This window comes from Amphibacillus sediminis NBRC 103570 (assembly GCF_001552275.1).
Classification (GTDB): domain Bacteria; phylum Bacillota; class Bacilli; order Bacillales; family Amphibacillaceae; genus Amphibacillus_B; species Amphibacillus_B sediminis.
Window position 1 is genome coordinate 1 of the sequence record NZ_BCQW01000018.1, and the last position, 57671, is coordinate 57671.

Below are 57671 nucleotides of genomic sequence, written 5' to 3' on the forward strand. Positions count from 1 at the left end.
ATAAAACTAGATTGTCCACATTCGAGTCCATGATTATCCTTCAAATACTGCCATAAAATTCGTTTGTAATAAAATACCTGCTTAGAATTCTCCGAAAGGAGTAGAGAAATAACCCCATAATAATCATTAATCTTAGAAACTCGATTTCTCGTTTTCTTTGGAATAAAACCATTTAGATACTTATCGACTGTTCTACGATCGACATTCAGTTCCCTAGCTAGTTTACTTTTATTAATTTTCATTCCTAGACTCTCCATTAATCGTTTATATTTTGGCAAGTCCGATAGATTTTCTACCTTGATCTCTGTTTGAATATTTATTGGAACATGCATACTCCTCACCTCAAAATAAGTATGCATGTACCTATCAATGTTGTACATTTTTAAGTGAGCGAATATGTACATCTATAAGTTAGCATTTATAATGAATCTCAAATATTTATGAAAGGAGTTAATAATAGGGGATTCTAGTATGCGTTTTTGGATTGTATCTACCTTAAACCTATAAGAAAAGGCTTCTTACTAGTATTATTAAAACTATCTTTGGTAGATAAAAAGATCCTTGATATGATAGAAAAAGTTGAATAAAAATTAAAATATGGAGGCTTGAAAATGGAAAAGAAATTTCTGAAGATATTGCCAGTTCTATTAGGAGTTATTGCTCTCTTTTTAATCCAACCGACACAAACCTTGGCCAATTCTGTTGAACTAAGACCAATACTTGAAGTGAATTCATTGCTTACAAATAACCATACTAATCAGCTGGAGGATGCTACTACAATAACAGAACTTACTACAATTAAAGAGAATGAAGATGGTACAATTACAGAAAGTTATGAAGTAGATGTAGCAATTCCGCAGTTTCATTTTAGACCAATGGATTCGGTGGGTGGAAGCAAAACGGAAGGATATGTTAAAGCTTCTTTAGATATAACTTATTTTTTAAGGGATAAAAAATCAGAAATCAAGATAACTAAATTCAGTGGTAAATGGGAACCACAGCAAAGCTATATGAAAGTTAGTAACAGAGTAGCATCAGTAAACGATGGCAGAGGGCTATTTTCAAAAACAATAAGGAAAAGACCAACCTCAAATTCTTTTAGCTACAACACTGGCTGGGATTATGTAACGTATGTTCCACATAGTACTGATTTGTACACAGGGCCAAGAGGTTATACGGAGGCGACTTTGAAACCTGAGGGAATGGGGGGGTCATATAATTTGTTTTTAACAGTTAATGTAAGTAGATGATCTAAATGTATAAATATGTAATTTATTTCAATACTAAATCATTAAAAGAACACAACAAAAAAGTCTTACCTAGCCACTTAATACAATAATTAATTTCTTCCTAGGCTGTTATATCATCAAACTCTATCGGTGTGTGGTAGCCTAATTTTGGTCTTTGTTAAATAGCGTAGGTGAGAACTTTTACCGACAATTTTATTCAGTTTTTTCACAAACATTCAAGTGCGTTCAGGCGGCTTGAGTGTTTGTTTTTATTAGTGCGCCAGGCATGGCAACTACCTAGATGGTGAAAGTCCATTGTGAGGGTACACATCAACCAACCACTAGAGAAGCGCAAGGTATTTATCGTGAGGTAAAGGCTGAAGGAAGCGTGTATCAAAATCTTGGCTCGACGAACAGAAATCTGATACGAAGGCTTTGTAGGTGGATAAGGCTCCTAAACAAGTCAAAGTCCGAAAGATGTGCGTAACCCTATGAAGTAAATCAGACGAGTAAAAGAGGAAAGATAGTTGTCTTACCCTGGGAGATCTCACGAACAGCTGAGGAGTCCCCTAAAAAGAAAGCTGGTCGGAAAAGGTTTATCGTGAGAAGTCAGCCGACGCCATAGTAGTGATGAAATCATGAAGGGCAGAATCATTTATAGTGTTTCTACGCCATGACTGCACGAAAGATAAACTTCAGAATGTATTAATGAGGAAAGTATGAGCGTATCTCAGAGGATAATTCAAAACGAAGTGTCTTTTCGTCACATGAAAGGAAATGAAGAAACGAGTGTGAAACTTTTAGAAGAAATCCTAAGTACCAAAATATGAACCAAGCTTATAAGCGTGTATACCGCAATAAGGGTGCAAGCGGGGTAGATGGGGTGAGCGTAGAAGAACTGAAGAATCATCTAAGGAAACACAAGGATGAACTATGTGCCAAAATCCGAAAGAGGAACTACCAACCAGCACCAGCGTTACGAGTAGAGATTCCAAAAGAAAATGGAAAAACGCGCAAGCTGGGTATTCCTACCGTGGTGGATAGAGTTATTCAACAAGCCATTAATCAAGTACTAAGTCCTATATTTGAAAAGCAATTCAGTGATTACAGCTATGGATTCAGACCAAGAAGAAGTTGTGAAATGGCAATTACGAAGGCGTTGGAATATCTCAATGATGGGTATGAATGGGTGGTTGACATTGACTTGGAAAGGTTTTTCGATACCGTTCATCATGACAAATTGGTGCGAATCATTTCCCATACCAAAGATGGAGATGTCATGTCATTGATACGAAAATACCTCGTAAGTGGTGTCATGATTCAGGGAAACTATGAAGATACACCGATTGGAACACCACAAGGAGGTAACCTTAGTACTCTTCTAAGCAATATTATGTTGAATGAGTTAGACCAGGAACTGGAAGGAAGAGGATTGCGTTTCGTAAGATACGCAGACGATAGACTTATCTTCTTTAAGAGTGAGAAAGCAGCAATCGAGTGCTTACTTCCATTACAACGTTTATCGAGAAGAAACTTGGACTAAAGGTAAATATCGAGAAAAGTAACATATCACGCCCTACAAGAACAACTTTTCTAGGGTTTGGATTCTACTATGACGCACATAAGCAGAAATTTCAACCAAGACCTAGTAAAGCCTCCATTCAAAAGTTTCAAAGAAACTTACGTCGATTAACGAAGGGAACTGGAGTATTTCTTTAAGTGACAGAATCATCAAATTAAAGCAGGTTATTTATGGCTGGGTTAACTATTTTCGAATAGCAAAGATGAAGAAGGTCTTAGGTTCGGTAGACAAGAAGTTACGCTCTAGGATAAGAGTGATTATCTGGAAACAGTGGAAGAGCAACAAAAAGAGAATACAATCTCTCGTAAAACTGGGCATACCAAAAGAAGAAGCCAAAGGCTTAACTTACTGTAGGAGAGGTCTTCGGTTTATAGGAATGTCGAAGGTTATTCATCGAGCTTTGTCTATTAAAAGACTAAGGCAAAGAGGTATTCCCTTTGCCTTAGATCGTTATCTAAACGTACACACTGAAATATAAATGGAACCGCCGTATACGGAACCGTATGTACGGTGGTGTGAGAGGGGCGAAAAGTGTTTAACTTTTCCCTCTACTCGATTGTGTTGGATTTGGTTCAATGGCTTTTAATTTAAAATAATGCGATAACGATAGTTCCGAAAACTTCTGTAGCCATAAAACCTTAATTTTAGTATTGAATCCCTAAATTTCGCCCATTGTTGTAGGGATAGCGGAAGCTCTTCCGAATGCTTACGCAGGGTCTTTGGTCTCTAGATAGGTTGAAATCTCGGATGAACAAGGTGTAGCTAAGATCGTACTAAACGCGTTGTGATCAGGCTAGTGGAAGGTTTATAAAATATGTTGATACAGCTCATAATTGGATTTTAATTCGGATGAATAATCAAGCAAATCCTTGCCCAGATGTGTCGCTAAACGCTGGCAAACAAGGGATAATAACGGTATTCCGTATTGGATAATTCGGTTAGATGAAAGCGATCAATAATGGTCTCAGTTTGTGGGGACATCTCTCTGATGACATTGGAATACCGGCATTCATATCAATGATCACAGTTTCAACGTTTTGGCGGTCTGCCAAGCTATAATACGTGAAAAAGTGATCCTTGATGGTGCGACTATCACGTTTATCAAGCAGATCAAGAATATCCCTTGGTCGGCATTGATATGCTGGAAGGCCATTTGTTCTTTGGCGTGACGGAAGCCAAGAAGCAAATTTTCAAATCGATTAATAAGAGTAAGCTGCAACAGAAAAACTATTAAAAGAAACCTATTTCACATTAAAAAATCGATTTGGTCATATTCCATTCCTAACAGATTTTCTAGCACAATGATTCAATGAATCCTACCGTGATTGTCGATAAATTTGGAAGTGATTATGCTTTTTTCTCAAAGATGAACGAGATCAGGCCAGTACTAAATACTTATGAGCAGACGGTAGTCAGGATGGTGTCAAAGGAGCTCTTAAACGGAAAGAGAAAACATGAATTGTTGTTGAACGAGCAGAAGATGATCATTATCGATTTAACTAAACAATTCGCATACAGTTAATGAATAATTCATCCTTTAAGGAGGCATCGGTGGATGTTGTAGCGGCAGATCTTAGTTGAAGTGATCGATATGAAACCAAAAAGCCGTATACCACTTAGTTCTGTCAACGTATTCATCCCCTGTGTCCAAACAATTTCTTTTATCGTACCACACTTTATCAAAAAGGGAAGAAAAATTTAAAAATCGATTGCTCTCCTCCATGATTAAGTGAGGACACCTAATTTGGCAGGTTGAATTTTTTGTTTTTGATAGATGGAAAAACCATCAAATAGCCACTCCATTTGTTTCGGTGTCAGTTTTTCTACGTCGGTTTGCGAACGTGGCCAAGTTAACCTTCCCTGATCATATCGCTTATACAGTAAATAAAAACCTTCTCCATCAAACCAGAGCGCTTTAAATCGATCGGTTCTTCTCCCGCAGAATAAGAAAACAGATTCGTCTAAAAGATCCAATTGGAATTTACTGGTGATTATTGAAGTCAGACCGTCAATGCCTTTACGAAGATCCGTATAGCCACAGACTAAATAACAATTTTTCATCTGGGAGAAGTCAACGAGCATGGCGATACATCTCCTTTATCAAGGCTGTTGCCAACGATTCCTGACAACCTTCCAAAATCGTTAGCTGTATAGAATGATAAGAAACTTCCATTACTGGATTTACAGGTGCAGAGGAAGATGGTGCTGGGATCGTTACGGGAACAATCGGGTTTTCCTTCATGAAAAAAACTACCTCCTGTTACTTGTTAAATTCAAGTATAGAGGTAGTTCCGTTATAATAGAATGCGGTTTATTATTTCCCGCTTACGTTATTTTTTTGATCTAAAATTGGTCAAGATTTAGGAAGGGAATAAGAGCATAAGAATTCGTTCATCAATATTCCAGCTATTTTATCGAGTATTCGAATACTAAAATGAAGGATGATGGTACTATTTTCAAAAATCGGATGAAAGCACACTTATATTCCGTAAATATAAGTATAAAAGTTAAAATTAGAATGGATATTTTCTGAGAAAGTTTGCTTTGCTGTTTCAATATATTTTAGCAGGATTTGAGTGATAGAGCTTGAATTTAATTAATAGTATTGTATCTTATCATATGTTACTCAATTGACAAAAATAGGTGAAAGCTATCTGGCGCATTTCTGTTTAAGTAGACGATGATTGATAAGGAGGGTTCGCTTTTTTAAATTTAACTTCATTCAGGCGAAGTTTTCCCACTTCTAAAGTGGATGAGATGAATGCCTATCTCTATTTCATTCTGTGAGATAAAAACTCTTGCTGAATCAAGCTAAAGCCTCCGGCGGGATGTCTCAGCTTTTAAGAGGGGATTTTCCAAGTGAAGCTCGATCAAATCTGAGTGCATATACGCCAAGGTGCATTTGATTGTCATTTTAGGAAGGGCCACCATATAAAAGATGGGAAGGTGAAGAATGTTACAAGCTATCAATTCAGAAGGTAAGACATGTCTCATCGCATTAAGATCTAAAGCAGAAATTACCAAACTTAAAGATACAGAATCTTTTTATTGTCCGATTTGTTATGAACCGGTTTTGATTAGAGCGGGAGCAAAGCAAGTTGCTCATTTTGCCCATAAACGTGATAGCCGTTGTTTCTCAAGCATGACTGGAGAAGGTCCTTACCATCAGCAAGGAAAATTAGATTTGTTTCAGTGGTTAACTAATCAAGGCTACCAGGCTAAACTAGAGACTTATTTTAAAGATATTAAGCAACGTGCTGATCTCTCCTTTTCTATCAATCAAAAGCAGTATGTCATTGAATTTCAGTGCGCTAATATTAGCCCAGATATACTAATAAAGCGAACATTAGGATTTCAATCAATCAAGGTAAATCCGCTGTGGATCTTGGGAGGTAACCAGATCACCCGCTTTAGTGGTCAAGGCTTAAGATTAAATATGATGGCACAAGCGTGCTTAAATCAATATCCTGATGATCATTCAGCTTGGCTCACTTACTATTGTCCAGTTGCTAAACAATTTGCACATTATTCAGCAATCGCTTTAATTGGAGATCATAAAAGCTATGGACATTTAACTTTTCTTGAGTTGAGAAATAGTTCATTGCTAGAATTATTAGGGAAAAGCAAACCGCCTTTTATTCCTTCAGAATGGCTTTATCTCAAGCGTTCATTTCGGACAAGTCCACGATCTCCACGACTGTCGAAAAGTGAAAAAGCTTTCCACAAATGGCTATATCAGCATTCACTACATCCAAGTCTCTTATCAAGCTGGGTTGGCTTACCGGTACAAGGGCAATGGAAAATGCGTGTCCCGATCTGGCATTGGCAAACTATACTTTGCTATGGTTTTTTAAATGGCCAACAGACATTTTATTATCCTCAGCTTAAGCAATTTATCGCTCCATATGTAAAAACAATCCCTCAACAACCTTTAGTCTTCCAGGATATTGACCCGATTAAATGTTATTTGAACTATTTCCTTAAAGTGAAGCAAATTGTAAAAATAACAAAAGACTTTTATCGAGTTCTTTATCCGATCCAAACCTATCAAACACTTCCGATAGCATTAAAGAAAGATCAGTATTTATTAAAAAAACTTGACCTCTAATCCAGATTAAAACATCTCTTGAGTAAAATCGGTTATAATAATAAAACATGTACGTTGAACAGGATTTTTTTAAACGAATGTAGAAATTAGTTAAGGAATTATTAATGAGGAGGACAATACATTGACACAGGAAACAAATACTTTACAAAAGAGAGATCAAATTCCAGAGGAAAGAACATGGCGGCTAGAGGATATTTTTGCTGACGATGAGCTTTGGGAGCAGGAAAGACAAGCTGTAGTTAAAGAGTTAGAGTCTTTTGCAGATTTCCAAGGAGAGTTATCGAAATCAGCTGAAACCCTGTATCAATTGCTTGTACTTGAGGATAAAATTTCAGAACGGATCGGTAAGCTCTACACTTACGCGCATATGCGTTATGACCAAGATACAACCAATGCATTTTATCAAGGATTAAATGCTAAAGCTCAGAGTTTATATGCACAAGCGGCTAATGCAATGAGCTTTATTGTTCCAGAAATTCTTGAAATTGAACCTGAGCAATTAGCCCAGTTCCTAGAAGAAAAGCCGGAATTAAAGGCTTATGATCATGCGCTTAATGAAATAACAAGACAAAGAGAGCATATATTAACTAAGCAAGAAGAAGCTCTCTTAGCTCAAGCAAGTGAGATTTTTAGCAGTCCTTCACAGATCTTTGGTAGTTTAAATAACGCAGATCTAACTTTTCCGACGATAACAGACGAACAAGGGAATCAAGTTGAGCTCACCCATGGCCGTTATAGCAATTTTATGGAGGCTACTAAACAATCTGTTCGTCGTGAAGCATTTGAAGCCATGTATAATACTTATCGTAAGTATATTAATACGTTTGCTTCGACTCTTTCAGGTCAGGTTAAAAGGGATAATTTTTTTGCTAAAGTTCGTCATTATCAATCTGCTCGTCAGGCAGCATTAAATAATAATAATATTCCTGAGAGTGTTTATCAAAATCTTGTAGAAGCTGTTAACGATCGAATCGATCTTTTACATCGGTATGTGAAATTACGTAGAGAAATGCTCGGGTTGGATGAGTTACATATGTACGATATGTATACGCCTTTAATTAATCAAGTAGAAATGAAATTCACCTATGATGAAGCGAAAGAACATTTACTAAAAGGACTAGCCCCATTAGGAGAGGAGTATATTGCACGTTTACAAGAAGGCTTTAGTCAACGCTGGGTCGATGTCGAAGAAAATAAAGGGAAAAGAAGTGGTGCCTATTCTTCTGGAGCATATGGGACAAATCCATATATTTTGATGAATTGGCAAGACAACTTAAATAATGTCTTTACACTCGCACATGAATTTGGCCATTCATTGCATAGCTATTACACACGTGAACATCAGCCATATCGATATGGTAATTATTCAATTTTCGTTGCTGAAGTCGCATCAACCTGCAATGAAGCCTTGCTAAATGAATATTTGGTTAACACAACCAATGATCCAAAAGAAAAGCTTTATCTACTTAATCATTTTCTTGATGGTTTCCGAGGTACAGTATTCCGACAAACCATGTTTGCTGAATTTGAACACTTGATTCATGTACTTGATCAAAGTAACGAAGCTTTGACATCGGAAAAGCTGACCCAAGAATATTATCAATTAAATAAAAAGTACTTCGGCGATGGTGTTGTACAAGATGAAGAAATAGGTCTTGAATGGGCACGAATTCCACACTTTTATTATAATTATTATGTTTATCAATACGCTACAGGCTATGCTGCTGCTCAAACATTAGCTGCCCAAATATTATCAAACGATAAATCTGCGCTTGAAAGATATTTTGGTTTCTTAAAAGCTGGAAGTAGTGATTATCCGATAGAAGTATTGAAAAAAGCTGGTGTAGATATGACAGAGAAGACACCAATATTACAAGCTTTAGATGTATTTGAAGAGAAATTAAATGAGATGGAAGCTCTGTGGAAAGAGCTTTAGTCACATAAAAAGACCAGAACGCGAGCCTCTCTGGTCTTTTTACTTAAATCCACGAAACATTTGGCGATAGAATAGAACAGTTAAGGTGAAATAGATTGTAATGAAAAGCAATGGTAGGGTGATAAAAAGGGGAATAAGCCGCATAAGGCCAAATAAGTTAACCGCCCAAGCTACAATTAATAATAAAATGATCGCAATGCTCTGGCATAATTTTTTCATCGCAGTCACCTTCTTATTTGTTTTCAATACTATCTTATGTGAACAAGTTTTGGAATAGAAGTATGACATTTTTGTGAATTAATGGTGAAAGTCTTGCAATAGTGTAGAAAAATTGCTATATTTTCTTTGTGAGATGTTTAACAAACAAAACCCCTTTGTTTGATCTGAAACTTTCTCCCATCCCCCCATGACGGTGAACGTCATGGTGTAGAGTGTACATTTTGTACACTCTTTTTTTTATGCAGTTTTAGCTAATGCAAGAGGTTTTTAGTCAAATCTAGTGGAAAAAATAAAACTCAGCTATTTTTACCCTGAAAAATAAATGGGATAAAGCTAAGTTAAAAGAGGGAACTTATTTGTAAAGCCGAAGTAATCTGTAAAGAGGAGAGCTTGTCAGTGAAGCTGAGGTTCAAGTTCAGTAAAAGCATGAAGTCCAAAAAACGTGAATGAGAGAATGGGACAAAAGAAAAGCTATATAATCCTTACTCCGCTCACTTATTTGGTTCTTAACTTTGGATGTTGTGCAAATGGCTTAGTCAAGTGGCGTTTTGTCCCATTCTCACACCAAGTCTTTCGTACACGACTATCTAATCGTCAGTTTCATTGTTACAGTTACAGTGCCAAAACATACCATGTTTAACCGGTACACATTTGACTAGTTGTTTGAGTTGCAATTTTTTCATTTCATTGCAGGCTACCTCAGGAGACCAATCATATATAATAGCTATTTCATGGGTAGTGCCAGAACGAAAATGTTTAATAAAATCTTCGAGTTTTGGTTTATCAATAGGTGCAACCTCTTTTTGTAAAAGTTGCTTAAGCACTTTGACATAAATATCGTAGCCGTATGCTCCGCTTAACTTCAAACCTTCATCTTCTTCGGACTCATTAAAAAAGACCAATGAAGGCGACTGATCGACTTCCATTTCTTTAGCAAGCTTGAAATCACATTGGAGTGCTTTTTTAGCTGAATTGGAATGTAAGTCACGTTTAAATTCGTCTAAATCAAGCTCTGTTTCAGCGGCAACTCGAATGAGTTGATCATCTTGAGAGATATCAGTCTTATATAAGAAAAGATTTTCTTGTATTTTACGCAAATAACGGCGTCCTGCCTTGATACCTTGTAGTTCAGCAGCCTTAATTGCTATCGATACATTAGCTGGATAGGTAATGGGGTTGGCAAACCATGGATTACGATCACAGCACATACCAGTAAGCGTGGCTGTTTTTTCCCATTGTCGATTTAAGTCTTTTGACTTACCTTTGGCATACTGATTTTGCTTTGTGCATAAAATCGGTCTAATCGAAAAAAATCGACCGTATTCTAGTTGTAATTTCTTTATGACAGGATCCAATGACCATGACTCTGGACAGAGTGGATCAAGGAAAAGATAAATTTCAATTGGTTTCGTTAGAAGATCAAAGTAGCTATACTGCGCCTTCGTTTGTGCATGTGGTTCTATAGATGGCCCAGTTTGTTTAAAGCTCACATCGATTCTCCTTTCTAAGTTCATAGTTGATCGTTGCATCTCAGCTGCTTATTGTTGCACCTATTGTATCAATGACTACTACATTTCGGCAACTAATAAGTCTCGAGTAGGAGAAAATTCCCAAAGGTACCGCTTTAACTTCATTCAGCAGAAGTCTCCTACTTAGTATAAGTGGTGAGATGAATATTATTTAGTAGGGGTTTAACCCCTCGCTGAATAAAGTTAAAGCCTTCGGCAGATGCCACAGATTTTCAGCAGAAATTATCGAGAAAGCTCGAGAAAATCTCGGTACAAATCTGCCAAGGTGCATTTGATATTGGTCAACATATTTGATCTTTTGCTCGATAAATCTGAATGAGCGACCATTTGCCATTCTTAAAGCTGACTACCCAAATCAGCTATTTCCCTATTCATTTACTATAAATCAAGGGTTCGATAGAAACGTTCAATTTTATTTGGAGTTTCTTTCCTAGTTAATGCAAGTCGTTCGATCAAATGATCCATTGTGGATTCAGCTTTGCTTCTTTGGTCAGACTCGACTTCAAGTTCATAGTCAACGGTTCCATTATAGCGACTCTTATCTAATACGACAAGTGATTCATGATAATAGACCTCAATACGAGCGGTTTCAAGAGCACCACCATATTTAAGCTGATTTAGTTTAATGCCTATTTTTTCCAATTGAATACCAACATGGGGGGTGAAGATAGGTTTGTTATTTAACCAAAGTCGAACCTGATTTTCTAACAACGAATCATGTGTTTCCAATAATCCATCTTGAAAGGGTTGTTTTAATGTTAGAGTATAGTGATTTTGCTTCGCTCTAATCCGCAAAGCTGATCCTTTTTGTTTTAAGGCAAAGTCTGGTGTTTCAAAGTAATGATTAATTTGGAGAGTAGGCTCAAGATTTGTTAGTTCAAAGTAATCCAATAGGCGTTGGTATTCGATTTCCGTTAATAGGTTTTTGCATTCGATTTCAATTTCTTGATTCAAACCACGTCCACTCCTTTATTTTATCGCTAATTTTTAGTATAGTCGATATTAGAATGAAAAGTCGAGAACAGTTGCTTATATAGGTTTAGACTCATTACAATATTTGTAGCGAGTGAAGATAAAGGATGGTGTCAGCATGGCCGATAACCCAAATTGGAAAACTTTTTTGGCTCCATATAGACAAGTAGTGGAGGAGTTGATTGTAAAGCTCAGGGGTATGCAATTACAATATGAAATTGAGTCCAAGCATTCACCGATTGAATCGGTAGCTGGCAGAGTTAAACCAGTATCTAGCATTCTTGACAAAGCAAAGCGTAAGCAGATTGCTGCCGAAGATATTGAAGAGAAGATCCAAGATATAGCGGGAGTAAGGGTGCTTTGTCAGTTCGTTGATGATATTTATACAATAGCGGAACTATTGCGATCAAGACATGACTTTGAGGTAATTGAGGAAAAAGATTATATACGAAATAAAAAAGAAAGCGGCTATCGTTCTTATCATGTTATCATTCGCCATCCTGTTGCTACCATTCATGGCTATAAGCAATTAATCGCTGAAATACAAATCCGAACCTTAGCGATGAACTTTTGGGCCACTAATGAACATTCACTAAATTATAAATATAGTGGGGAAATCCCTGATGCTATTCAAGCAAGGTTAAAAAAAGCAGCTGAGGCTGCCTTTCGCTTAGATGGAGAAATGGCTAAGATAAAAGATGAGGTTCAGGAAGCACAATGGATTTTCCACCAATTAAAGAGTCAGCAGCATCGTAAGGGGGAGTGAGTCGCTATGAAATTTGCTATAACGTCAAAGGGTGATCACAAGTCAGATATGATTAAAGCCATTATTGAGCAATATTTATCTGATTTTGATTTAGAGGTTGACCTTGATCAGCCAGATCTTGTTATTTCTGTCGGCGGTGATGGTACTTTTTTGCATGCTGTACATCACTATTTTCACCGTCTAAAAAATACAGCCTTTATTGGTGTACATACTGGTCATTTAGGGTTTTACGCTGATTGGTTACCTGAAGAAATAGAAAAGCTTGTTATTGAAATTGCTAAAAAAGAATATAAAATTGTTGAATACCCACTTTTAGAAATGAAGATTTACCGCAAAAATGAAGCAAAGCCCGAAAGGTATTTAGCATTAAATGAAGCAACAATAAAGAAAGTAGAAGGTTCTGTAGTTCTTGATGTGATTATTAAAGGTGAACACTTTGAACGTTTTCGAGGAGATGGTCTATGTGTCTCTACGCCATCTGGAAGTACGGCTTATAACAAGGCACTCGGAGGGGCGATTATCCATCCATCTTTATCGACAATGCAAATAACGGAGATGTCATCAATAAATAATCGAGTGTATCGAACGATTGGTTCACCGTTGATCTTACCTAGTCATCATGTCTGTCAGTTCAAACCAGTTGACCAAAGTCAAAGCTTCCTTATCACTATTGACCATGTAACGAAAAGTGTTGATCATATCAGTACGATTGAATATAGCGTTGCTGAAGAGCGGATCCGTTTTGCTCGCTTCAGACCTTTTCCATTTTGGAAGAGAGTACATGACTCATTTATCTCTGATCAACGTTGATCAGTTTGTAGAGAAAGGTGTTTTACCCTGTGAAATGGCAAATAACAGAGAATGAAGCTGGACTATTACTACGTGATTATTTAAAACAAAATATTGGTTTTTCACGAAATATGATTAAAGTACTGAAGTTTGATGGAGGAAAGCTTTTGGTTAATGGGGAAAATGTTAATGTAAGAACAAAGCTTAAAAAAGGTGATACCGTTGAGGTTCTATTTCCAAAAGAAGTACGAGCACCGAGACTTAAGCCTGTTTTAATCCCCTTAGATATTGTTTATGAGGATGATTTTTTACTTGTCATCAACAAAACAGCCGGTATGACCACCGTACCCTCTGCTCGACATGAAGATAAAACAGTTGCAAATGCTTTAATTGCTTACTATGATCAAAAAGGTTTAGATTACACCGTCCATATTGTCACGCGTTTAGACAGAGATACTTCTGGATTAATGTTAGTAGCTAAGCAACGCTTCTGTCATAGCTTATTACAGAATAACAAGATTGATCGACGCTACCAGGCTGTCGTTGAAGGTATTTTAACGAGTGAGAGTGGGACGATTTCCGAACCGATTGCGCGCAAGCAAGGATCGATTATCGAACGAACAGTAGCCAGGGATGGAAAACCAGCTATAACACATTACCGAACGCTCAAGCAGGTTAATGGTCATACTTGGTTGGCTATCCGATTAGAAACAGGTCGAACTCACCAAATTCGAGTGCACTTTGCCCATATTGGCCATCCGTTAGCTGGCGATGATTTGTATGGCGGACAGACTGACAAAGTAAAGCGACAGGCCTTACATTGTGTGTCATTAGCGTTTCAACACCCCATAACTAAACAATATCTATCCTTCCATTCGAGCTGGCCTGATGATTTGGCACCCTTAGTCTACACTCACTAGATTAAAGGGTGCTAACTTTTTGTTATTTACCATCATCGTTGGTTCATGCCCTCTTGCTCGTAGGCAATACGATTGTTATGCATAGTCATGAGGTAAATGATGTGAATTTTTCAGGCTGAAAGGGCTGGCTCGAATCGACAAACTGGATCGTTTGTTCAGGTAGCTGAAACGCGGCTAATTTGTTTCCAAAGACACAGCCTAAATCAATGTTAATGGTTTTGTTAATCAATCGTGGCTCTAGCACAGGAGTATGTCCGTAAATAATCCAAAAATCACCACGATAGCTTTTGGCCCAGTCACGTCGTATCGGTCGACCATCAGCATGGGTCTCGCCTGTTGTGTCACCATATAAAACAAATGATTGAACTTTTTTGTTATTCAATCCTATCAACTCAGCCTTAATTCCCGCATGAGCAATAATAGCATTAAGTGACTTGAGCTTTAAATACAATGGTGCCTGTTCATATAATTGAACAAAATTAGCTTTAACTAGCTTTTTTTGTTGACTCGATAAATTAAGATATTCTTCGACAGTTGTTTCCAAGCCGTGGCGAATTTGGACATTATTCCCCAGGAAATAACGATATAATTTATTACAATGATTGCCGGGGACATAATCAGCAATCTGATCGATCAGCACTAATTGGTGGACAAGCTTTATCGTCGATATGGAGTCTGGACCTCGATCTGTAATATCACCGACAAAAACAAGTCTACGATGATCAGGATGCACGTAACGATTCTTTACTTTTTGATAACCAAGCTTAGAGAGCAATGCTTTTAATTCATCGTAGCAACCATGTACATCACCGATTACATCTACCTTCATGTGAAATCTCCTTTATTGTTTTAGTGTTAGTTTAACATAGAAAGCCTCTGTCATGCATGTTCGTGTAGTGATTGATTAAATTGGGTATAGCTTTAAAGAAGGATGTTTGCAATTGATTATAATGGTGCTAAAATGGTTTTAGCTTAAGCTGAAGGGTTGATGGTCGATGGATAAACGAGAGAACGAAGTACAGGCTCATATAAGAGAAAAGATTGAACAAGCTTTACATGAAGAACAGATTGATCTGTTTAGGTCAGACTTCTTGGAGATGCATCCGTATGATCAAGCGGAATTTTATCAAACACAAAATCAAGAATTTAGATATTTAATTTATAGTTATCTGGCTCCTGAAGAAATGGCAGATGTTATTGAACATGTTGAAAAAGAACAGGTTGGTCATTTTATTGTCGAAATGACTCCTACATATGCTGCACAGGTTTTAGCGAAGATGGCAACAGATGATGCTGTCGATATTTTAAATGATTTAGATAAGAATAAAGTAGCTAGCTATTTGACAATAATGCCAAAAGAATCAGCAGAAGAGATCAAAGCTTTACTGCATTACGAGGAAAAAACAGCTGGTAGTATTATGACAACAGAATTTGTCGTTGTCGCTTCAGATATGACGGTAAAGGAAGCGATGCGTCATTTACGTAAAGAGGCACCAGAAGCTGAGACGATTTATTACATTTATGTGGTAGATCAAGACCAAAGACTTGTCGGTGTTATTTCCTTACGTGATTTAATTATTGCTGAGGGGGCATTTACCATTGAAGACGTAATGAGTGATCGAGTGGTTTCGGTTTCTGTTGGGGATGATCAAGCAGATGTTGCTCAGATGGTAAGAGATTATGACTTTCTGGCCTTACCCGTGGTTGATTTTCAGAATCATTTACTTGGAATTATAACTGTCGATGATATTATGGACGTTATGGAGGAAGAGGCAAGTGATGATTATTCAAAGCTAGCAGGTGTTGATGTTGACTCCGTTGATAATAATCCTATACTAGCAGCTAAAAAGCGTTTACCCTGGCTTATTATTTTATTATTTCTGGGCTTATTTACAGCTAGTATAATTGCACGCTTTGAAGAAACACTTGATCAAGTCGCTTTACTAGCCATTTTTATTCCTTTAATTGCAGGGATGGCAGGGAATACTGGAACTCAAGCCTTGGCTGTTGCTGTTCGCGGGATTGCAACTGGAGAATTTCAAAAGCAAGGCATTGTGAAAATCATCATGCGTGAAGCTACGACAGGTCTAATTACCGGCATGACCTGTGGACTTGTGATATGGGGGATTATTTATATTTGGCAGGGGACATTATTCCTTGGTTTTCTTGTCGGTCTTTCTATTACGGCTACTTTATTTGTTGCAACCATCTCCGGTGCACTTGTTCCATTAATCATGAATCATTTTAAAATTGATCCGGCAGTGGCATCAGGACCTTTTATTACAACGATAAATGATATTATTTCTGTAACAATCTACTTTGGTATGGCAACAGCCTTTATGCGATTTTTGTTATAAGAAGCGATATTTTGTTTGATAGGTTATCAAAAGGAAAAAAGCTTGTTTTAAACTCGTCAACAGCAAGGTGCTAGCATTTTGTTAATTGGTAAGCTTCGGAGAGAAGTCAAGCCAAAAATTAAGTTGTATTTTGGATAAAAATAAGCTAATATAGTATCAGGTACTAATAACAAGTCATAACATTATTGGAGGCTATAATTGTGAATTTCTCATTAGAAGGTAAACGCTATGTTATCATGGGAGTTGCTAATAAAAGAAGTCTTGCCTGGGGTATTGCCAAAGCCTTACACGAAGTAGGAGCACAGTTGATTTTCACTTATGCAAATGAACGTTTTGCTAAACCAGTAAAAGAGCTTGCGGCAACACTAGAAGGTCAAAAAGCTTTATTTTATCAATGTGATGTAACGAGTGACCAAGCCATCACCGAAACATTTGCTACTATTCAAGCAGATGTCGGCACTATTCATGGTGTGGCACACTGTATTGCTTTTGCAAACAAAGAAGAACTAAGAGGTGAATTTATTGAGACCTCGCGTGATGGTTATTTGCTTGCGCAAAATATCAGTGCTTACTCTTTAGTGGCCGTTACACGAGAGGCTGAGAAGCTTATGACTGAAGGCGGCAGTATCATCACCTTGACCTATTTAGGTGGTGAACGAGTAGTTCCCAACTACAATGTCATGGGCGTTGCTAAAGCTAGCTTAGATGCGAGTATGAAGTACTTAGCCAATGACTTAGGTAAAAGAAATATTCGTGTTAACGCCATCTCAGCTGGTCCAATTCGTACCTTGTCAGCAAAAGGGGTAGGTGATTTTAATTCAATCTTAAAAGACATTGAAGAAAATGCCCCATTACGCCGAACAGTGACGCAAGAGGATATCGGTTCAACTGCTTACTATTTATTAAGTGATCTATCAAGTGGAGTAACCGGTGAAATTATTCATGTTGATTCTGGTTACAGCATTTTAGGATTAATTTAACTTCATTCAGCAGAAGTCTGCCACAAGTGGTGAGATAAATGCCTACTTGTTTCCCATTCAGTGTGGATACAATCCCTGGCTGAATCAAGCTAAAGCTCCCGGCGGATGCCAAAGATTTTCTGAAGGAATTTAGCGCAGTGTAACTGGCTGGGGCTGCGATTACTCGCCCCATCGAATGGCTTTTGTAAGCCTCCCACTACAAGAAATAAGGTAACGCGTCATGTCTAAGTGGGAGGTCCAACAGCCAGTAACGGCCCGATTGGTTCAACTAACGTTCAGTAGGGGAGAGAGGAAGCTGACTAAGTTCGCACGTCGTGTCGCAACGTCTGCACGAGCACACCCTGTGCGTTGCCCCCCCACTGAACGAAGTTTTACTTTATTTATTGAGCTAGGAAAAAACAATATCTAGTCCCTCCTTTTTTGATTATGCAGAAAGGAAGAGCGTGATATTCTTTGAGCTCTTGAGTCCGTATGATAGGATCAGAGATTCTTAAACACAAGCAAAATGTACTAGGGATCAGGTTGCTCTAATGGCTTCGTTGATTATTTACTGCCCCTTCGGTTCTAAAATGAATTTCTTCGACCAAACCGTCCTTCTGTTTATCAATCTACTAAATAACTCAAGGGTTATATCGCTAGAAAATTAGGCACATCTCCTTTTACATAAACATATATTAAGTATGAAGGAGGCGTATGATATGCGATCAAGACCTATTATGTACATTAATCAACCAGATATTAAAGCACCTCAAGCTAAAATGCAACAGGAGTACCATTCCTCTGAACAGAAGACAAAGCCACAGCCCAAACCAAAAGCTAAACGTTCCAAACCGAGACGCACGTTGCGAGATTTTCCTAAAACAGATCGGATAGAAGCAGAAGTTGAGACGAGCAAAAACGATATTCAGACAAATGAGGAAGACACCGAATTAAACGCAGATAGTGAGAGTGCAGTAGCTGATAATACCCAAGAAAAAAATAGAAAATTTGAAGATATGTCACAGCTAGAAAAAGTGGAATACTTAAGTCGATCATCGAGGTTTTTACCTAAGTTAACCTGCCAACTCATCGTAGCTGGAGAGAAGCACCAGGGTAAAATTATCAAATTTGAGGATAATCAGGTCACCTTAGAAGCGAATACAGTGCCAAGAATAAGAAAATTCATGCTTGATACGATCGAGGAAATCAAATTAACCGGGTTTGACCGATAATCTCATTTGAGATAAGTAAAAAAACGACTCCACGTTTAAGTTGGAGTCGTTTTTGCGAATTAGCTTAACGCGTTGATAGCTGGTAAGCATGTGATATGGCAGAAGCAATCTACACTTACTGTAACACAGACGCCTGTTCCTCTTAATCGTTTTGTATCTTGATCTACAGGTGATTTAGGATCATCTTTTTGATCGCTTGGATCACGTAGTAGCTCTAAAATTGCACAATTGTCTTTGTCAATGCACTTTACTCTGAAAAAGAAGCTGCCGAATACGTCGCCAATACGATTAGTGCGTGCCCCAAAAGCCTTAAATGGTTTACAGTCCTTACAATAGAGAATAATTGGAACTGTATCTAAGTCAGTAGCTGGAGATGTTTTGCCGAGTAAATCTCTAATTGACCGTTCACAGCTAGTATCACAGTCACAATCGTCGAGGTTGTTTTGGGCATCCTCTATTTCACGTAAAATATCAGAAACGCAATTACCTGATTTAAATTTTTCCCCACAAGACATAGTATTTTACTCCTTTCAATTAATGTTTGACCTTATTGTCACTTATAGATTATGTCGGAATCCAATAGCTGTGTGGGCTTCCAATAAAAATTCTTTCCACACGCACCTTTTGGGTAAATGATCATAGACTAATAGCGACTTCATTCTCGTAAATAAAGGAGTGATATTTAAGATGGCAGAGGAGAAGAAAGTAATTAAAGTAAATGATTTAATTATTCAAGCTGAGCATGTTCATTTTGAGCCAACGGGAAGAGAGGGACGCCCAGAAGGACGCCCGTTTGATCCAATCTTTGGACGTCGTCCGCCAGCACCTGAGCCCGCCGATGCTCCAGACTCAGAAGAGCCTAAGCAAGAAGCAGAAGACGCTAAAGAAGAAGATGCCCCTCAACCAGAACGTCGACGTCCTTTCTCCTGGTTATAAGTGTGATCAACATGGATCACATGCGAATTATAAAAAATCTAGCAATAATTGAAAAGAACTTAGTTAAATATGAGCATTATTTTAGACGGCCCGAGCAGAAGGTGGTTCCCTATATAGATATAATTGAGCAAGAAATGCGCCAATTTGCTGATGCTTTTCAAGGTTGGGATTTGGATGCATAGGCTACAGAGCAAACGGGTATAGATAAATAAAGGAGGACTCAAAATGGGATATCTTCTACCAATTGAAAATTATCAGGCCCAAAGTGTCCAAACTCGATTGCTTCAGTATGAGCAAGATCATAATCGTAGACCTATTGAACGTATTTATCCCATCAAGTCTGTTCAAAACATAAATGTGAAATTACATCATCAGACACTGCATCAGCATCGGCAATTGGAAAAAAAGCTTGGTCTAAGTGCTAAATCAGCAAAGCAAAGACTAGGGGAAAATACTAAGCTATACGCCCAAATTACTGGTATAGGTGAACAGATTGACTGTTCAATTTAACCTCATTTAGCAGAAATCGCCCATTTCTATAAGTGGAGATGAATTCCATTCAGTAGAGGGGCAACTCCGGCTGAATTAAGTTAAAGCCTCCGGCGGATGGCAGAGACTTTCAGCAGAAATAAACGATCCAAGCTCGATAAAGTTAAACTTGTTCAGTGGGGGTTTTTTTTCCATCCCCCACTGAACGTTAGTTGAACCAATCGGGCGGCTCTCCCACTTAGAAATGACGTGTTCCCTTATTTCTTGAAGTGGGAGTCTTACAAAAGCCCTTCGATGGGACGAGTAATCGCAGCCCCAACCAGTTACACTGCGATTAAGTCTGGACGCCACACCATTTGATTTTAGAGTCAGTGGAGAAGTGCTTGTTAGTCTTTAGGTTTAAAAAAAAGCCACTTACATTGTTTGAATGTAAAGTGGCTCATTTTCTATATACTCCGCATAAAATATTTGTTTGTAACTAGAGATATTTTGACTGTTTAGTTGCTGATTTAACCAATCTTGATCACGATTGATTTCAGCTAAATTATCGTATATAATCTCTCCATCATTAATTAAAGTTATCGGTAGGACAACCTCTTTCGGTGATAAATTTAAGTCACGTCTTGTTGGTTGTTGTTCATCTGTTTTCTTTAAAACAGATACTGTACCATCAGTTTCTAGAATTGCATAATCAACTTCTTGAATAGAGAATACATCTTTTAATCTTAACATATGAAGTAATTGGTTAATGTCTAACCTGTTTTTTTTCATTTCCTCTCGTTGAAGTTCTCCTTTGTGGATAACAATGGAAGGCATCCCTTCAATAAGAGCGCGTGTTCCCTTATATTTTTGGCTTAACCATTCTGTTAAATACAAAAGGCCCCCCCATAATATAACAGCAAAACCAATATGGGTAATACCAACCTGATCATCATAAAGAGCGTTGCCGACTAATTCACCTAAAACAAGTGCAGAAATGAAATCAAAAGCCGTTAATTGACGAATTTGGGTTTTACCTAAAAGTTTTGTCATAATAAACAGTACAATAAACCCAAATAATGTTTCAACAAAAATTGAACCAAAATGCATAGAGTTTCCCCCCTATCAGTAAAACAGCTTCGACTGAAAAGGAGGAAAATATACGTTATTTCAATAATTTCTCCATTTTAATATGCTCAATGTTTGCCTCATAAAAAGGTTCCGATACAGCTTCATAGCCAAGAGATTGATAGAAGGCTTGTGCCTGTGTCTGAGCATGTAAAGTCGCTACTACTCCTTGGTGAGAACCAATAATCGATTCTATTGCAAGCATTAATTGCTTGCCGTAACCCTGACCACGATATGGCTTCAAAATAGCAACGCGCTGAATTTTTCCTTTATTTTGGTCAATAAAGCATACCCTTGCGACAGCGATGGCCTTCTGATCAAGATAACCAACGATATGTAAGGCAGTTTGATCATAGTGATCGTGTTCAATCTCTGGTGAGACACCCTGTTCATCAATAAAAACTTGATCACGTATGGATAGAGCTGTTTTAATTTGTTGCTCTGTCTTTGCTTCTATTACTTTCATTATAAACCTTTCCCCCACGTTAATTGTGTCTTTGTTTTTGTTACATTATAGCATCTTTTTTAGAGGCAATTCAAAGTATCACATCTCAATGTTGGCCGCTTTTCACGTATCTAAAAGCATACGCTCCGATGCTCCAACCATCGCCTCGACCAGTTTACTTCTAATTTAGCGATCCCTGAACATATATTTTTAGTTAAAAAGTAATAACTCTGTCTCTTTTACTCTAATGCTTGTATGATTTTGTCGATATAAGTAGTAAAGGGGGGGAGAAATATTGAAAAAGAAGAACATCTTCAATTCAATTTCTACAAAATTAATTCTTATCGTAACTATACTAATTTTGTTTACTGGAGCAGTAGTAGGGGGTGCCGGTTACTTTATTGCAAGACAGCAGCTATTAGAAGCGGGTAAAAGTGATTTAAAAAGTATTGTCGATGGCTCAATGGCTGTGCTTGAATTGTTACACAATGAAGTAGAGTCAGGAGATTTAACACTCAATGAGGCCCAAGAGCAAGCACGATATATTTTAAATGGACCACTTGGTGAAGATGGGACATACCAATTTCTTGAATCACAGTTCTCATATAAAGAAGAGGGATATTTACTCGTCTTTGATCAAGATTATGTGTTACAGCTTCATCCAACTAGGCTAGGGAATGCACCTGATAATGATCATACTCAAACTAACCGAGAAATGATGGTAGAGGCAGCTCATGCAGACACTCTGGATGATCAGTATGTCCTTTATTCGGATCGTCAAACTGATGGTTCCTTTCGGGATAAGGTGGCTTATATGCAATATTTTGAGCCGTGGGATTGGGCGATTGGAATTGCAGTTTTCCAAGATGAATTCTATGAAGATTTAGGAATATTACAAACGGCAATCTTTACTCTTACTGGGGTTATTGTTGCTTTAAGTTCAGTTCTCTTTTATATTTTAGTGAAAAAACGGATCGCTTTACTTAAAGAGGTCGCACAAGTAGCGACTAACATAGCTGATGGTCATATTAGCCAAACAGAATTAAGCACACCTTCTGATGAGATTGGACAGTTAGCTGATGCATTTAATCGAATGTCAAGTCAGCTTCATGACATGATTGTGAAGATAAAGGCATCCAGTCAACATTTACTGCAATCTGCCACCGATTTATCAGCTGTTTCAGAAGAAAGTTCAGCAAGTAGTCAAGAAGTGGGACATGCTATTAATGAGATTGCAGCTGGAACACAAGCGCAAGCCACTGATTTGGAGAATATTAATGAACGGGTTGAACAATTAACCAGTGCTATTGCAGCCATGCATCGCCAAAGTGATAAAATGGAGGAAATAACCAAAAGTACTGCAAGTTACTCTAATGAAGGAAGTGAAATCATTGAACGCTTGCAACATTCTAATGCAGAGTCACTCAAGGCATCTCAAAAAATTAGCCAAGACATTAAAGCGTTAAATAATAAAGTACAGGAAATCACAGCAGTAATGGAAACAATTGAAAGTATTGCAGAAGAAACAAATTTATTAGCCTTAAATGCGAGTATTGAAGCTGCACGTGCTGGCGAACACGGCAAAGGATTCTCAGTAGTAGCAGAAGAAATTCGTAAGTTAGCAGAACAGTCGAAGCAAGCAACACATCAAGTCCAAAATGTGGTTTCATCTATCGTCAACGAGACAGCATCCACTGTTGGAGCTGTAGAAGGAACCATGAAGATAGCAGAAGAACTAAGCTCAGATGTTATTCGGACACAAAGTAAATTTGGGCAGCTCTCGTTATCGATTAAAGAAAGTGTCAGCTCACTTGACGAGATAAAAAGAGAAGTAACTGAGGTCACTAACCATAATCAAGATATAAGTGAAGCGGTAGAAAGTGCATCAAGTGTATCAGAACAGACCGCGGCATCAGTTGAAGAAATTACGGCATCACTTGATGAACAGTTACGAGTAATGTCCGAAATTGCAAACTCAGCTGAAGCACTTACAAGACTAAATCAGGAACTGCAAGAAATGGTGGACAGCTACACTACTGAGTAGTGAATCCTAATAATCTCCCTCAAAAAAGCTAGAGGGAGATATCGTGGAGCAAAGCTTCTTAATTAGCTGTAGTAGTCCTTTATAAATCAAATAACTAGCAGAACAAAGGCATAGCAGCGTCAATTTGACGCTGCTATGCCTTTGTATTTGTATATGTGATTGGACGACGACCAGAGACGTTAACTAAGATGCCAAGTGATAGGAGGGTAAACACGAGTGATGTTCCCCCATAGCTGATTAGCGGTAGTGGTATCCCCGTAATAGGGAGTAATCCACTCACTGCACCAAGATTAAAAACAGCTTGGATCGTGATTTGAAAGGTCACCCCTAAAGCTAGAAGCTTTAAATAAACGGACTCAACTTCTTTTGAGATTTGAATACCACGATATAAAATAAAGAGGTAACCACAAATTACAAAAATAACACCGAGAAGTCCTAGTTCTTCAACAACGACCGCCATGATAAAGTCGGTATGCGCTTCTGGCAAATACCCTAGCTTCTGGACACCGTTACCTAGTCCGTTACCAGTTAGACCTCCTGTCGCAATCGATATATAGGAATTAATTAATTGATAACCATCCCCACTCGGGTCATCAAATGTACTTAAAAAAGTTGTTAATCGTTCAAGACGGTAAGGCTGTGACACAGCAAAAAAAGCAATACCCCCAATTCCAATTGATGCCAATAACAAAATATGATGAAAGCGAACCCCACTAAAAACAACAATTAATCCACAAATTAATAGAATATGTGTAGCTGTTCCTAAATCAGGTTGCTTTAAGATTAACAAAAACACAGCACCAAGAATAAGGAGGGGAGGAAGTACCCCTTTTTTAAATTGATCAATATAGGGTTGTTTTTTGGCATAGATATAGGAAAAGTATATGATCATAAATACTTTAACAATTTCAGACGGTTGAAAGACCATTGGACCAATTGCGATCCAACGACGTGCCTCATTTCGCAACACACCTATTTGCGGAAATAACACTGCAACTAACAATACGATTGACAATAGGATTAGGATTGGACTTAATTGCCCCAGTGTTTTTAATGAGACAAACGATACAATAATAAAGATTAGCACCCCGATTAGTAAATAAATCAGTTGTCTTGTAAAAAAGTAACTCCCATTATCATATCTCAAAGTCCCTAATGTGTAGCTGGCACTGTAAATCATAACCAATCCAAAAATTGCCATAGCGAGAATAGCTATAATTAAGCCATAGTCAAACTTTTTTAAGCGATTTTTCATAGGCTAGACTCCTTAACGAATCGTTTCATCATTACTAAACATGTATTCTTTTGTCCTTAAGTGGACACTCGTCACCAGTCCTATCGCCATCATATTCGTGAGGAGAGAGCTTCCACCATAACTGACAAACGGTAAGGCTAATCCAGTAACTGGCATTAGTCCAAGTGTCATCCCTATATTTTGGAAAATTTGAAAAGCAAATAAGCCAATAATTCCTATACAGATGTAGACGCCAAATAATGAATTGGCGTGAAAAGCAATGGTAATAATCCGATAGATTAACAAGAAAAAGAGAATAACTAATAGACTAGTTCCAATAAAACCGAATTCCTCACCGATAACGGCAAAGATAAAATCAGTTTGTGCCTCTGGAACACGTCCACTTTGAACTTGAAAGCCTTGGGTAAAGCCTGATCCTGTTAACTGGCCTGCTCCAATCCCAAGTAATGCCTGTTGCGTCTGATAACTATAGCCACTAGAGTGGGCCGTTGGATCTAACCAGCCAAGGATACGTGCTAACTGATGATCGGCAATAATTTTTGTGAAAATCTCGAAGTGATTAAAGTATAGATAGACTAATGTTCCTATACCAGTTAATCCCATCGTGATTAATGTCATAACCATCTTAAGTGAAATACTTGAAGTAAAGATAAGCGCGAAAACGGTAAAAATAATCATTAAGGCTGTACCAAGATCAGGCTGCTTAAGAATTAAAAACAACGGAATTGCCGTATAGGCACCAATCTTTAACGTGATGGGAATACTTTCACGAAAGCTTAAGCGATATTTCCCGGCCTTTGCTAATATTGTTGAAATGTGAAGGACAAGGAATATCTTCATAAATTCTGATGGCTGAAGTTCGATGTATTTAAGGTTAATCCAGCGCTCAGCCCCATTTCGTCCGACCCCCAGTGGTGAAAAAGGAACCATCAATAGCATAATGATTCCAAGAATATAAAAGACAAGTGTCCATCGCTCTAATAGCTCAAAGTCAAAATAAGCGATTACAGCCATAACAATCAGGCTGATTCCAAAGAACATAATTTGACGTTTTATATAAGTGGTTGGATCATGGCTCGCATATTGCCCAGAGCCACTGTAAATGGCAAATAAACCAAAAATCACTAAACAGCCAATTAAAAAGAGCATTGTATAATCAATAGGTAGTTTCTTTTGTTGCATATATTTATCCTCATTTTCTTAGAAATATTAAATGGTAATTTTTGATAAACCAAATCTATAAAAGTAGCGTTCAATAAATTGTCGAATTTAGCAGCTAACCACCGTAGAGTTCAGCTGCTTATCGCAGTGTAACTGGCTGGGGCTGCGATTACTTGCCCCATCGAAGGGCTTTTGTAAGCCTCCCACTTCAAGAAATAAGGGGACACGTCATGTCTAAGTGGGAGATCCAACAGCCAGTAACGGCCCGGTCGGTTCAACTAACGTTCAGTAAGGGGCGAGAGGACGCTGATTAAGTTCGCGACGTCGTGTCGCAACGTCTGCACGAGCACATCCTATCCGTCGAAACCCCCACTGAACGAAGTTTCACTTTATCATTCAGTGATATTTTAGTAATCTCAAAAAGTCTAACTCTATCATATCAAAAAAACAACGAAATTGTTAATGAAAATAAATCCTTTCATAACAAAATCACTTGACGTTTAGTTAAGATCGATATATAGTAATAACACATTCTTATTTAATTGACGCAATAAAAGTGTAAAAGGTTTCTTTAACTAATTTTATGACTCTGTAGCTCAGCGGGAGAGCACTTGCTTGACAGGCAAGGGGTCGGTGGTTCGATCCCACTCAGGGTCACTCATAAAAAACGCTCAGTCCTTTTTGTTGGATTTGAGCGTTTTTGGTTTGGATTAAAACTTAAAATTATCGATTATCAATTTGATCATGATCATTAGATGAAAGACTTGCACATTTAAGGATTTATGCTCTAATGAATGTAGAAGCCGGCAATTAGTGATTGCTGGTCAAAGCTAATCACAAATGTGACCTGCCCATCTTCAAAGTGACCATCTAATAATACCACATTATAGCCATCCATTTCGGTAATTTCCGTTACAGTATAGTGATCAAAATCGCCCATTTCTGTCGTCAATTGTTGCCAAAGTAAATTTAATGTTTCGGCCGGTATCTCAGTAGCCATTGTTTCATCAAAAAATTCAACCGCTGCTTCATAATTGGCTAAGCTGAGCTGATCAATAAAATTCCCCGCTAAGGTACTTAGCTGGTCATCTTGATTAATAGGTTCCTCGCTTTCTTGATTACAGCCGACTAAGACGATGATCATAGTTAACAGGATGATCGGAAAGCTTCTGTACATAAATATCTCCTCCACTATTAATGATTTAAAATCCAATTTGCTATATCGTCCAATACCTGTGGATCTATTTCGCCTTCTTCTTGGTACTCTTCAATTGTACCAATGTTTTCTCCCTGAGAACGAACAAAAAAATGATTAAGATCAGGATAGGTTATTAAACGGGCCTGTGGATTATCCTTTAAAAGCTCCTGATATAATCCAAAGTCTTTTTCGATATTTACTTGAAAATCATTCTCTCCTTGAAGTACTAGTAGAGGGATAGTTGCGTTTTGTAAGGCTTCTTGTGAGTTGAACTGATCCATTTCTTTAAAGTAATAAGCTGGTATACCAAAGATCGTTTCAGACTTGATCACTTCAATCGGTGTGTCCGCTAATGCGAGAGCTTTTTGATACTCATCGTCTATTTGATTTTTGTGTAGTTGATATAGAACACTGTCAGAATCCATCTCAGCTAAAGCAGCCTGGTTTTGGTCGTAAATAATTTCCCATAATGAACGAGGTGATCCGGCCATAATTATAAGCCCTGCAAAATCATTGTCAGCCGTAGCGTTTATGCGAGGAGCCAGCATACCTCCTTGACTATGTCCGATCAGATAGATTTGTTCTTTATCAAAGCGCTTATCCTTTTGAAGTAATTCAGCTGCCAACAAAGCATCAGTTATTGTTTCAGTCTCAACAGTGAAATCAGTTATGCTGTTATGATCAAAACCGTCGGCATAAGTGTATGTTCGTTTATCATAACGAAGTGATGCAATGCCTTTTTGAGCTAGACCATGGGCGATATCCTTGAAAATATGATAAGCAAATACATTTTGATCACGATCACTTGGTCCTGATCCATGAACTAAAAGCACTACTGGTCCTGGCTCGGACCATTGCGTTGGGATCGTTAAAGTCCCACCGAGTTCGTAGGGTGTGTCCACACCAACAGTTACTTCTTCTTCATGATATTGATCTGCTGAACAACTTACGAGTAAGAACAGAACTATAACCGTCATAGTACTAACAAATGTCTTCATCGAATCCCCCTTTTTCCTATGGTTTAACTATACCAGTTGAAGATTTTTAACAAAAGACACCTAATTATATTTTTGATTTTGTCCAAAAAGCATGTTAATATTAAAGAGCTTAAAAGTTATGAGGGGAGTATTTATGGAGAGGAAATGGTTAGCTAAGTGGATGTTACGTTTTGTGAAAGGTATGTTTATTGGATCAGGTTTTATTTTACCTGGTGTAAGCGGAGGGGCATTAGCAGCGGTGTTTGGCATTTATGAGCGCATTATCTCATTCCTTGCTAATGTGACAAAAAACTTTAAAGAAAATGTGCTTTTTTTCTTTCCAGTTGGATTAGGAGCAGTAACTGGATTGTTTATTCTTTCTTTCGCCGTTAGCTTTTTATTAGGTAATTATGAAACACCGATTCTTTGGTTCTTTGTCGGCTGTATCGTTGGAACGATCCCCACCTTGTGGAGGGAGGCTGCGAAGTATGAGCGTCAACCAAAACATATTTATGTCCTTATCGTCGCCTTTGTCGGCATGCTCCTTTTTTTAATGTTTGGTCAACGTATGATTGATGGTCAAGTAGATCAAACCATTTGGACGTGGACATTAGCAGGGGCTATTATCGGTTTAGGGGTCATTGTTCCTGGATTAAGTCCATCAAATTTCCTTATTTATCTGGGAATGTACAAAGCCATGTCTGACGGTATTGCAGCCATAGACCTCAATGTTATCCTACCAATTGGAATGGGGGCACTGCTGTGTGTGTTCGGATTGTCAAAGATCATGAACTATATATTTACTAAAGCTTATACGGGATTATTTCATTTTATCTTAGGTGTTGTTTTTGCTTCAACCATAATGATTATACCTGTAAACTATCAAGGTTTTAGCTGGTTGGGAATAGCAGCTTGTGCTTTGCTATTTGAAGGGGGAATCCTCTTGGGACGGTGGATGAGTCGATTAGAGGAAAAATACAAATAATGTTAAAAAAATATTTTGACTTTAGCCAAGGCTATCCGTATAATAAAGACATAGTTTAATTAAAGGAGGATTATTAAAAAGTGACACAATCAATGAGACTTCGTTTCCTAGCTTTGAACGCTTAACGAATTAAATACGTTCAAAGACTCTGTTTATAGATACAGAGTAGAGGGATAAGTCTGTCCTTTTTAATAATACCGATTACTAATTATTTGATCATAACTAATCAGCCTATCTATGGTAGGTTTGTTATTTATACTCAAAAGAAAGACGACTTCCTTTGTCTTTCTTTTTTTATTTTGTCATCATGTATAATTTCATGACAATTAGCTTAGGTCTGGTTAAGAAGGTTCGTTTAATTTTATCGCAGTGTAACTTGCTATTCCCACTTCAAGAAATAAGGGAACACATCATGTCTAAGTAGGAGACCCAATAGCCAGTAACGGCCCAATTCGTTCAACTAACGTTCAATGGGGGATGGAGAAAAAACCCATGAACGAAGTTTCACTTTATTCAGTAGAAGCCTCCCGCTTCGATAAGTGGTGGATGAATGCCTGTTTAATTTAGTTAGGGTCAACACCCCGGTTTAATCAAGCTAAAGCCTCCAGCGGATGCCACAGATTTTCAGCAAAGTGAAGCTCGGTAAAATCTGGTCGCAATTTGCTAAGGCGCATGTGATTATCGTTATCATATGATGAAATTATTAACCACACTTCTCCCTTTACTTTGGATCATAGACAGCTGGTCTATAACATCAGTCAGTAAAGGAGAGGTATACGTGGTAAGGAAACAAAATCGTAGTTCTAAAAAGAAAATACCGGCTAAAACACCCAATTATTTAGGTCAACATTTCTTGCATAATCGAAAAGTTATTAATAAAATGATTGATCATGCCAATTTAAGTAAAAATGATTTAGTCGTCGAGTTTGGTGCTGGAAAAGGTGCACTTACTCAACCATTAAGTTTAAAGGCAGGGCAAATATTTGCAGTCGAATATGATCCGCAACATGTAAACTTACTAAAGGCTGACTTTAGTCATAGTGACCATGTCAGGATTATTCAACAGGATATTCTGAAATTTAGCCTGCCTAAAGCACCGTTCAAGCTTGTTGCTAATATTCCTTATGCGATTACAACCCCTATTTTTGAAATGGTGTTACATCCATTTACGCGTTTACAAAATGGAATGATTATTATTGAAAAAGGGGCAGCTAAACGTTTTACAGGAACATTCATTAAGGATGGTTATCTATTAGTTTGGCGGATGTGGTATCAATTAAAATATGTTGAGACGATATCGAAATATTATTTTTCTCCAGCTCCAAAGGTAGATTCAGCGATGCTTAAGATCATAAGGCGCAAGGTTCCACTGATTTCAAAACAAGATTATCATGATTTTGTCAAGCTAGTTAACTTTACCTTCAAGCATCCTTATCAGGATATTATTGATGTGTTAAAAACAATTTTTACGCATACACAATTAAAAAAATTAAGAAAAAATTTATTGATCAAGGACAGCCTTCCAGTAGGGGCTGTAACAGAAGAACAGTGGGCTCTGATATTTACAACAATGAAGCAATATGTACCTGAACAACGATGGCCTAGAGAGAAACAGAAGAAACGAACTCGATAGTTTGTTTAAAAACAATGATATCGGTGTGGGTGGGCAAACTGTGATCAATCAAGAATAAACCAAGCATGAGCATAATAAAGAAAAAGGGGACGTGGTCATACAAGCCAATGTCCTCTTTTTTTGCTGGAAAATAAACGTCATCGATTTTAACTAAGCATTAGAGTTTAATTTGTTTCATCGATCTCTGTAAAAGACAAGAAAAGAATAAATCAAACAAAGAGATGCTGAATGCAGAGAAAAAATTCTTACAATATTAGTTAAATAACTTACCACTTTAAAATAAATATGTCAGTCTATCTGACGAATGAATGGCAAAGAATGCAAAAAATTTTATCATTAAATATATACCATTAGAATTATAGAGCTTTTAAAAATACATTTTAGGGGGAATAACGCATGACTATAAGCGTAACAAAAACAGAGAAAAATTGGCCCTCAATTTATTTTCGCACCACAGTCCCTGATCAATATTTACAGGAATTTAAAACGAAAAGCTTACACGTTATTCATGATCCTTGGTCAATAGGCGAAAAGGAGCCGATACCAAGTGCTGATATAAGTCAATGTGAAGTTGTCTTTACCTTAGGCTTTATTGATGATCTGTCGATTATAGAGCAAGCTCCAAATATTAAGTGGGTTCAATCCATTAGTGTGGGGGTGGATGCTTTGTTAAATGAACGGACTATCAATAGTGACATTATGATAACGAATACCAAAGGCTGTACCTCAATTCCTATTGCAGAGCATGCCTTAGCGATGATGCTGTCCTTTGCTAAAAATCTCCCGACTTTAAAGCAGCAACAAACCAAGACAATCTGGCAAAAAACACCGGTAACAGATTTATTCAATGCACAAGTTTGCATTGTTGGCTATGGTCAAATTGGCTATGAGATTGCTAAGCGTTGTAAGGCTTTAGGGATGAAGGTAACAGGCTGTCGCCGTAATCCAACTGTAGTAACAGATGATTATGCCGATCGCATAGTAGCCATGGACGAAGTTGATAATGCTTTAGCACAAGCAGATTATGTTGTACTTGCCTTACCTGCCACTCCAGAAACGGATCGATTTTTAGACTGGAAACGCCTAAGCAAGTTAAAGGAAGGTGTTGTGATCATTAATGTTGGCCGCGGGAATGCCATCGTAGAACAGGATTTAGTTGATGGATTAATGGATGGACAGATAAGAGGTGCAGCATTAGATGTATTTGAAATAGAACCTTTACCTAAGTCTCACCCATTTTGGCAGATGGATCAGGTTATTATTTCACCACATCAGGCTTACTTATCTGATCAAAATTTTAGACGAATCATGACATTATTTAAAGAAAATCTAGATCGTTATCAAGCGGGTAAACCCTTACTCAATCAGGTCAATAAATTAAAAGGTTATTAATAAAAATTCACGCAAAAAGCGATGTGGCTATACTAAACCTCGTCACTTTTAATTAGTTGGTATGCTGTTAAGTTTTATCGCAGTGTAACTGACTGGGGCTGTGATTACTCGCCCCATCAAAGGGCTTTTGTAAGACTCCCACTTCAAGAAATAAGGGAACACGTCATGTCTAAGCGGGAGATCGAACAGCCAGTAACGGCCATCATTGGTTCAACTAACGTTCAGTGCGGGAGGAAGCTGACTAAGTTCGCAACGTCTGCACTAGAACATCCTATGGGTCGAAACCCCCACTGAACGAAGTTTCACTTTATTGGGTGTTCAGAATTGTATGGGATTTAGAAGCAAGGGCAGTCGATACGATTGAATCCTTTCGCTTTTGCTATAACTAATTGTAGTCTAAAGTAGGCCGCTACCACCCCTTTAGTTGATTCTCCACACCATTAGCTGAGCAAAAAATTGTATAATCCGTATTATCAATCAATCTGCTGAGATCGATCTGTATGTTACAATGTTTAACCAAAAAAATTACCGAAAAGGGTACTTTATGTTATTTTTTTGTAATATAATATGTACATTCATATTGAAAACTTACAAGAAGCAATTTTTAAAGTGAGGTTTAGTTTTACACAGATGGTTGCAGTCAGCTAGCTGTTGTATTTAGATAAGGAAGAATCCTGTTTAAATAATTATAGTGCGTACCCCAAGCGCACATAAAATCCCTAGATCACCCGCACCATAAATGAGCCGATTTTGAAACCGATATGTGGTAAAATAGGGATAAAATGTACTTGGATTTTAGTGAAAAGTTATAAAACTAGTGAAAATATTGATTTAAGAGGCTTATATTTCCATAAATTTAGTATTTTCGCTGTCGCACTCTATATGAGTGCGTGGATTGAAATTGTGGTCACTGTAGTTGTATATTCGCCTGCCGGTGGTCGCACTCTATATGAGTGCGTGGATTGAAATGCAGGGTTGAAGCAGAAGCAAGAGCAGAATCTAGGTCGCACTCTATATGAGTGCGTGGATTGAAATGCTTTTTGGGATGAACATGGCGAAATGATCATGAAGTCGCACTCTATATGAGTGCGTGGATTGAAATGTGAGGGGGTTCGTGCGCTCGTCTTAACCAATCAATGTCGCACTCTATATGAGTGCGTGGATTGAAATATATCTCGATCTTGATAAAATATTCTAGCTTCCAGTCGCACTCTATATGAGTGCGTGGATTGAAATAAAAAACGATTGACAAAAGCTTGTTTGAAATGTTTGTCGCACTCTATATGAGTGCGTGGATTGAAATCGAACACTTAACAAAAAGAAACAAAGTATTAATACGTCGCACTCTATATGAGTGCGTGGATTGAAATAATCAGTGCCATGCTATTCGGACTTCTGCCTGTCGTCGCACTCTATATGAGACATAAACACACCAATCTCACCAGTCACACTTTATATAAGTATGAGGAATGAGTTCAGGAAGAGTAAAGAAGAAAAACCTTTGTAGGTTGTTTGTTTATACTGCTTGTTCATCTAAAAATGCATATTGTGTTCTACTTAGAAGGAATTAGGTATAATGATGTAGAAATATATCAATATAGCTAATTTTTTGTATTTTTTGGAGGGATACCTTTGTCTAAAGAAAAACGTAAACAGAAGTTGATCGGAAACATTAAAGTAAACTATCGGCAAGTTGAGCAATCTATTGTGAGTCAGCTTTATATGAGACAAGATCTACATGGACCAAGTATTGGTTCCGCTCGCGAAGATATATGGGGACAGTTATTTGACATGATCATTCCAAAAAAATTTGTGATTGAACACTCCGTCTTTATTATTGATTCAGAAGGAAATGTTTCGAATGAGGTCGATTTAGCTATATTGGATGAAACGTATACCCCGTATATTTTCCGCTATGGACGTCTGAAGTTTATCCCGATAGAAGCGGTTGCTGTAGTGGTGGAATGCAAAAGTCAAAGCTTTAATAAAGAAGGTATCAAAAAATGGTGTAAAAGCTTAGAGAGATTAAAAACTTCTGGTGGTTCAATTGCGAGATTCGCAACCAATATAGCCATTGATTCTGTGTGTACACAAAAATCTACACATCCTATTCGTATTTTATGTGCTCTGAAATCAGAGGTGGACGAAGAGGTGCAACAATATTTTGATTTTGTGTTAAGTGCTGTAAATGATAAGCAAAGACAAATTAATATTAAGGACAATGTAGGGGGAAATTTAAAGAACTGGTTTTTCAAACTCAATTTCCATAATATCGAGCCTGAATCTATAAAAAAAACTATAGGAGGCATGGATTCCTTAGAGGAAATTAACTTAAAAGATTACGAGGTGAAAGATGAAAATAACAACCTTGTTTCGCTCCTCACCTTCAATTTTCAATTAAACCAATTGTTAATGCTGATTAACAATCCTTTGCTATTTCCACATCGTGCATATGCCAAACTATTTGATGCCGAGGAGGATGAGTCATAATGGAGCAATTTGTAGTTGCTGTATCGATTGATAAAGTACAGACATTTTTATATTATGTGCTGCAAGCGTATACTCAGGAAAATCAGGCCAACAGTGGAACCCTTCGGGAAATTGTTAATTCTTCACATTTAATATCTAAACAGTTTTTTCAAGACATTGGAATCGAGGGGAAGTATGGGGAATTCAACGGTCATATTGATGAGCAATTATTGGTGTGTTCAGGTATGTGCATCTTTACTACTTCGCTGGAAAAAGAGCTAATCACTGAGAGATTAGACCGATTGTTCAGAAAGTATTATGGAACATTTAAAGGCCAACTGTTAGTCAAATATGTTGTTCTAGAGAAGAAGCTTTCGACAAAGCGGGATAAGCTAGAGGCAATTAAAAAGAGTAAAGATCGCCTTAGACAAAAGAAGTGTCTGAATGACATCATAGCTAGTCACCGAGACTCGCTATTTCAGTTTTGCAACGTTCCTAAGGGAAATAAACCTCAATCATCAATTGATCTAGATAAAAAGTATCCGTCGTTTTCTTACAACATTAATGCTCTCTATTCCCAAGAAGAGACGGATAACGATAATCATTTTCGGATTGCTATCATTAAGGCTGATTTAGACGGTATGGGGGCATTGTTTGAGCAACTAAGTGACTATGTGGTCTATAAGGCTATTAGTGATTTGTTGTCCAAATTCATAAGTTTGGATCATTTACATAGGAAGACGATGGAATACCAGAGGGAGGACGTAGACTTCAAACTGTATCCATTATATATGGCTGGCGATGACATCTTTTTCGCGGTGACTACTGCACATTTATTAGATGGTGTCAAATTGTGCAAAGAGATATTGCAACAATTGAATCACGAGATCACCCAACTAAGTAAGCATTATAACACGAAATTGCCACATCTTTCACTGAGCATAGGGATTGATTTTACCTTCAACCGTGAACCGATTCGGTATTATTATGAGCGAGTGCAACGCCAGTTAGATGGGGCTAAGACTTATTCACAGGACAGGAAGGATAAGGTTAAAAAGTACTCATATATGAAGATAAGTATGAACGATTATGTCTTTGAGGACTATGACGCAGACAAGAAGAAATCGCAGTGGACTTATTTTAAAAATGATGTAAGGCTATTAAAAGGAGCGATGCAAGAAGGATTCGCCGCATATCACTTTTTATACGGGCTATTAAGCAAGATTAGTGATAAAACGATTTGCAGCAGTGACAATAAATTCAGCAATGCCGTTCTCTATCATTTATTACCGGAGCATTTGGAGAACAGCAACGAAAAGTTGAGAAAGTACGAATTATTAATTATTGAAAGTTTAATGCGGAAACTGCTAGTTATAAAGAAATCAAATAGCGAAAAAACACAGTCGAATCGCAAGGAAAGGATTGAAAAGGAATTATCTTTTGAACGCAAACAACGAGAATATCTTGAAAGACATGTGCGCATGTTGTTACTATTTTCTGATCCGCGTTTTGCAATTACTGGTGATGAAGCCAAGATTTCGGATTTTGATTTTAATAAAAAGAGGATAAGAAGCACTTTATTTAATAAACCGCTGAGGTATTTGTATCATCAGAACTTATGTGGTTCCTTGAGGAAAAGTAGCATGTTTAAAGAGTATGATATTCGCCAATTCCGTAATTTTTTTGCTATGTTTGAAATTTATACAGCTCCTAATGGGGCTAAGGTTCAAACTTACCGGAGGTTACAAATTTCCAGCTCCATGTTCCATCGCTTTAAAAAAATAGATAAGAAGCGAATTGAAACAGTTGCTGAGATGCTTCAATCCGTAAACGATAAGACTCAGAAACAGATTGAGGATATGGAGAACCAAAAGAAATTAGAAAAGAAAGCCCCACCAGGGTTGTTCTTCGATGAAAAAGCTTTTCGAAGAATCGGAGCTCAAACAAATTTTTGGACGAATGATTATATAGACTCCTTACTTATTTTCTATCGGCTGAACGAGCTATCCATACGGTACAGATCTTTATACCCGGATAATAATAAAAAAAATCAGGACAAAGAAAATAAAAAAACGAAAAAAATAGATTATCGAAAGGGGTTAGAAGATGAGCGTTAATACGATCTATTTAAAAGTGTCAACACTTTCTAATTTGTTTATAGGTGGTTCCCCGAAAACGTTCGAGATTGGTGGCATTGATTTGTTTACTGTTACGGATCATGAAGGTAAGCCCTATATTCCTGCATCATCTTTTAAGGGAAGTTTGAGAAGAATTGTGCGGGAGATGTCTCAAAGCTTTGAAGAAGCAGAATTAATCACTCAAGCTTATCAATCGTATTTGCTTGCAAAGAAGCAAGAGAATCTGCCATTGATTAAAGAAATGAAGGAGAAGGATGAATTTGATAGAGTGGAGAAGCGTTATGAAGAAGCGATTCATAAGTCATCAGCAGAATATTTATTTGGAATCGAAGGCTTTAATCACACACCGAAATTAATATTTAATGATTTTCGATTATTAGAAACAAACGTTGATCCCTTCTCTATCGACTCGAAAAATTCGATAGAAGTCATTGATGATCCTAAAAAGAAAGATAATTTAGTTGCTAATCCTCGAATCTATAAAACGATACGTCCAGGTGTGGAGTTTTCAGGAGAGATTCATTTTTACATGGTCAATCAATTACAACTTCCGCCGGATATTGTTGCAAAATTTATAAAGAAAACTATCGACCAGTTTAATACAGGAGTATATCGTTTAGGCAATTCAGGAAGTCGTGGTTACGGAAGAGTACAGGTAGAAGTGAGTCAGGAGGGAAATGGATTTGAGTGAAACTGTAATGTATAAAGTCGAGATGTCATTAACAGGAAGACTTACTCAGCTTCCCGATTCTCAGAAGATATTTGGCGCTTTAATTTATCTTTATGTGGAGCAGTATTCATCTGAGAGAGCCACTTTGTTAGTTTCAAAGATAAGAGACGGAAAATTGTTTTTCTCTTTATCTAATATGCTTCCTCTTGATTATTATCCAACGCCGCAAACTTATTTGATCGATCAACTGGGTAAACAACACCTTAATCAGACTGATAGAGGAAGAAACAAAAGGAGGTATCAAGCGATAAAAAAGCGATCCTTTATGAAGTGGGAGGAGATTAACAAAATAATTTCCAATCCGAAGATTGCAACTAATCTCTATCCTTTTGTGACAATACAGTCTTCTCAACAGATCCATGCGGCTATTGACAGTATTAGATACGACATGCCAGGCCTTGATCCCAATGTCTATTCTGTACCTGAAGTTAATGTAGTTGAAGAAACAGCTGAAGGAAAATTCGAGAATATTACTAAATTTTCATTTTATATTTGTGCTGATAAGTGCCCTGAGAGTGTAGAATTACTGGAAGCTCTACGCCAAGCTAAAGAAAGGAAAAGGCTTTTCTTTCTAGGTGCTAGAGCATCACAAGGTTTTAATACATTCGTAGTGGAACAAATAAAACATGAATTAATAGATTTGCAGGAGCAGGCCAGTGCATACTTAAACCTTGGAATGCTTTTGCCTCAAGTGATTGATTTCAAATGTTCTTCATTGAAATTGTTTACTTCTGAGCGCCGTCCTTATGATTTTGTAGGAGGATGGGAGAAGGAAAAACTAAGGAAATTTATTAGTTTCATTGATGCAGGTAGTATTGTATTCTTGCCGGAAGGTAGTAAAAAAGCGGGGCGCTCACTTCAATCGCCATTTAATGATCGAGATATTGTGTTTGGAAACTCTTTTCTATTGCCATTAGACTTCGATAGGAGGAAACAGCATGCCGGTGTATCCACTTCGTAAATATAAATATTGGATAGAGGCCTTATCAACACTTGTACTGTCACCAAGAGAACAACACGCTTTTACTCAAACGGGACGCGATTTTACAATGGAAGATTTAGAACAACAAGCTTCTAAGAATTTAAAAAAAGAAGGCGTCAGGATCATATATCCCTTCTACCAATATGGAACCTATTCGTGTTATGCACCTTCAGAGGCACAATACTATATTCCAGGCTCATCTATTAAGGGGGCTTTATCCCTGGAATCAAATAAGCAAAGAATAATGGTAGACGATATTAAAATTAATAGTAAAGATATTCAACTATATCCATTGCAGAAATTACAGTATGATTCAAAAAAAAATAAATCCTATATTGATGAGTTTTTTCCTAATGTCGCTATCGAGATGCTTAGTGCAGATTCGAAATACCTTGGGGAATTATTTTGTGATGAGGTAGAAATAGGTAATTGCTTTAGAAAAGCAGAACAAGCTACAAGAACCAAGCTTCATCAACTAATCCAAAAAATTAGTCAGGTCGTTGAGCAAGTTGGAAAAGAACAGGATCAACGTATTTTATTGAAAATGAAGGAGAATATACAGGACATTATAAATGAAACACAAACTGATAAAAACAAATTCATATTACTACTTGGGGGCTTTAAAGGACGGATACTCTCTGTAATATCAGATAGTGATGAATATAACGGGTCAATTTTTATTGATATGACAAAGAAATTGCCTCATGGTCTAGTTCAAGTGACATTGGAGCGAACAGATGCCTAGTTCTGATTTGTTTTCATTATCCTATATGCCATTACTTATTCGCTTGAAATGTTGTGAATCTGTTAGACTGCCGCGTTTTCTTGGTTCTACACTTCACGGTGTGATGGGATGGATATTATCAAGAAATAATGAAGAGGCCTATCAATATATATTTGAAAATCGTCGATATGGTGGTGCCAAACAAGATATTGTTAATCCGTATATTTTAGAACCACCAAGATATCAGGAAATTTATTATGAAGGAAGCATGCTTTGTTTTAAATTTACTCTGCTAGGTAAGGCTACGCATTATACCAACAGTGTAGTCGAAGCTTTGATACGTAAGGTGTGTATTGAGATAGGAGTAAATAGAAAGAATTTTGAGCTTATAGATATTTTACAAGCAGAGACCCTCGAGACAATTTGGTGTTCTGAGATAAGCAGGGAGCCAACACCCTGCAATTTAATGCCGACTTGGGAGAAAAAAGGAGTGTCGAGATGCTCGATTCATTTGATTACGCCACTCCGCATCCGCCGAAATGGGAAGCAACTGAGAGAAATTGATTTCCCGACGATTATTCGTAGCATCACCCGGAGAGTTACAGCTTTAACAGAGCGATATGGTGGATTTGTACATTCTGATGCAGTATCCACTGTAAGAGAATTATCTAGTTCGGTACAAACGACTTCATCAGGTTTGTATTGGAGCGAGATAAGACGATATTCCAATAGAAGAAATAAAAAAATGGATTTAAGTGGTTTGCAAGGAGCAATGACGTTTGAGGGAGATATGTTCCACTTTGCTCCATGGTTATATGCCGCACAATATCTACATATTGGCCGAAATGTTACCTTTGGTTGTGGGCAGCTTGATGTTGTATTTGGATGAATGGGACATTCTGGCTTAAGTGATCATAGTGCGAACCCCAAGCGCACATAAAATCCCTAGATCATCCGCACCATAAATTAGCCGATTTTAAAACCGATATGTGGTAAAATAGGGATAAAATGTACTTGAATTTTAGTGAAAAGGTATAAAAACTAGTAAAAATATTGATTTAAAAGGATTATATTTCCATAAATTTAGTATTTTCGCTGTCGCACTCTATATGAGTGCGTGGATTGAAATTCCAAAGGTTATTACATTGGAAAAAAGACAATCTTAGGTCGCACTCTATATGAGTGCGTGGATTGAAATCCTCTTGAGCAATATAATAAATAATTGTTATTTCTGTCGCACTCTATATGAGTGCGTGGATTGAAATTTTAAATTCTTCAAACGTAAGATATGCCATAATTAGTCGCACTCTATATGAGTGCGTGGATTGAAATTTCAATGGCTTTAGTTGCATTTTCGGATGCTTCGGTCGCACTCTATATGAGTGCGTGGATTGAAATACGTTATCTCGGACGGAATAATTTACCTCGCCGTGTCGCACTCTATATGAGTGCGTGGATTGAAATTAATCTGTGTTAGCATCCCTTATCTGTCAAAACCGTCGCACTCTATATGAGTGCGTGGATTGAAATATTAATACATTCCTCCTATTAAACTGATTAGTGCGTCGCACTCTATATGAGTGCGTGGATTGAAATATTCGATCACCGCCCAGCCAACATCTGTCTAGTCGTCGCACTCTATATGAGTGCGTGGATTGAAATCATTCTGTACGTGTTGGTCTGTGACTCGTTGTTGGTCGCACTCTATATGAGTGCGTGGATTGAAATTTTGCTAAATAAAACATCGTTTATTTCGTCAGACAGTCGCACTCTATATGAGTGCGTGGATTGAAATTCCAAATCGCTATCTAAGCAAACTGGTTATGGTGTCGCACTCTATATGAGTGCGTGGATTGAAATGTCGTTGTGATCATCGTTGTATCTTCGTTGCTTTGTCGCACTCTATATGAGTGCGTGGATTGAAATTAGTCCTTTTTCTTTGATAATGCGTTCGTCTAGCGTCGCACTCTATATGAGTGCGTGGATTGAAATAATACGAAGCACTTGAAACAGATTCCGATCAATACGTCGCACTCTATATGAGTGCGTGGATTGAAATGAATTAGTGCGGAAGGAAAAAGAATAACTATTGGTGTCGCACTCTATATGAGTGCGTGGATTGAAATAATCACAATTAGCTGTTTATGGGTTAAAGAAGCGTCGCACTCTATATGAGTGCGTGGATTGAAATCATTAGTCTGTTAGCTCCAATAACTCTGGTCTTACCGTCGCACTCTATATGAGTGCGTGGATTGAAATTTAGGTTTCCGATTGATGTCGCAATACCTAAACTGGTCGCACTCTATATGAGTGCGTGGATTGAAATCTTTTCCAGTGCTTCGGCTACTGCCGATAGAATTGTCGCACTCTATATGAGTGCGTGGATTGAAATCCTTTACGTGGAGAGACACCCTAATATAAACTGGGTCGCACTCTATATGAGTGCGTGGATTGAAATCCCCCTTAAGTGAGACGTATGTCAAGTAAACGTCTCGTCGCACTCTATATGAGTGCGTGGATTGAAATAATAACGTTAGACGAAGAAGCCTGGAAACAAATTGTCGCACTCTATATGAGTGCGTGGATTGAAATGTCCAACCTTTAAAAATGCAGGTTTACCATCGTTGTCGCACTCTATATGAGTGCGTGGATTGAAATCTTATAACGTTACGAGTTTCTTGCATTTCCTTACGTCGCACTCTATATGAGTGCGTGGATTGAAATTAGGATGTCGCACACATCCTTAGCAACAAACCAAGGGTCGCACTCTATATGAGTGCGTGGATTGAAATTTTATAAGCTTGTTTTTCATCTTAACCATCTCCTTGTCGCACTCTATATGAGTGCGTGGATTGAAATACCAATTACAACTGCCTGATTTTGTGTCAAAGCGAGTCGCACTCTATATGAGTGCGTGGATTGAAATATTTTTAGATCGGATGCTCTTTGGCTACTAGACGTGTCGCACTCTATATGAGTGCGTGGATTGAAATTCCAGATCATCATTATAAAGAAAAATACTTTTCGGGTCGCACTCTATATGAGTGCGTGGATTGAAATTTTTGAATTAATTGCGCATAACGGTAACAAATACGTCGCACTCTATATGAGTGCGTGGATTGAAATTTGTCATATAAAGACGCAGCCGCATTGCGAAAAGAAGGTCAAGCTCTAAGTTTGTTGGAAATGGTTCAAGCTTAAGGCACTCTCCATGAGTGTTTGGAGTGAAACTGCTTGGTTGAGGATTGACTGTAGGAAGGCAAGGGACGTGTGCAGGTATACATTAAATAAAACCATTAGAATCTCTAATGGTTAATTAGAATTTCTTTTAAGAATCCATGTATCATGCTTCGGTTTCTTTCTACTACTACCATATTCTCTTTTATATTAATGACTTCAAAGTAAATATTCATAACTTCAAAAAGAGTTTTTTGTAAACTCTCAAAATTAACATTTACTTGATATGTTTTACTTAGTTTTTCCGAATAACAGTTGTCAACCTGATCTATACATTTATCAAAGTCGTATCTAATATTGCTACGTAAACAAATTATCTCTATTATCTGATTTCGTATAAAATCTATATCTTTAAGAGCTTTGATAAAATATCCTCTTTTCAAAGCCACAGCCGCACTTCTAAAAAACTGCCATATAAAACTTAATGAATCATTTATTGTTTCGTTTATATCTTTCTGGGGCAATTTGTTTAAAGAGGCAATAAGCTTATCTGAAACAGTTTTTTCTTGATCAAAAACAACTATCCAATTTGGCTTTGTAGCTCTAATTTTATTAAATGACCAAACACCTAAATCCAGCTCTAAATAGTTATTAAAAAAGAAACAAGAAACTATTATATCCTCTTCATGGTGGTATGTTTTCTCTTTTAGAATGCAAAAGCTTGATTGTAAATATTCTCTGAGTTGTTTATTAATAGTTGGTACATCCTCTGGATTTTTTACTACAACGAGTAAATCAAGGTCTGAAAACCTATCTCTAAAACCAGTTGAACCGGAGCCAACTAATAATAATGCTTGTACACCATTTAATGATTTTGTGAAGTTTTCAATCTTTGACATGACTTCGATACGATCATTATGTTTATACACTTTTTCCTCCCATAATTAATTTATCGTTTTAGGCGAGAAGACTCCATCCTCAGGCGAAGTAAGGTGGAGATGATGGCATTTGCCATCTCAATTGTCCGACCATTGCAATTTTTGAGCTATTTCATCCCCGAAAAATGTTTATGATGGCTGTTCTGTTATGAGGGGTCCGTGAAACCATTTTAGTCAGTAAAGCCTATAAGTTTCGCATTTATCGAAATAACATAGCTAAAACCATTGGATGTTCACACTAACCCCACCTTTTGGTCATACATAATATTTTTAACTAATACATAATATACCAGAGGATTAGTGAAAAAGAAACATATCCTTTCTCCGACGTTGATGCCGCACTCTATATGAGTTTGGATTGAGATTTCAACCCTTTTAAACAAGGATAGATCGCCTCTAAGCATATTCTACATGAGTTAATTGAAACTTATCTATGACTCAACCAAACTTAAATGATATATCTTGTAGTTTTTGCAAAAATCGTTGTAAATTCTCTATCACATTAAGGCTGTCAATTGCAATAATTTTTTTATCTGCCTATAATAATTGTACCGATCTTACTCTTGTAATATAGAGGAGAAATGTGTAGAGGGTGTGAAGTCAATGCCGACCATTTTAGTTGTTGATGATGATCAACATATTCGAAAACTCATTCATTTATATTTATCAGAAAGTCAGTTTGATGTGCTGGAGGCTGAAAATGGTGCTGAAGCACTCCAGCTATTAGAAAAGAAGCAGATTGACCTAGCGATTATTGATGTTATGATGCCAGAACTCGATGGCATTACCTTAACTAAGGAGGTTAGGGAATTTTATCAAATTCCCATTCTATTGGTGACAGCTAAAGGTGAGTCACAAGATAAGGTGATAGGCTTTCAAGCAGGTACGGATGACTATCTTGTTAAACCTTTTGATCCGATTGAGTTAGTATTGCGTGTTAAAGCTTTATTAAAGCGCTATAACCTATTAAGAGAACAGCATAATCGAATTGGTCGCACTGAAATTGATTTAGACCGTTTAATTGTGACAAATGGGGAGGAGACCGTTGAGTTAAAAAGAAAAGAATGTGAACTGTTATTTGAGTTATCTCACAATCCTGGTCGTATTTTCACGCGGGCTCAGCTAGTAGAAAAGATCTGGGGATTTGATTATGAAGGGGATGAGCGGACAGTCGATGTCCATATCAAACGCCTACGTGAGAAGTTGTCCTCGTTCAGTGATATTAACATCACAACCGTGCGCGGATTAGGGTATCGACTGGAGGATATAGAGCAAAATGAGTCGTAGCTTATATTGGAAGTTTGTCATTACCTTCATAACTGGTGTAGGTATAAGTTTGCTTGCTTCTTATATGATAACTTCATTGTTTTTTCAGGATGAAGTTGCTTATTACCAAGAGGCAGAACAGGCGACAGACTATGTTGTGGAGTTATTAGATATGATTGAGCCTAATGATTTGCCACGCTTACTGGGTCTATTAGAAAGCTTCGGAACTGAAGCGATAATTTTAGATCAAGAAGGACAGCCTTATCTACCCGAAATGGATACCAGCTTTGTTACGGATGCGATGTTAGCCGAAGTACAAGCCCAATCAAACTCAGATATAATCGTTTTTATGCCCAAACGTTCCAAACTGGTACGCTATATTGGAACAGAGTTGAATTTTCAAAATAATCGCTACTCACTATTTGTGAAAATTGATTTTTCTCACCAGCTTGCACATTCACGTCGCTCAACACTTAATGCCCTACTGATGGTTCTAGTACTAGGAAGTAGTTTTATCATATTAGTTTCACGTTACTTTGTTTCAGGTATTCGGCTAATTACTCATGCGGCGGAACAACTAGCCACAGGTGATTTTACGGTAAGACTTAAAACAGAGCGACAGGATGAAGTAGGTCGATTAATGCGAAGCTTTAATGATTTGGCCCAATCGCTAGCCAATATGGATGAAGTTCGAGAAGCATTTGTGAGTAATGTCTCACATGAAATTCAATCACCTCTTACATCTATAAAAGGCTATACGAAAGCATTACAAGATGGGATTATTAGTCCAGAAGATCAAGCGGATTATTTAGCAATTATTTACCAAGAAGCGGATCGTTTATCACGTCTTTCGGACAATTTATTAAGAATGGCTTCGTTGGACTCTGATAAACACCCTTACCAGCCAGAACGCTATCGACTTGATGAGCAAATTCGGCGAGTGGTACTCGCTACTGAGCTATTATGGAAGGAAAAACAAATTGAAATAGAGCTTGATTTAACCGAGGAATATCTGGTGGCAGATCAAGATTTAATGGAACAAGTGTGGTTAAATTTACTGATCAATGCGATCAAATACAATCGCCCTAATGGTTCAGTCCATATCTCAACCTATCTAGAAGAGCATCAGCTAGTCATAAGGGTTAATGATACGGGAATAGGGATACCGAAGCAATCATTGCCATATTTATTCGATCGCTTTTACAAAGTTGACCCATCACGAACTCAAAGCAATACAGGAAATGGCTTAGGTTTATCGATTGTCAAAAAAATTGTGCTTCTTCACGGTGGCTCAATTGATGTCGTCAGTGAAGAGAACGTTGGTACCACCTTTTTTGTTCGAATGCCAAAAGAGCAAAAAAAGAAAGCTTAGTTCATACTCAGTTCATATTTATCGCATATACTAGTGTCAAACAAAAAAAATTGAGGTGGCTAAGTTGGCTAAGTATGACTCTGGTCGGAGTCTAAATCACAAACAAGAAGAATTTGTATTAGTCAAAGAAAAATCTTTTATGGAGCAAATTGCAGATACATTAAAGGCACAAGGTATTAATGCCTCAGTCTGTCCAAGACTAAAATTAAATTATGTAAGAGGGAAGTGATGTAAGATGTTTTTTCATCCAATGGACTTTTTAATCCTTATCGCATTTGCGATAGCTATGTGGGCACAATCAAGAGTACAAAATAGTTTTTACAAGTACTCACGCGTACAAGCTAGTGCCCAAGTCACGGGTTTGCAAGTAGCCCGTCGAATTCTTGATCAAAACGGACTGTACGATGTCCAAATTGAACGATCTGGACGTGGCGATTTATCTGACCACTACGACCCACGTACAAAAACAGTACGGCTTTCTGGACCTGTTTATAGTGGATCCTCGATTGCTTCATTAGCTGTTGCTGCTCACGAGGTTGGCCATGCAATCCAGCATGATCGAGGCTATGCCATGTTATCATTTAGAACAGCACTCTTTCCAGCCGCTCAATTAGGCTCAAGAATGGCTCCAATTTTATTAATATTGGGCTTGTTATCAGCTTTTGAACCATTAGTTGGTGTTGGAATTGGCTTATTTGCTGCTGCTGTATTGTTTCAACTTGTAACATTACCTGTGGAGTATGATGCTTCTCGTCGAGCAAAACAGCATTTAATGACATTGGGCTTTGTCAATAATGATGAGCAACGAGGTGTCGGAAATGTTCTTAATGCTGCTGCCTTAACTTACGTAGCAAGTACGCTAATTGCTGTCTTACAACTACTTAAATTCATCATGATTTTTGGTGGAAGACGGCGCTAAACTTGAAATTAGGTGAAGGGTTGCTATGGTGACAAAAATAGCCAAGCGATTGCTGTTAAGCTACTTGATTTATTGCCTCGTAACTGGTGTACTCTTTTTTGCCTTCTTTAAACCAGTTTCAACTATAGACACACGTTCAGATGAGTCTTTATATCCTACCTCGCTACAGACTCATGATGAACGTGTGGTATTAATTGAGGATGGAACAGATGCTTTGCGAATCCGTCTTGATCTGATAAATTCTGCTCAAGAAACCTTGGACATAACCTATTATTCTATGCAAGGCGGTGACACAGTTGAGCTTTTTTATGCTAGCTTAATTGAGGCAGCGAATCGTGGAGTTAACGTTCGTTTCTTAATAGATGGATTTTTCCATCATATCAGTAGAACTGATCGTCATCTCTTGACAAGCCATCCTAACATCTCAGTTGCCTTTTATAAACCTTTTAATTGGCGCAAGCCGTGGACATGGCATAACCGTTTGCATGATAAATTTATGATTGCTGATCAACAAAAAGCTTTAATCGGCGGCAGGAATATTGGGGATAAATATTTCGGTTTACCTAGTGGTCAAAAAGAGACATCTTATGATCGTGATGTGTTGATTATTAATAAGGAAGACAATGGCGGTAAGAACGTCATTCGACAAATGAGCAGTTATTATAATGCATTATGGTTACATGAATTTACAAATATACAACAACCAAGGCGTGTATCTAGCCGACGAGATAGCAAGATTAAAGAAAGATATCATCAACTTCTGCAAACCTATCAACATTATCAATCTACTGAACCTGAACTATTTGAACATGAGATTAATTGGTTAGAGCGCTCTCATCCCGTTGAGCAGATCTATTTTGTCCATAATTCTATTGATCGTGGCTATAAACAGCCCTATATTTGGCATGAGCTTTTGACCTTAGCGAATCAAGCAAACGAGTCTCTTCTTATTCAAAGTCCCTATATTATTCCTAGCAAACCAATGCGTCAAACATTAAGCGAAGTCGATTTTTTAACAGAGGATGCTTTTTTGCTGACAAATGGCTTAGCCGCCTCACCAAACGTGATGGCTCATAGTGGTTATCGAAATCATCGACAACGCTTGATTGATTTACCTGTTCATTTATATGAATATCTTGGACCTGACCGCTCACTTCATACCAAATCTATGGTCATTGACCAGCGTATTAGTGTGATTGGTTCATTTAATATAGACGCAAGGAGTACTTACCTCAATACAGAATCTGTTGTCATTATTGACAGTCCAGAACTAGCCGAGGAAATTCACGACACAGTTGCTAATCGTTATCTAGCTAATAGTGTTAAAGTAGATGAGGTCAAGTCTAAAACGAATGAAACAAATGTTTCTTTCTTTAAGCACCTTATTGTATTTGTATTAAGAGGTGTAGCCAAAGGGATCGAATTTCTAATCTAATCGTTTAAGAATAGCTGAAAAAGCTCGGAGTTCATCTTCGAGCTTTTTCAGTGCAGTACATAAATTAAATAGGTATGATTCATCCAACTATCAAGTACTTATACCAAAAAATTAGCATTAAAAGTTAACAACCGATCATTATTGCCGATATAAAAAGAAAGTAAACATGTAGAGGAGATGGCATTGGGATGGATGTCAGTAGATTATCATCTAACGCTAATATTTTACCACGCGGAAATAGTGGTGAAATAACGACAGTAGCTCAAGAACAATCACAACATCAAACCAAAACGAAAATTCAGTTTCATCAAGCTAAAAGTGGAGGAGAACTAGAAGACCGTGCTAAGATCGAAAGCATGGTAGAAGGACTAAATGAATTTTTAGTGCCCGTTAATACATCAATTCGCTTTGTTATGCATGACAAGCTTGAGAAGTATTATGTAAGAGTAGTTGATACATTAACCGAAGAGGTTATTCGGGAAATTCCTCCTGAGCAAATGCTTGATATGTATGCAGCAATGGCAGAATTCATGGGATTAATTGTCGATGAGAAAATATAAGAAAAAGAGGAGTGAATGGAAATGGGTATGAGAATAGGCGGACTCGCAACAGGAATGGACATTGACGGTATTATCAACGATTTAATGGATGCTGAACGGATACCATTAAATAAACTTCAGCAAGACAAGACGTTATTAGAATGGGAACGCGATGCCTATCGCGAGATAAATATACTCTATTCAGAGCTTGAGCAAATAATGCGCGATATGAGGTATCCGAGTAATTTCAATCAAAAGGTGACAACATCGACTCAGCCAAATGCTATCACAGCTACAGCTACGCATAATGCACAGCCAGGTAGTTATAGCATTCAAGTGACTCAGCTTGCAACGAGTGCTATCAATGTGTCTCAAAATCCTTTGTCATCTGGAGAGAAAATCGATCAAAATGCGAAGCTAGTCGATCAGTTAGCTAATATTAATGGAGCAGAGGGCTATCAGCTCCCTGAGAAAATCAGCTTTAAAACTTATCATAATGGTGAAGAAGTACACGAAATTGAAATTAATGAAAATGATACCTTAAATAGTATTTTGCGAAAAATCACCAATCAAGATAATGGCGTACGGGCCTTTTATGATGCAGGTTCTGACAAGGTCGTCATGGAGCGAACAACAGCTGGTGAATATAACAGTGAAGGTTACGAGATCGATTTTGGTGATGATGAATTCTTTTCTATCGTATTAGGCCTTGATCAAACACAGGAACAAGGTGGTCAAGATGCCAAGTTCACCTATAATAATTCAGTTGAAATGACCTCAAAAACAAATAATGCTACATTTAATGGCATCACCTTTAATTTCACAAATACGATGGATTCACCAGCTTATATTACTGTTGACAATGATATTGATAGTACGGTAGACTTGATTACTCAGTTTGTTGACAAGTATAATGAAATTGTTGAGAAAGTTAATGGAAAGCTAACAGAGAAGAGAGAGCGTGATTTTCCACCATTAACGGATGAACAGAAAAAAGAAATGACCGAATCAGAAATCGCAAATTGGGAAGAAAAGGCTAAAAGTGGTTTGCTCAGAAATAGTAATATTTTAATGAGCTCACTTTCTCAAATGCGATCAAGCTGGAATGCCAATGTAGAAACTGGTGGAGCTTATCGTCATATGGCGCAAATAGGTATTGCAACGACCTCGAACTATATGGATGGCGGTAAGCTTGAAATTAATGAAACCAAGCTACGCGAAGCATTATTGAATGATTCAGAATCTGTGTTTAAGTTATTTTCTAATAATACCGATGACGATTCACGTGGTGTTTTAGATCGTATCGAAACCGCTACGAAAACAACCACTAGAAGGATTAATGATCATGCTGGTCGCAGTTCCTATAATTTAGATCAATACTCAATGGGGAAAAGACTACAACAAATGGATACGCGAATAGCAGATTTTCAACGCAAATTAGCACAAGTTGAAGATCGCTATTGGAGACAATTCACTGCGATGGAGAAGGCCATACAACGGATGAATGAGCAATCGAATTATCTATTCTCACAATTCAATCAACAATGGTAAAGAAGGAATAGGGGAAAGGGTGTTTTGACAATATGGTCCAACAACAGCACCAGGCATATAAAATGAATTCTGTTAATACTGCATCACCTGGCGAGCTTACTTTAATGCTATATAATGGTTGCTTGAAGTTTTTGAAGTTTGCAAAAAAGGGCATGGAAGCAAAGGATATGGAATTAAAAAACACCAATATTCAAAAAGCTCAAGCGATTATTAATGAGTTAATGTTGACATTAGATCAAAGTATTGATATCGCAAATCAAATGATGCCACTATATGATTATATTAATCAGCGTTTAATCGATGCCAATATTCATAACAATCTAGAAAGCTTAGATGAGGCCTATGAGATGGTTGAGTCATTTCGCGATACGTGGAAAGAAGTCGTCAAGTTAACACGGACAAAGCAATATAGTAAAGGAGTTCAGGCTTAATGGACGCCTTAACCAAACTTGAGCAGGTTACAAATGAGCTAGCTACGTTAGTTGATCAACCTGTTCCAGCTAAAACACGTGAAGATGTATTGGCAAAGCTAGATCATTTATTAGATCAGCGGTCTGAGCTTTTGAAGCATGTTAAGCCCCCTTTTACCGATGAAGAACAAAAGCTAGGACATGATATATTAGCTAAAGATCAGGAAATACAATTGCGTTTAAATCATCTTTTTTTAGAACTGAAACATGAAATGCGCAATGTGAAAAAGCAGAAAAGCTCCACACAACAGTACTTAGACCCCTACCGTCACGTAGCAACTCATGATGGGTCGTATTGGGATAAGAAGAATTAGACAAGTTTAATAGCACGGAAATTGGATGATACCTCAAAGTTTTCCTTTTGGGTGTTAGATTCCAATTCATCCGTGCTTTTTTGTGTTCTCACAGCTACTTATGGGCGTTTCTAAATGTGGTGTAAGTATGTATTCTGTCAAGGCTTGAAAAAACTTACATTCCCACTGCATCCTTAGTAAAATCGCTATTACACGAAAAAGTCACTTTAACAAAAGAGAGGGTGGAGTGATATTCACACCGTTACATTTAACAGAGAACCTTAATATGCATGATACCGTGGTTATTCCTCTAAATATGAAATAATTGTTCCAACTAAAATCTTTATCAAAGAAATAAGGGTAATCTACGGGAAGTGATCATATAATTTACAATAGGTTTACAACACTACTTTATCGCAGTGTAACTGACTGGGGCTGCGATTACTCGCCTCATCGAAGGGTTTTTGTAAGCTTCCCCCTTGAAGAAATAAGGGAACCCGTCATGTCTAAGTGGGAGATCCAATAGCCAGTAACGGCCGATTGGTTCAACTCACGTTCAGTGTGAGGGAGAGGAAGCGGATTAAGTTCGCGACGTCGTGTCGCAATGTCTGCACGAGCAGATTCTATGCGTCGCCCCCACCGCTGAATGAAGTTTCACTTTATCAATTACCCTTACTGCAGTTATACATACCGACAATTTAGTACAATTATATTAAGCTAAAATTAAATAAACGTAAAAATATTGTAGGTTTATGCAGGATATTTTACGGGTAATAAAGAATTATAGATATAGAAAGGAGGACACTTTTATGAAATACAACATTCGTGGGGAAAATATTGAGGTGACCGGAGCAATAAAAGGTTATATTGAGAAAAAGGTAGGTAAGCTTGAACGTTACTTCGAAACACCTCCTACATCAGATGTCAATGTTAATTTAAGTGTCTACAATGACGAGCAAGAAATTGAGGTTACCATTCCAATGCCTAATCTACTACTAAGAGCTGAGGAAAAGCATATTGATTTATATGCAGCTATTGATTTAGTGGTGGATAAGCTAGAACGCCAGATCCGCAAATACAAAACAAAGATTAACCGCAGAATGCGTCAAAAAGGTACACCTAAGCATATCTTTGCTGAGATGGAAAAAGACTTCTATGATGAAGACAGTTCTGAATTTGAGGACGAGGGCTTCGATATTGTTCGTACTAAACGATTCGATTTAAAGCCGATGGATTCTGAAGAGGCCATTTTACAAATGGATATGCTCGGTCATAGCTTCTATGTCTTTACTAATGCTGAATCAGGTGAAACAAATGTCGTTTACCGTCGTCATGATGGTAAATATGGATTAATTGAACCTAGTTAAGTATCAAATAAATATGAATCATTTAATAAATGAATGAAGTCGATAGGACTTGGACAAAAGTATTTAAGTTAAAGAAAAAACCGATCGATAACTGTTTTTTTAGACAGTATCTTTCGGTTTTTTTTTGTAGCCCAGATCGATTTGAATCTGTCGAACAACACAAGTTAACCAGGCTACTTGTTGCATCTAGATCGGCTTCTAATCTTTTCATAGCTATTAGGCTTGGACCTAGGAATTAACTGTTTAGCTGATTCACGGCGACCATATTATTGAGACTGTTTCGACCTATCTAATCAAATGCACCTTAGCCGAATTTGCGTCCAGATTATCGAGCTTCGCTCGACAAATACCCGCTGAAAATCTTTGGCATCTGCCGAAGGCGTTAACTTGATTCAGCCGGGGTTTGTATCCCCCACTGAATTTGCATTCAGCTGGACACTTATCGATGTGGAAAACTTCTGCTTAGTGACGCGTGTTACGTTTTCTGGCTCAGTAAGAAATTTTCGACTGTAAAGGCGGCCATCCCTGAAGCGGTAGAGTAGACGCCCAATCTGGCAAAATCAATTTTTAAATCAAGCTGATGAAAGCCAATCGTATGGTGATCAACATAGGCTTTAATTGCTGGGTAAATCCACTGTTTGGCATCGATAAATTGATTGCCAATAATCACCTGTTCAGGATTAAATATATTAATACAATTCGTTAAGCCAATTCCGATGTAAGTACCAATTTCCTCGAAGAGAGTGATTGCCTCCTGATTTCCCTTTGCAGCTAATTCTATTAAGTGTTTAAAAGGGTCGGGCTGTTGTTGATTTAGTATTTGTCTAGTGACGGCCTCATCGATAAGTGCTTGCTCCGAGGCATAGCGCTCCCAACAACCTAGATTGCCACAGCGACAAGGTCGCCCATTTTTGACAATAGTCATATGCCCGACCTCTCCTGCAAATCCACTTAAACCAGTATAGAGCTTTCCGTCTAAAATCATCCCCACGCCAATACCAATACTGATGCTGACATAGACCATATGCTTCGTCATTGAATCAAAGCCATAGCGCATTTCCCCATAAGCACCGGCATTTGCTTCGTTTTCAATATAAACAGGAAGATCAAAGACTTGTTCAAGCTGCTGTTTAAGTTGGATTTTTTTCCAATTGAGGTTAGGGGCTAATAATATTTCTCCGTCGTGACTAACAACTGCAGGGACACCCACTCCAATGCCTATTACACCGTATCGACTTTTCGGAGCACGATCAATTAATTGTTGAATCAGTTTGGTTAACAGCGGGAACACCACTTCAAAATTGGGATCAGGAAGTTGAAGCTTTTCTTCATACACTATCTGACCAGTCAAATCTGTTATCACACCTAATAAGTAGTCAACCCCGAGATCTACAGCTACAGAATAACCAGCCTTGCCATTAAACAAGAGCATCACAGGTCTTCTCCCACCGCTTGATTCACCAGGACCAGACTCCTCAACGAGCTCTTCATCAATTAATTCGCTAACGAGGGAAGAAACCGTTCCCTTATTTAATCCTGTAATTTGAGCAACATGGGCTCTTGATATCGGTGTTTCATTAATGATAGTAGATAAGACTAACGTTTTGTTTTCCTGTTTGACGACATATTGATTCCACGTCCGATTCATTGTAATCCTCTCGCTCTCTATTCATAAAAAATGATATAAATCTAATGTACCACAATTATACAAACAATTCTATCAACTTTGTTTATTATATAGACAAAGTTTTCATCTATTGCTATAATTTTTAAAGAATATATTTAATTAATTTAATTTATCTACGTTATTAACCACCACTGCCATCTAATTTTTTTATAAGGAGCTGTTTGTATGTTATTGGATTTCCAAGATTCAACCAAATCACTGGAGGAGCGTTTGAATGATTTAGTATCACGGTTGACGTTAGCTGAAAAAATATCCTGTTTATCTACTCAGCAGAGCGGCATCGAACGATTGAATATTCCAGCCTATCAAATCGGTGGTGAAGCAGCACATGGTGTAGTGGATCGAGGTGGTACAAGTACGACTGTTTTTCCCCAGCCGATTGGCCTCTCTTCGACTTGGAATAAAACCTTACTTAAAAAAGTAGGCGAAGCCATTGGTGATGAAGCAAGAGCCTTTTACTACTATCGAAATAAAGCGACAGGGCTAACACTCTGGGCTCCTACGATCGATATGGAAAGAGACCCGCGTTGGGGTCGGACTGAGGAAGCTTATGGCGAAGACCCTTTTTTAACTGGTCAATTATCGAAATATCTTATTTTAGGGATGCAAGGTGAAGACCCGTTTTATCTTAAAATGGTAGCTGCACCCAAGCATTTCTTTGGAAACAATAATGAGCATGGTAGAGAATATATATCCAATAGCATTGATGCCCGTAATCGGTTTGAATATTATTTACCTGCATTTGAACCCGCTTTCACAGAAGCAAATGCAGCCTCAATGATGACTGCCTATAATGGCGTCAACGGTATTCCGGCAATGCAAATCAAAGAAATACAAGCGATTGTTCGTGATCAATGGCAGATGGATGGTTTTGTTGTTAGCGATGGTGGGGCACTAACCTTAAATGTGGAGCAGTATCATTACTATGATCGTTTTTCAGAAGCGTTAGCTGATGCACTAAAGAAAGGTATCGATTGCTTTGTTGATGACAAAGAAAAGGTCGAGAAGGCTGCTTATGAAGCATTAGAACAGGGGCTAATAACGGAGGAGGATATTACTCAAGCTATTTCACGAATTTTCAAGGTACGCATCCGTTTAGGTCAATTTGATCAGGTAGATCCCTATTATAATGAACAGAGTCTAAATCAGCTAATCACACTTCACCAGCCTTTAGTAGAAGAAGTAACCGATCAATCGATTGTTTTATTGAAGAATCAGGCTCAGATGCTGCCATTGGCAGAGGAAAGAATTTCTTCCATTGCCGTTATCGGCCCAACAGCTAATCATATATTTAGAGATTGGTATACAGGCTACCCTCGTGAAACCGTACCATTGCTGCAGGGGTTAAAGCAACGTTTTATTAATGCTGAGATAAGCTATACCGACGGATTTGATCGTATTCTATTAAAATCTGAGGCTACCAATAAATACTTAGCTTTTAATGACCAAGCTGAAGCCATTATGACAGAACAGGAGTCAGCTCATCCATTTATCGACGAGGATTGGGGCTGGAATAGTCATCTACTTTTTGATTTCAAGCATCAACACTATTTAAGTCTGTTGGATCACGATAGTGGTTATAAACCGGTAAAAAAAGAAGTGTTTGATTGGTTTATTAAGGAAAAAATAAGCTTCTATCCCTCCGAACATGATACGACCATTTATCAACTTACATCTTGGCGCAATAAACCGCTTAAATTCAAGGAAAAGGTCGGTTTAATTGAAGATGAGAGTGGTGAATGGTTTAGTAAGGTTGTTGTCGAATCTGGAATAGAGACCGCTGTTAAGCAGGCCCAATCGAGTGAGGTCGCGATTGTATGTGTGGGTAATCACCCGATGCTAAATGGTCGAGAAACGGAAGATCGACCTGATATTACATTAGCTGAGTATCAACAGCGTTTGGTGAAAGCTGTTTATCAGGCCAACCCGAAAACCATTCTTGTCGTTATCGGGAGCTATCCTTTTGCTATCAATTGGGAAGACGAGCACTTACCTGCTATTATTTATAGTGCTCATGGCTCTCAGCAATTAGGGACTTCATTAGCCAAAATTATGGCAGGTGATCGATCGCCTAGTGGGAAGTTAAGCATGACATGGTATAAATCGACAGAGGCTTTGCCTTGTATTTTTGATTATGACATCATTAAAGGAAAGCGCACATATATGTATGCAGATGACCAAATTCTTTATCCTTTTGGTCATGGTTTAAGCTACGGAGAAGTGAGCTATAAAGCACTCGAACTAAGCAAAACCACGATTAATGATGACAGTGATCTTATGGTAACTGTAACGGTGAAAAACCAATCAGAGCTAAACATTGAAGAAGTCATTCAGCTCTATGCATCATTTGATTCACAATCGCTTAATCAGCCAAAGCTTAAATTAGTTGGATTTGAAAAAGTCTCACTAGCACCGAAGCAAGAACGAATAGTTTCATTTCAGGTGCAAGCAAAGTCTTTTTATTTCTTTGATGTGCAAACGGATACGATGCGGTTAATGCCGGGCTATGCTCAAATAAAAGTGGGCAGCTCTAGTGAGGCGATACATTTGCAGTCAGAGCGATTAATTATAGATGCCAAACCGTTACGACCTCGTGATTTAAGTAAAGTGACCTTAGCTGAACGATATGATGATTATGATCATGTTTCAATCGGAAAAGGAGAAAATGAGCAGAATTGCGTGATCAATAGACAAAACGGACGCCTGTTGTATCGCGAGGTTATCTGTGAACAGGTGGAAGAATTGGTAATTCGAGCTGCAACGGATGGGGGAAGTGCAGCCATTACTTTATCACTGGATGGGGTCAAACAGGCCAACAGATTAACAATTGATCAACAGTCCCCTTTTGAGTGGAGGACGTATACTTTAACATTCACACCAACGAAGAAAATTCATGACATTGAGTTGTATTGTGAAGGACCTGTCTATATTCAAACGATCCAATTAAAGGGAGTCAATTAAATGAAACCATTTCAATTTAAAAAACCAAAAAAAGGGATATGGCATGACCAACCTGCCACAAAATGGGAAGAAGGATTTGTAACTGGGAACGGTCTAATGGGGCTCATCGCTTTCGGTGGACCCATTAAGGAGACGTTAATTGGTAATTATGCACATTTATTTTTGCCGATGGGAAATCAATTTAAAGTGCCTGACCTAAGTGAAGAGTTGTCAGAATTAAGAAAGGTGATCAAAGAACAAGGTTATGAAAAAGCAATTAGCTATCATTATCAAAAAGCTGTAGAAAAAGGTTACCCTGGTTTAACGATGAGTGACCCGTATCATCCAGCTTTCCACTTGACTATTGATACGGGTGTTACCAAGGTGGAGAACTACCGAAAAAGCTTAGATTACCGTACAGGACAAATCATGACAAGCTATCAAGGTGATGGTG

53 protein-coding genes, 1 tRNA gene, 2 pseudogenes and 2 CRISPR repeat arrays (1 of these 58 running past the window's edge) are annotated in these 57671 nt (G+C 37.8%); of the genes and pseudogenes, 39 read left to right on the plus strand and 17 right to left on the minus strand.

Going from position 1 to position 57671, the window contains the following annotated elements; genetic code table 11:
* Positions 1-332, minus strand: a pseudogene (locus ASE01S_RS10965) (IS21 family transposase); the annotation flags it as partial.
* 279 nt (positions 333-611) lie between these two features.
* On the opposite strand from ASE01S_RS10965, the gene ASE01S_RS10970 reads away from it, so the two are divergent.
* The 3 genes from ASE01S_RS10970 (at position 612) to ASE01S_RS16520 (ending at position 3289) form a co-directional block, all read left to right on the plus strand.
* Complete coding sequence (locus ASE01S_RS10970) at positions 612-1250, plus strand: hypothetical protein (RefSeq protein WP_067842040.1); 639 nt, start codon at positions 612-614, stop codon at positions 1248-1250.
* A gap of 805 nt (positions 1251-2055) precedes the next feature.
* Positions 2056-2772, plus strand: a complete 717-nt coding sequence (gene ltrA, locus ASE01S_RS16515) for a group II intron reverse transcriptase/maturase (RefSeq protein ID WP_245630364.1) — start codon at positions 2056-2058, stop codon at positions 2770-2772.
* Positions 2773-2938: 166 nt separating this feature from the next.
* The gene (locus ASE01S_RS16520) at positions 2939-3289 is read left to right on the plus strand and encodes a group II intron maturase-specific domain-containing protein (protein WP_245630365.1); all 351 of its coding nucleotides are present in this window, start codon (positions 2939-2941) and stop codon (positions 3287-3289) included.
* Between the two features lie 460 nt (positions 3290-3749).
* On the opposite strand, the gene ASE01S_RS16525 is transcribed toward ASE01S_RS16520, so the two are convergent.
* Positions 3750-3929: a hypothetical protein gene (locus ASE01S_RS16525; protein WP_157065205.1), complete on the minus strand. Its 180-nt coding sequence runs from the start codon at positions 3927-3929 to the stop codon at positions 3750-3752.
* A 118-nt stretch (positions 3930-4047) separates the two neighbouring features.
* On the opposite strand from ASE01S_RS16525, the pseudogene ASE01S_RS16605 reads away from it, so the two are divergent.
* Positions 4048-4116: pseudogene (locus ASE01S_RS16605) on the plus strand (hypothetical protein); the annotation flags it as partial.
* 4 nt (positions 4117-4120) lie between these two features.
* Entirely contained in the window at positions 4121-4333 is a 213-nt protein-coding gene (locus ASE01S_RS16610) for a DUF8090 domain-containing protein (RefSeq protein ID WP_505592636.1), read from the plus strand.
* Positions 4334-4536: 203 nt separating this feature from the next.
* Here the strand turns inward: ASE01S_RS16610 and tnpB are convergent, their stop codons facing one another.
* The gene (gene tnpB / locus ASE01S_RS10980) at positions 4537-4893 is read right to left on the minus strand and encodes an IS66 family insertion sequence element accessory protein TnpB (RefSeq protein WP_067842043.1); all 357 of its coding nucleotides are present in this window, start codon (positions 4891-4893) and stop codon (positions 4537-4539) included.
* A complete protein-coding gene (locus ASE01S_RS15840; RefSeq protein ID WP_157065202.1) occupies positions 4883-5053 on the minus strand; it encodes a hypothetical protein in 171 nt (56 codons plus the stop codon). Before ASE01S_RS15840 ends, tnpB begins: the two co-directional genes overlap by 11 nt.
* A gap of 711 nt (positions 5054-5764) precedes the next feature.
* On the opposite strand from ASE01S_RS15840, the gene ASE01S_RS10985 reads away from it, so the two are divergent.
* Both ASE01S_RS10985 and pepF read left to right on the plus strand, forming a co-directional pair.
* Positions 5765-6919, plus strand: coding sequence for a competence protein CoiA (locus tag ASE01S_RS10985; protein ID WP_067842048.1), 1155 nt, complete (start codon positions 5765-5767; stop codon positions 6917-6919).
* Positions 6920-7040: 121 nt separating this feature from the next.
* Positions 7041-8855: an oligoendopeptidase F gene (pepF, locus tag ASE01S_RS10990; protein WP_067842050.1), complete on the plus strand. Its 1815-nt coding sequence runs from the start codon at positions 7041-7043 to the stop codon at positions 8853-8855.
* A 39-nt stretch (positions 8856-8894) separates the two neighbouring features.
* Here the strand turns inward: pepF and ASE01S_RS10995 are convergent, their stop codons facing one another.
* The 3 genes from ASE01S_RS10995 to ASE01S_RS11005 all read right to left on the minus strand — a co-directional run bounded on the left by ASE01S_RS10995 (position 8895) and on the right by ASE01S_RS11005 (position 11557).
* Positions 8895-9074, minus strand: coding sequence for a hypothetical protein (locus tag ASE01S_RS10995; protein WP_067842053.1), 180 nt, complete (start codon positions 9072-9074; stop codon positions 8895-8897).
* Positions 9075-9661: 587 nt separating this feature from the next.
* Positions 9662-10564: a ClpXP adapter SpxH family protein gene (locus tag ASE01S_RS11000; protein ID WP_067842066.1), complete on the minus strand. Its 903-nt coding sequence runs from the start codon at positions 10562-10564 to the stop codon at positions 9662-9664.
* A 417-nt stretch (positions 10565-10981) separates the two neighbouring features.
* Positions 10982-11557 carry a CYTH domain-containing protein gene (locus ASE01S_RS11005; RefSeq protein WP_067842068.1) on the minus strand — a complete coding sequence of 192 codons (576 nt, stop codon included), beginning with the start codon at positions 11555-11557 and terminating at the stop codon, positions 10982-10984.
* Between the two features lie 136 nt (positions 11558-11693).
* Here ASE01S_RS11005 and yjbM point away from each other — a divergent pair, with 136 nt between their 5' ends.
* The 3 genes from yjbM to ASE01S_RS11020 are packed head-to-tail and all read left to right on the plus strand — an operon-like array spanning position 11694 to position 14050.
* Positions 11694-12341 (plus strand): GTP diphosphokinase, encoded by a 648-nt coding sequence (gene yjbM, locus ASE01S_RS11010; RefSeq protein ID WP_067842070.1) that lies wholly within the window; start codon positions 11694-11696, stop codon positions 12339-12341.
* A 6-nt stretch (positions 12342-12347) separates the two neighbouring features.
* Positions 12348-13151 (plus strand): NAD kinase, encoded by an 804-nt coding sequence (locus ASE01S_RS11015; protein WP_067842080.1) that lies wholly within the window; start codon positions 12348-12350, stop codon positions 13149-13151.
* Between the two features lie 29 nt (positions 13152-13180).
* A complete protein-coding gene (locus tag ASE01S_RS11020; RefSeq protein WP_067842083.1) occupies positions 13181-14050 on the plus strand; it encodes an RluA family pseudouridine synthase in 870 nt (289 codons plus the stop codon).
* 85 nt (positions 14051-14135) lie between these two features.
* Here the strand turns inward: ASE01S_RS11020 and prpE are convergent, their stop codons facing one another.
* Positions 14136-14879 (minus strand): bis(5'-nucleosyl)-tetraphosphatase PrpE, encoded by a 744-nt coding sequence (gene prpE / locus ASE01S_RS11025; RefSeq protein WP_067842084.1) that lies wholly within the window; start codon positions 14877-14879, stop codon positions 14136-14138.
* Positions 14880-15045: 166 nt separating this feature from the next.
* Between prpE and mgtE the strand changes: the two genes are divergently transcribed.
* The 3 genes from mgtE to ASE01S_RS11040 all read left to right on the plus strand — a co-directional run bounded on the left by mgtE (position 15046) and on the right by ASE01S_RS11040 (position 18598).
* The gene (gene mgtE, locus ASE01S_RS11030) at positions 15046-16407 is read left to right on the plus strand and encodes a magnesium transporter (protein WP_067842087.1); all 1362 of its coding nucleotides are present in this window, start codon (positions 15046-15048) and stop codon (positions 16405-16407) included.
* A 200-nt stretch (positions 16408-16607) separates the two neighbouring features.
* Positions 16608-17387: an enoyl-ACP reductase FabI gene (fabI, locus tag ASE01S_RS11035; protein WP_083512116.1), complete on the plus strand. Its 780-nt coding sequence runs from the start codon at positions 16608-16610 to the stop codon at positions 17385-17387.
* A gap of 698 nt (positions 17388-18085) precedes the next feature.
* Positions 18086-18598 (plus strand): CotO family spore coat protein, encoded by a 513-nt coding sequence (locus ASE01S_RS11040; protein ID WP_067842089.1) that lies wholly within the window; start codon positions 18086-18088, stop codon positions 18596-18598.
* Positions 18599-18657: 59 nt separating this feature from the next.
* Here the strand turns inward: ASE01S_RS11040 and ASE01S_RS11045 are convergent, their stop codons facing one another.
* Positions 18658-19113, minus strand: a complete 456-nt coding sequence (locus ASE01S_RS11045) for a CotY/CotZ family spore coat protein (RefSeq protein WP_067842091.1) — start codon at positions 19111-19113, stop codon at positions 18658-18660.
* A 172-nt stretch (positions 19114-19285) separates the two neighbouring features.
* Between ASE01S_RS11045 and ASE01S_RS11050 the strand changes: the two genes are divergently transcribed.
* Genes ASE01S_RS11050 through ASE01S_RS11055 form a run of 3 tightly spaced genes read left to right on the plus strand, consistent with a single transcriptional unit; the run spans position 19286 to position 20044 of the window.
* Positions 19286-19534 (plus strand): hypothetical protein, encoded by a 249-nt coding sequence (locus ASE01S_RS11050; RefSeq protein WP_067842093.1) that lies wholly within the window; start codon positions 19286-19288, stop codon positions 19532-19534.
* An 11-nt stretch (positions 19535-19545) separates the two neighbouring features.
* Positions 19546-19716, plus strand: a complete 171-nt coding sequence (locus tag ASE01S_RS15845; protein ID WP_157065203.1) for a hypothetical protein — start codon at positions 19546-19548, stop codon at positions 19714-19716.
* Between the two features lie 43 nt (positions 19717-19759).
* Positions 19760-20044 (plus strand): hypothetical protein, encoded by a 285-nt coding sequence (locus ASE01S_RS11055; RefSeq protein WP_067842095.1) that lies wholly within the window; start codon positions 19760-19762, stop codon positions 20042-20044.
* A 393-nt stretch (positions 20045-20437) separates the two neighbouring features.
* On the opposite strand, the gene ASE01S_RS11060 is transcribed toward ASE01S_RS11055, so the two are convergent.
* Entirely contained in the window at positions 20438-21112 is a 675-nt protein-coding gene (locus ASE01S_RS11060; protein ID WP_067842097.1) for a DUF421 domain-containing protein, read from the minus strand.
* Between the two features lie 55 nt (positions 21113-21167).
* On the minus strand, positions 21168-21596 hold the full coding sequence (locus ASE01S_RS11065; RefSeq protein WP_067842098.1) for a GNAT family N-acetyltransferase: 429 nt from the start codon (positions 21594-21596) through the stop codon (positions 21168-21170).
* 274 nt (positions 21597-21870) lie between these two features.
* Here ASE01S_RS11065 and ASE01S_RS11070 point away from each other — a divergent pair, with 274 nt between their 5' ends.
* On the plus strand, positions 21871-23619 hold the full coding sequence (locus ASE01S_RS11070; RefSeq protein ID WP_067842100.1) for a methyl-accepting chemotaxis protein: 1749 nt from the start codon (positions 21871-21873) through the stop codon (positions 23617-23619).
* Positions 23620-23752: 133 nt separating this feature from the next.
* On the opposite strand, the gene ftsW is transcribed toward ASE01S_RS11070, so the two are convergent.
* Positions 23753-24874 (minus strand): putative lipid II flippase FtsW, encoded by a 1122-nt coding sequence (ftsW, locus tag ASE01S_RS11075; RefSeq protein ID WP_067842102.1) that lies wholly within the window; start codon positions 24872-24874, stop codon positions 23753-23755.
* A gap of 12 nt (positions 24875-24886) precedes the next feature.
* On the minus strand, positions 24887-26056 hold the full coding sequence (gene rodA / locus ASE01S_RS11080) for a rod shape-determining protein RodA (protein WP_067842104.1): 1170 nt from the start codon (positions 26054-26056) through the stop codon (positions 24887-24889).
* Between the two features lie 564 nt (positions 26057-26620).
* Here rodA and ASE01S_RS11085 point away from each other — a divergent pair.
* Positions 26621-26692: transfer RNA gene (locus ASE01S_RS11085), tRNA-Val, on the plus strand.
* Between the two features lie 130 nt (positions 26693-26822).
* On the opposite strand, the gene ASE01S_RS11090 is transcribed toward ASE01S_RS11085, so the two are convergent.
* The gene (locus tag ASE01S_RS11090; protein WP_067842107.1) at positions 26823-27212 is read right to left on the minus strand and encodes a DUF3887 domain-containing protein; all 390 of its coding nucleotides are present in this window, start codon (positions 27210-27212) and stop codon (positions 26823-26825) included.
* 17 nt (positions 27213-27229) lie between these two features.
* The gene (locus ASE01S_RS11095) at positions 27230-28231 is read right to left on the minus strand and encodes an alpha/beta hydrolase family protein (protein ID WP_067842110.1); all 1002 of its coding nucleotides are present in this window, start codon (positions 28229-28231) and stop codon (positions 27230-27232) included.
* A gap of 133 nt (positions 28232-28364) precedes the next feature.
* On the opposite strand from ASE01S_RS11095, the gene ASE01S_RS11100 reads away from it, so the two are divergent.
* The 9 genes from ASE01S_RS11100 to cas6 all read left to right on the plus strand — a co-directional run bounded on the left by ASE01S_RS11100 (position 28365) and on the right by cas6 (position 40152).
* Positions 28365-29195, plus strand: coding sequence for a DUF368 domain-containing protein (locus ASE01S_RS11100; protein ID WP_067842113.1), 831 nt, complete (start codon positions 28365-28367; stop codon positions 29193-29195).
* Between the two features lie 778 nt (positions 29196-29973).
* The gene (gene erm, locus ASE01S_RS11105; protein WP_067842116.1) at positions 29974-30828 is read left to right on the plus strand and encodes a 23S ribosomal RNA methyltransferase Erm; all 855 of its coding nucleotides are present in this window, start codon (positions 29974-29976) and stop codon (positions 30826-30828) included.
* A gap of 396 nt (positions 30829-31224) precedes the next feature.
* Complete coding sequence (locus ASE01S_RS11110) at positions 31225-32220, plus strand: D-2-hydroxyacid dehydrogenase (RefSeq protein ID WP_067842119.1); 996 nt, start codon at positions 31225-31227, stop codon at positions 32218-32220.
* Positions 32221-33090: 870 nt separating this feature from the next.
* Positions 33091-33590: a CRISPR direct-repeat array (repeat unit 32 nt; unit sequence GTCGCACTCTATATGAGTGCGTGGATTGAAAT).
* A 262-nt stretch (positions 33591-33852) separates the two neighbouring features.
* Positions 33853-34710, plus strand: a complete 858-nt coding sequence (locus ASE01S_RS11115; protein WP_067842123.1) for a DUF6602 domain-containing protein — start codon at positions 33853-33855, stop codon at positions 34708-34710.
* Complete coding sequence (locus tag ASE01S_RS11120) at positions 34710-36806, plus strand: Cas10/Cmr2 second palm domain-containing protein (RefSeq protein WP_067842128.1); 2097 nt, start codon at positions 34710-34712, stop codon at positions 36804-36806. The genes ASE01S_RS11115 and ASE01S_RS11120 overlap by 1 nt, the downstream gene beginning before the upstream one ends.
* Positions 36796-37518, plus strand: a complete 723-nt coding sequence (locus ASE01S_RS11125; RefSeq protein WP_067842129.1) for an RAMP superfamily CRISPR-associated protein — start codon at positions 36796-36798, stop codon at positions 37516-37518. The genes ASE01S_RS11120 and ASE01S_RS11125 overlap by 11 nt, the downstream gene beginning before the upstream one ends.
* The gene (locus ASE01S_RS11130) at positions 37511-38518 is read left to right on the plus strand and encodes a hypothetical protein (RefSeq protein ID WP_067842130.1); all 1008 of its coding nucleotides are present in this window, start codon (positions 37511-37513) and stop codon (positions 38516-38518) included. The genes ASE01S_RS11125 and ASE01S_RS11130 overlap by 8 nt, the downstream gene beginning before the upstream one ends.
* The gene (locus ASE01S_RS11135) at positions 38496-39284 is read left to right on the plus strand and encodes a hypothetical protein (protein ID WP_067842133.1); all 789 of its coding nucleotides are present in this window, start codon (positions 38496-38498) and stop codon (positions 39282-39284) included. Before ASE01S_RS11130 ends, ASE01S_RS11135 begins: the two co-directional genes overlap by 23 nt.
* Positions 39277-40152, plus strand: coding sequence for a CRISPR system precrRNA processing endoribonuclease RAMP protein Cas6 (cas6, locus tag ASE01S_RS11140; protein WP_067842135.1), 876 nt, complete (start codon positions 39277-39279; stop codon positions 40150-40152). The genes ASE01S_RS11135 and cas6 overlap by 8 nt, the downstream gene beginning before the upstream one ends.
* A 208-nt stretch (positions 40153-40360) precedes the next feature.
* Positions 40361-42389: a CRISPR direct-repeat array (repeat unit 32 nt; unit sequence GTCGCACTCTATATGAGTGCGTGGATTGAAAT).
* Positions 42390-42568: 179 nt separating this feature from the next.
* Here the strand turns inward: cas6 and ASE01S_RS11145 are convergent.
* The gene (locus ASE01S_RS11145; RefSeq protein WP_067842142.1) at positions 42569-43369 is read right to left on the minus strand and encodes a nucleotidyltransferase domain-containing protein; all 801 of its coding nucleotides are present in this window, start codon (positions 43367-43369) and stop codon (positions 42569-42571) included.
* Positions 43370-43981: 612 nt separating this feature from the next.
* Between ASE01S_RS11145 and ASE01S_RS11150 the strand changes: the two genes are divergently transcribed.
* The 10 genes from ASE01S_RS11150 (at position 43982) to hpf (ending at position 52590) form a co-directional block, all read left to right on the plus strand.
* Entirely contained in the window at positions 43982-44665 is a 684-nt protein-coding gene (locus tag ASE01S_RS11150; RefSeq protein ID WP_067842144.1) for a response regulator transcription factor, read from the plus strand.
* Entirely contained in the window at positions 44655-46016 is a 1362-nt protein-coding gene (locus ASE01S_RS11155; RefSeq protein ID WP_067842146.1) for a sensor histidine kinase, read from the plus strand. Before ASE01S_RS11150 ends, ASE01S_RS11155 begins: the two co-directional genes overlap by 11 nt.
* A gap of 64 nt (positions 46017-46080) precedes the next feature.
* Positions 46081-46245: a hypothetical protein gene (locus tag ASE01S_RS15850; protein ID WP_157065204.1), complete on the plus strand. Its 165-nt coding sequence runs from the start codon at positions 46081-46083 to the stop codon at positions 46243-46245.
* Positions 46246-46251: 6 nt separating this feature from the next.
* Positions 46252-46935 (plus strand): zinc metallopeptidase, encoded by a 684-nt coding sequence (locus ASE01S_RS11160; RefSeq protein ID WP_067842148.1) that lies wholly within the window; start codon positions 46252-46254, stop codon positions 46933-46935.
* 25 nt (positions 46936-46960) lie between these two features.
* A complete protein-coding gene (locus tag ASE01S_RS11165; protein ID WP_067842150.1) occupies positions 46961-48370 on the plus strand; it encodes a phospholipase D-like domain-containing protein in 1410 nt (469 codons plus the stop codon).
* Between the two features lie 188 nt (positions 48371-48558).
* On the plus strand, positions 48559-48930 hold the full coding sequence (flaG, locus tag ASE01S_RS11170) for a flagellar protein FlaG (protein WP_067842153.1): 372 nt from the start codon (positions 48559-48561) through the stop codon (positions 48928-48930).
* Between the two features lie 21 nt (positions 48931-48951).
* Complete coding sequence (locus ASE01S_RS11175; RefSeq protein ID WP_067842156.1) at positions 48952-50460, plus strand: flagellar hook-associated protein 2; 1509 nt, start codon at positions 48952-48954, stop codon at positions 50458-50460.
* 32 nt (positions 50461-50492) lie between these two features.
* Complete coding sequence (gene fliS / locus ASE01S_RS11180; protein WP_067842159.1) at positions 50493-50891, plus strand: flagellar export chaperone FliS; 399 nt, start codon at positions 50493-50495, stop codon at positions 50889-50891.
* A complete protein-coding gene (gene fliT / locus ASE01S_RS11185; RefSeq protein ID WP_067842162.1) occupies positions 50891-51244 on the plus strand; it encodes a flagellar protein FliT in 354 nt (117 codons plus the stop codon). The genes fliS and fliT overlap by 1 nt, the downstream gene beginning before the upstream one ends.
* A 788-nt stretch (positions 51245-52032) precedes the next feature.
* Complete coding sequence (hpf, locus tag ASE01S_RS11190; RefSeq protein WP_067842165.1) at positions 52033-52590, plus strand: ribosome hibernation-promoting factor, HPF/YfiA family; 558 nt, start codon at positions 52033-52035, stop codon at positions 52588-52590.
* Between the two features lie 475 nt (positions 52591-53065).
* Here the strand turns inward: hpf and ASE01S_RS11195 are convergent, their stop codons facing one another.
* Positions 53066-54238: an ROK family transcriptional regulator gene (locus ASE01S_RS11195; RefSeq protein WP_067842168.1), complete on the minus strand. Its 1173-nt coding sequence runs from the start codon at positions 54236-54238 to the stop codon at positions 53066-53068.
* Between the two features lie 204 nt (positions 54239-54442).
* Here ASE01S_RS11195 and ASE01S_RS11200 point away from each other — a divergent pair, with 204 nt between their 5' ends.
* Entirely contained in the window at positions 54443-57238 is a 2796-nt protein-coding gene (locus ASE01S_RS11200) for a glycoside hydrolase family 3 C-terminal domain-containing protein (RefSeq protein WP_067842171.1), read from the plus strand.
* Positions 57239-57671, plus strand: the 5' portion of a protein-coding gene (locus tag ASE01S_RS11205; RefSeq protein ID WP_067842174.1) for a glycosyl hydrolase family 95 catalytic domain-containing protein. 1838 nt of this gene lie beyond the right edge of the window; 433 of the gene's 2271 nt are visible here — the first part of the coding sequence; the start codon lies at positions 57239-57241; its stop codon lies beyond the right edge, outside the window.

Coding starts and splice junctions, on each gene's coding strand:
- ASE01S_RS11015 (WP_067842080.1), top strand. CDS start 12,348: ATGAAATTTGCTATAACGTCAAAGGGTGATCACAAGTCAGATATGATT.
- ASE01S_RS11100 (WP_067842113.1), top strand. CDS start 28,365: ATGGAGAGGAAATGGTTAGCTAAGTGGATGTTACGTTTTGTGAAAGGT.
- ASE01S_RS11155 (WP_067842146.1), top strand. CDS start 44,655: ATGAGTCGTAGCTTATATTGGAAGTTTGTCATTACCTTCATAACTGGT.
- ASE01S_RS15840 (WP_157065202.1), bottom strand. CDS start 5,053: ATGAAGGAAAACCCGATTGTTCCCGTAACGATCCCAGCACCATCTTCC.
- mgtE (WP_067842087.1), top strand. CDS start 15,046: ATGGATAAACGAGAGAACGAAGTACAGGCTCATATAAGAGAAAAGATT.
- ASE01S_RS11095 (WP_067842110.1), bottom strand. CDS start 28,231: ATGAAGACATTTGTTAGTACTATGACGGTTATAGTTCTGTTCTTACTC.
- flaG (WP_067842153.1), top strand. CDS start 48,559: ATGGATGTCAGTAGATTATCATCTAACGCTAATATTTTACCACGCGGA.
- ASE01S_RS10985 (WP_067842048.1), top strand. CDS start 5,765: ATGTTACAAGCTATCAATTCAGAAGGTAAGACATGTCTCATCGCATTA.
- ASE01S_RS11160 (WP_067842148.1), top strand. CDS start 46,252: ATGTTTTTTCATCCAATGGACTTTTTAATCCTTATCGCATTTGCGATA.
- ASE01S_RS10970 (WP_067842040.1), top strand. CDS start 612: ATGGAAAAGAAATTTCTGAAGATATTGCCAGTTCTATTAGGAGTTATT.
- ASE01S_RS11065 (WP_067842098.1), bottom strand. CDS start 21,596: ATGAAAGTAATAGAAGCAAAGACAGAGCAACAAATTAAAACAGCTCTA.
- tnpB (WP_067842043.1), bottom strand. CDS start 4,893: ATGCTCGTTGACTTCTCCCAGATGAAAAATTGTTATTTAGTCTGTGGC.
- ASE01S_RS10995 (WP_067842053.1), bottom strand. CDS start 9,074: ATGAAAAAATTATGCCAGAGCATTGCGATCATTTTATTATTAATTGTA.
- ASE01S_RS11050 (WP_067842093.1), top strand. CDS start 19,286: ATGGCAGAGGAGAAGAAAGTAATTAAAGTAAATGATTTAATTATTCAA.
- fliT (WP_067842162.1), top strand. CDS start 50,891: ATGGACGCCTTAACCAAACTTGAGCAGGTTACAAATGAGCTAGCTACG.
- ASE01S_RS11125 (WP_067842129.1), top strand. CDS start 36,796: ATGAGCGTTAATACGATCTATTTAAAAGTGTCAACACTTTCTAATTTG.
- ASE01S_RS11060 (WP_067842097.1), bottom strand. CDS start 21,112: ATGCATTTTGGTTCAATTTTTGTTGAAACATTATTTGGGTTTATTGTA.
- fliS (WP_067842159.1), top strand. CDS start 50,493: ATGGTCCAACAACAGCACCAGGCATATAAAATGAATTCTGTTAATACT.
- ASE01S_RS11045 (WP_067842091.1), bottom strand. CDS start 19,113: ATGTCTTGTGGGGAAAAATTTAAATCAGGTAATTGCGTTTCTGATATT.
- ASE01S_RS11090 (WP_067842107.1), bottom strand. CDS start 27,212: ATGTACAGAAGCTTTCCGATCATCCTGTTAACTATGATCATCGTCTTA.
- ASE01S_RS11110 (WP_067842119.1), top strand. CDS start 31,225: ATGACTATAAGCGTAACAAAAACAGAGAAAAATTGGCCCTCAATTTAT.
- ASE01S_RS11200 (WP_067842171.1), top strand. CDS start 54,443: ATGTTATTGGATTTCCAAGATTCAACCAAATCACTGGAGGAGCGTTTG.
- ftsW (WP_067842102.1), bottom strand. CDS start 24,874: ATGAAAAATCGCTTAAAAAAGTTTGACTATGGCTTAATTATAGCTATT.
- ASE01S_RS15845 (WP_157065203.1), top strand. CDS start 19,546: ATGGATCACATGCGAATTATAAAAAATCTAGCAATAATTGAAAAGAAC.
- ASE01S_RS11040 (WP_067842089.1), top strand. CDS start 18,086: ATGCGATCAAGACCTATTATGTACATTAATCAACCAGATATTAAAGCA.
- ASE01S_RS11150 (WP_067842144.1), top strand. CDS start 43,982: ATGCCGACCATTTTAGTTGTTGATGATGATCAACATATTCGAAAACTC.
- ASE01S_RS16610 (WP_505592636.1), top strand. CDS start 4,121: ATGAATCCTACCGTGATTGTCGATAAATTTGGAAGTGATTATGCTTTT.
- cas6 (WP_067842135.1), top strand. CDS start 39,277: ATGCCTAGTTCTGATTTGTTTTCATTATCCTATATGCCATTACTTATT.
- prpE (WP_067842084.1), bottom strand. CDS start 14,879: ATGAAGGTAGATGTAATCGGTGATGTACATGGTTGCTACGATGAATTA.
- ltrA (WP_245630364.1), top strand. CDS start 2,056: ATGAACCAAGCTTATAAGCGTGTATACCGCAATAAGGGTGCAAGCGGG.
- ASE01S_RS11055 (WP_067842095.1), top strand. CDS start 19,760: ATGGGATATCTTCTACCAATTGAAAATTATCAGGCCCAAAGTGTCCAA.
- ASE01S_RS11120 (WP_067842128.1), top strand. CDS start 34,710: ATGGAGCAATTTGTAGTTGCTGTATCGATTGATAAAGTACAGACATTT.
- ASE01S_RS11195 (WP_067842168.1), bottom strand. CDS start 54,238: ATGAATCGGACGTGGAATCAATATGTCGTCAAACAGGAAAACAAAACG.
- ASE01S_RS11135 (WP_067842133.1), top strand. CDS start 38,496: ATGCCGGTGTATCCACTTCGTAAATATAAATATTGGATAGAGGCCTTA.
- hpf (WP_067842165.1), top strand. CDS start 52,033: ATGAAATACAACATTCGTGGGGAAAATATTGAGGTGACCGGAGCAATA.
- yjbM (WP_067842070.1), top strand. CDS start 11,694: ATGGCCGATAACCCAAATTGGAAAACTTTTTTGGCTCCATATAGACAA.
- ASE01S_RS11175 (WP_067842156.1), top strand. CDS start 48,952: ATGGGTATGAGAATAGGCGGACTCGCAACAGGAATGGACATTGACGGT.
- ASE01S_RS11165 (WP_067842150.1), top strand. CDS start 46,961: ATGGTGACAAAAATAGCCAAGCGATTGCTGTTAAGCTACTTGATTTAT.
- rodA (WP_067842104.1), bottom strand. CDS start 26,056: ATGCAACAAAAGAAACTACCTATTGATTATACAATGCTCTTTTTAATT.